The following is a 57,671-nucleotide window of genomic DNA, read 5'->3' on the forward strand; positions in this document are numbered from 1 at the left end:
ACGCTCAGGTCCACCCCCGCCCGCGCCATCTTCCCCACCAACCCCGCCGCCTCGTTGCGCACCGCGAACCCTCCACCTCGGACCCCAATCGGGTCCAACGGCGGGATGTGCATCGCCACCACGTGCACCGCGTCGCGCGCCTCCTCCAGCCAGCCGTCCAGCGCCTCCTCCACCATCGGATCCACCGTGCTGCTGCCGGAATCCACCAGGCTGAAGTGCACGCCATGGAAGGTGAAGTGCTGGCTGCCCCGGCCCACCAGCCGCTGGTACTCGCGCGCGTCGTCCGTGAAGGTCTCGTGGTTGCCCAGCGTCGCGAACAGGGGAATCCGCGAGCCCGCCTCCAGCCGCTGCTGGAACTCCTCCAACTGCTCGCGCGTCCCGTACTCCGTCAGGTCCCCCGCGAAGAAGATGAAGCGCAACGTGGGGTCCTCATTCAGCTTCGCGTAGACGTCCCCCACCTTCGACAGCGCCTCCTGCACGTCCGCCAGCGCCGCGAACCGGAACGGCTCGCGCGCGTCCCAGTCCGGCGGCGCCACCGTCAGCCGCATCGCCGTCCCCGGCCGCAGGGCCACACGCCACGCCTTCACCGTCGGGTGCGCGTCCGGCAGCGCCACCACCGTCAGCGGCGTGCCCGCTTCGTCCACGGCGTCCAGCACCGCGTCCGGCATCGCGTTGTGCACCATGAACAGCCAGTCCGTCCGCGCATCCGCGCCCGCGGTGACTTTCGTGGTGAACACCGGCGCCTGCCCCCACAGCTCCAGCGTCCCCGACGCCAGCGTCCGCACCGACGCGAGCCCGCCCTCCACCTCCACCGTCAGCGCGTCCGCCTCCGCCTGGCCCACGCGCGTGTCCCGCACCGCGCGGTCCTCGCTGGGGCGCACGCAGCCCGCCGTCAACAGCGCCGCTGTCAGGCCCACCGCGCCCAGTGCACGAAGTCCTCCGCTCACGTGTCACCTCCCACCGCGTACACCAGCGACACCCGCCCCATCAGCGCACCACCCGCCTGCGCCTCCGCCGCCACGCCCCAGCGCTCCGTCAACAGCACGCGCCCCTTCAGACCGAACGAACCAATCATCCCGCCGCCCCGGCCTCGCAGCCCTCCCACCAGTCCGTCCTTGCGGTGGTCGTAATAGAGCACTGCCTCGCCCCTGAGCGGCCCGCCCCGCCCCAGCCACACGCCGTAGCCGAACGTGTAGAGCAGCTGGCCGTACAGGTTGTCGTCCTCCACGCGCCCCGGATAGCTGTAGCCCTGGAATGACAGCCCCAGGCCGCCCTCCACGAACGAGCCCGCGAAGCGCGGCCCGAAGCGCTCCATCGCGTAGCGGCCCTTGAGCCCCACCTCCCCGCCTCCCAGCGTGAAGCCCTCCGTCGGGTAGCGGTGGTACGTCGCGATGCCCTCCACGTCCAACGACGTTCCGTCCCCCAACCCCGGCGTCCGCTCCGGCGCGCCCCACAGCCGGTAGGCCGCGCCCGCGCGGATCAACGTGTTGCCCTCGTCCGGCGCCAGCCGCGCGGACGCCTGGAGCCGCACCCTCGACAGGCGCGCCACCGCGCCCAGCGCGAAGAAGTTCCGGTAGTCCGCCGTCGCGTCGTGCACGTACTGGTAGCCCAGGTCCAGCTCCAGCGGAGGCAGCGTGTCCGGCACCTGCCCCGGGTCGAACGCCGGCGACGTCACCGCGTACAGGTTCGCCAGCATCGACAGCGAGAACACCCCCGCCCCCGTCAGCGTCACCGCGTACAGCGGCCCGATGGTCTTGCGCGACGCGCCCGTCAACGCGATGGGCACCAACCCCGCGGCGATCAACCCCAGCCCCGTCGCCTCCGCCGCGAACAGGCCTCGCGCCGTCGCGGAATCCCCCGCCATCCACGCCCCCAACCCGTGCAGCAGCAGCCCTGGCACCACCGCGACCGCCACCGGCAGCGCCTTGAATGGCGGCCTCGGCGCGTCCTCCGTCAGGCGCACGCGCGGCTTCGACACCCGGCCGCCTTCCGGGGCTCCCTGCTCCGGCGCCACCACCGGGCCGGACTCCGCCGCGGACGCAGTGGGCACCGGCCGGGGCCCCTCCTCCGTCAGCACCCGGGCCATCACCTCCGGCGGCACCACCGACGCGTCCGAACCCCGGCGCTTCGGCACGTCCCGGGGGATGTCACTCCCACCCAGCTCGGGACCGCCCGCCAGCAGCTCGAAGGCGGACAGCCAGCCGCCGCCGTCCTGCGCCCGCGCGGGCCCCGAGGCCAGCCAAAGCCCCAGCACCACCGCGAAGGTGGCTCGCGCACTCCACACCGGGCGCCCATGCCCCATGACCGTCGTCTCGCTTCCCTGGGAGCGGCCTTCCACCCCTCCCACCCCGGACCGAAGCCCGGAATGGCGCAGGTGATAACCCCGCCCCCGGAATGCGCTGAACGAAGCAGCGTGAAGAAGTGTGAACCGGCGCAACAGTCCGCCTCACGCCCCCCATCCACCCACCCTGGGACATCGCGTCACTCCCGAGGGCCGTTCCGACCCACCAGGACGCCCGCTCCTGCCCGGACAGCACCCCGAGCGAAATCTTCGCATGCCATGCGAGCGTGGTCGGGACTTTCGGTGGAAGGCGAGTATGCTGGGGCTTCCCCAAACCCGGCCTCGCCTCCCCGCCCGTGGCAGAACCCAGTCCCCAGCAATTCGGCAAGTACGTCCTGGTCTCCAAGCTTGCCGCGGGAGGCATGGCGGTCACCTACCGCGCGCGTATGACGGGCGCGATGGGCGTCACCAAGCCCTGCGTCATCAAGCAGATCCTCCCGCACTTCGTGGACGACCACGACTTCGTGGAGATGTTCATCAGCGAGGCGCGCCTGGTGGCGGGCCTGACGCACGGGAACATCGCGCAGATCTTCGACTTCGGTGAGGTGGACGGGCAGTACTTCATCGCCATGGAGCTGGTGCACGGCCAGCCCCTGTCGAAGGTGCTGCGGCGCGCGGCGCGCGCGGGCGTCGGCTTCTTTCCGCAGCCGCTGGCCCTGCACATCGCCAGCAAGCTGTGCGAGGGCCTGGACTACGCGCACCGCCACGTGGGCGAGGACGGCCAGCTGCTGGGCCTGGTCCACCGCGACGTGTCCCCGGACAACGTCCTCATCTCCTACGAGGGCGAGGTCAAGGTCATCGACTTCGGCATCGCCAAGGTGACGAGCGCCGTGGAGGCCAAGACGTCTCCGGGCACGCTCAAGGGCAAGTACCCGTACTTCTCCCCGGAGCAGGCGCAGGGCCGGCAGGACCTGGACGCGCGCACGGACGTGTACGCGGCGGGCATCGTCCTCTACGAGATGCTCTGCGGCCGGCGCCCCTTCGAGGGCGAGTTCGTCACCGTGCTGCCCCGCATCATCACCGGCGACTGCCTGCCCCCGTCCGCCGTCAACCCGACCATCGGCGAGGACCTGGAGACCATCGTCGCGCACGCCATGGCGGTGGACCGCGAGGCCCGCTACCAGACGGCGAAGGACCTGAGCGAGTCCACGGTGGAGCTGCTCTACCGGGACACGCCGCGCTTCACGCCCACGATGCTGAGCCAGCTCATGACGTACCTCTTCGCGGAGGAGCTGGCCGCCGAGGGACGCAAGGTGGAGCTGCCGCCCGGCTTCAAGGAGCAGCTGGCCGCGTGGCAGTCGCCGTCGTCGGAGCCGTCCCAGGGCCGCGCGCGGATGCCGTCCAGCAACGGCAGGTCCTCCAACCCCGGCAGCCCCGGCGTGTCCCGCCCGTCCAGCCCCGGCGTGGCGCGGCCCTCCAGCCCCGGCGTGCGCGCCTCCGGCAGCTCGCCTGGCCTACGACCCTCGACGGATGGCGCCCCGCGCCGCTCGTCCACCCAGTCCACCGCCGTGCGCAGGAGCACCACCGGCGTGCGCCGCGTGACGACGCCAGGGGGCACCCGCGAGAACACCGGCACCGGCCGCCGCCCCCTGCCGCCCGAGCTTGCTGCCGAGCCGGACACCGACGGGGGCACGGAGCCCACGGCGATGCCCCGGGCGCTGCCCACGCTGGCCGCGCCGCATGACACGCCGGTGGAGACGGCCATCGCGCCGGAATCGCCGCGGCCGCCCCAGCCGCCCGAACCCGAGGAGAAGGAGGCCCCGCGCGCCCGCACCAGCGCGGACGACGCGCGCGAGAAGCTGGCCGCCGAGGCCACCGAGCGCGAGGGCAAGCGCACGAAGCAGGTGCGCCAGCTGAGCATGCTCGTGTTCGGCATCACCGGCGTGCTGCTCGTCATCGGCCTGTTGATCCACTTCCTGTCCCCGGCCGACGAGGGCGAGCTCTCTAGCGAGCCCGTCGTCCTGTGGATCACCTCCAAGCCGGAAGGCGCCTCCGTCGTCGTCAATGGCCGGCCGGTGGGGAACACGCCCAGCCGCATCATCGGCGCGGATCAACGGACGTCCCACACCATCGTCGTCACCAGGCCTGGCTACCGCGCCTGGACGCGGCGCTTCACGCCGAACCAGGCGGAGGTCCACCTCAAGGCGGAGCTGGAGGTGGCGCCCGGCACCACCCAGATGGCGTCGGAGATTCCCACCTCCACCAAGCTCGACGCGGGCGCTGAGGCCCCGGACGCGGGCGCGGGCGCCGTCGTCGCCGCGGTCAATTCTGGCGAGGACGCGGGCACCTCCCTGGATCTGGACGGAGGCCTGGCCGCCACGGACGCGGGGACCGGGTCCACCGAGTCCGCCGCCGACCCGCTGGCGAACGACAAGGACCGCGAGATGCGGCGCGTGGACTACCCCACGCGCCTGCTGGTGCTGCGCCCCATGTACAACGGGCTGCCGCTGCCGGAGTACCCCACGGCCACCATCGACGTGTCGCCCGGCGCCGCCTACTCCGTGTGGACCGAGGGCAGCGCGGCGTTCGCGGAAGGCGACGGCACCGCGTCCGGCACGCTCGTCTACTACGCGGAAGGCGACCTGCCGGCGGACAACACCGTGGGCTTCATCAGCAGCGCGCCGCGCACCCTCAAGGGCGCGAAGAAGCTCCACTTCTTCGCCCTGGACGACACCGGCCTCGAGGACAACCGCGGCTCCATCCGCGTGCACCTGCGGCAGTCCGCGTACATCCCGCCCCGCTCCGTGCTGTTCGAGCCGGAGAAGAACGCGCTGAATGTGAAGCCCCAGCACCAGATGCACCTGCGCGGCCTCAACCCCAAGTCCACCTACGCCTTCACCGTGCGCGACGACTTCGCGGAGGTGCGCTCCGGCACCAATGGCCGCGTGCACACGGTGCTGTGCATGGAGAAGGGCCCCAAGGCCGAGTCCGTGCGCAGCTCGCACCGCCTCTTCGAGACGGGCAAGCGCTACCAGGTGTCCGGCGTGGAGGACATGCGCTGCGTCTTCCCCGACCTGCAGCTGGGGGACAACCAGGGCGCGCTCGACTTCGACATCGTCGACGTGACGAACATGTCCCGCAAGGAACGCGCGGAGGCGCTGCGCGGCGCCAAGCGCTCCGAGCGGTAGCGGGCAGGCACCCGGGCACCCGCCCGGGAGCACGTCCAGCAGGCGGGCGTCTCATCGACTCGCCAGTGCCCCCCTGACGCGCGAGGTCCCGCGCGAAAGGGCAGTGCGTACCTTCACGGACATCCACTGCTACTCACGGGAGTCCGTTCATGATGCGGGTACCCAGGTTCCTTCCGTAAGGGCTCACGGGGGCCGCCGTGCGTCACTTCCGCGGCCCGGCTCGAAAAGGATGGGAAGGGCACGTGGGCGCGGAGCCGGAAAACGGCACCGGGCCCACGGGTCTTTCCCCCGGGGCCCGGCTTGGTGCTTCAAGCACTGCGTGCGCCGAACCTCAGATGTCCAGGTTCTGCACGTCCAGCGCGTTGCGCTCGATGAACTCGCGGCGCGGCTCCACCGCTTCGCCCATGAGCAGGGAGAAGATTTCGTCGCTCTCCACCATGTCCTCCACGCGCACCTGGAGCAGCGTGCGGCGGGTGGGGTCCATGGTCGTCTCCCAGAGCTGCTCCGGGTTCATCTCGCCCAGCCCCTTGTAGCGCTGCAGGCCCAGGCCCTTCTGCGCGTCCTTGCGGACCGCGGCCAGCACCTCTTGCACGGAGAACGCCGACACCTCGCCCGCGTCCACCTGGACGAGGTAGGGCGCCTTGCCCAGCGAGTTGAACGCTTCGCGCAGGGCGACGAGCTCCAGGTACTCCGGCGAGGACAGGTAGGCCTGGTCGAAGACGGACTCGCGCATGGAGCCGTTCACGTCCGTCGTCACCACCAGCCGTTTTGCCTCCTGGTGCTCCGCGTCCTGCTCCAGCCGCGTGGACAGCCGGCCCATCACGTCCGGCATGCGCCGCTGGCAGTACTCGCGCATGGTGACGAGTTCCGCCTCCACCGCCGCCCCGTCCGCGAGCGTCTCCGAACGCAGGCGGGTGGCCTGCACCAGCGCGTCCACGATGCGCGCGTCGCGGCGCTTGGCCTGCTTCTCCAGCCGCTCCTCGTAGGTGATGACCTTCTCCAGCAGCGCCTTGAAGTCGCTGCCGCCCAGCTCACCGGCCGGCGTCTTCACCCGGCAGTGCTCCGCGGCGATCTTCAGCAGGTACTCGTTGAGGGCGCGCTCGTCCTTGACGTAGCTGTCCTTCTTGTTGCGCGTGACTTTGTAGAGCGGCGGCTGCGCGATGTAGACGTAGCCCCGGTCGATGAGCTCGCGCATCTGCCGGTAGAAGAACGTGAGCAGCAGCGTGCGGATGTGGCTGCCGTCCACGTCTGCGTCCGTCATCAGGATGATGCGGTGGTAGCGAGCCTTCTCCGGGTCGTAGTCCTCCGCCCCGATGCCCGTGCCCAGCGCGGTGATGAGCGTGACGATTTCGGCGCTGGTCAGCATCTTCTCGAAGCGCGCCTTCTCCACGTTCAGGATCTTGCCGCGCAGCGGGAGGATGGCCTGGTTGCGCCGGTCCCGGCCCTGCTTCGCGGAGCCACCTGCGGAGTCACCCTCCACGATGTACAGCTCGCTCTCGTGCGGGTCGCGGCTCTGACAGTCCGCGAGCTTTCCGGGAAGGCCTCCACCGTCCAGCACGCCCTTGCGGCGCACCGTCTCACGGGCCTTGCGCGCGGCGAGGCGGGCGCGGCACGCGTCGCCAATCTTCGCCACGACCTTCTTGGCCAGCGGCGGGTTCTCCTCCAGGAAGCTGGCGAGCTGGTCATTCACCATCTGCTCGACCAGGCCCTTCACCTCGCTGTTGCCCAGCTTCGTCTTCGTCTGGCCCTCGAACTGGGGGTTGGAGAGCTTCACGGAGATGACCGCGGACAGGCCTTCACGCGCGTCTTCACCCGTGGGCGTCTCCTTCAGGTCCTTCCAGAAACTGCCCTTCTCCGCGTAGCTGTTGAGCGTGCGCGTGAGCGCGGCCTTGAAGCCGGACAGGTGGCTGCCACCCTCGTGGGTGTTGATGTTGTTGGCGAAGGTGAAGATGCGCTCGTCGTAGCCATCGTTCCACTGCATGGCGATTTCCAGCGACACGCCCTCGCGCTCCGACTTGATGTAGACGGGCTTCTCGTGCAGCGCTTCCTTCGCCTTGTTGAGGTACTCCACGAAGGAGGAGATGCCGCCCTCGAACTTGAAGTCGTGCTCCTTCTGGGTGCGCTCGTCGCGGATGGTGATGTGCAGGCCCGCGTTGAGGAACGCGAGCTCGCGCAGGCGCTGGCTGAGCGTCTCGAAGTTGAAGTCCACCGTCTCCATGACCTGCGTGTCCGGCTTGAAGTGGATGGTCGTGCCGAGCTTGTCCGTGGTGCCCACTTCCTGGGGCGAACCGTTGGCCACGCCGCGCGCGTAGGACTGTTCGTAGACCTTGCCGGCGCGCTGGACGCGGACCTTGAACCACTCCGACAGGAAGTTCACGCAGGTGACGCCCACGCCGTGCAGGCCGCCGGACACCTTGTACGCGCCGTTGCCGAACTTGCTGCCGGCGTGCAGCTCCGTGAGCACCACTTCCAGCGTGTCCTTGCCCTTGAACTTGGGGTCGGGGTGCGGGCCCACGGGGATGCCGCGGCCGTTGTCCTGGACGCTGAGCGAACCGTCCACGTGGATGATCACGTCGATGTCCGTGCAGTGGCCGGCCAGGGCCTCGTCCACGGAGTTGTCGACGACCTCGTACACGAGCTTGTGGAGCCCGTAGGTCATCGTGTCGCCGATGTACATGCCGGGGCGCTTGCGGACGGCCTCCAACCCTTCGAGCTTGGTGATGGCGTCCGTCCCATAATCGGCGGGCGGCGCGGCCGGCGAGACACCGGTAGCGGGGGTCTTTTCCATGTGAAGCGTGTCCTTGGGAAAGGCTGCCGTTGCGACAGGGCTCAAGCCCGTTGTGCCTACCACCACCGGGCATCCCGGACAAGCTCTGGGAGCCCACGCAAGGCTGCGGAAAGATTCATGAATCAGGCGTCAAAACGCGAGGGCGGGAGGCGGTCCTCCAGCGCCGCGATCAACTCTTCATAAACAGCCTTGCGGGCGAAAAGATGTCGCGTGACGAGCACCCTTCCCTCTTCCTTGAGGAACAGGCCCAGCACGCTCCCCTTGCGGCCGACCCGGCGCACGGAATCAATCTGTCCCCAGTGCAACTCCAGCGGCTGGCCGCTGAAGGGCCGGGCCACCCGCACACCCGCGGCGTCCAGGGTGATGCCCCACTGCGCGCGGGGGCGCAGGCGGTGGACGGAGACGAGGAAGGTCAGCATCAGGCCCGCGCTGATGCCGGCCCGCGCCATGGCGATCAGCCCCCCGCCGCCCCGGTAGTCCGCCAGGGCCCAGGCGGTGAGGACCGCCAGGAAGCACGCGCCCAGGACGAGGGCGATTCGGGTGGGACGCGGATCGAACGAGAAGAAGCGCGGGGTCATGGTGGCGGGCCCAAAAGGGATGGAAACCTAACCCCCTGGCGCACGGTGTGCGCGTCCTTTCCTCCGGGGCTGTTCTTTGGCCGTCGTCCCCGCGCATAGGCTGGCCGGCACGCATGACGGATGCCGAACTCACCCTGCGCCTGCACACCAACCTCATCGCCTTCAAACGCCTCCAGGCCGAGCGCGGCCCGCTGCGCCACCTGCACCTCCCCGGCGTGGACGCGTTCGCGCTGCCTGGCTACCAGGACGCGCACTTCCAGCAGGTCCTCTTCACGGACGCGGACGCACTGGCGGCCGCGCTGCCGGCCGTCACGGACTTCTACCGGGGGCATGGGCTGTCCCGCTGGCGGGTCACCCTGACGCCGGGGCAGCGGGACGCGACGCGGGCGCTGGGCGCCGCGGGCTACCGGCTGGACTTCACCGTGGTGGCCATGGGGGCCTGGCTGAAGGAGCTGCCGGACGCGGCGCCCGGAGTGCCGGTGGAGCCCGTGGAGGACCTCAACGACCTGGTGGAGATCAACGTCCAGACCTACGGCGCGGAGTGGCGGGACATCCTCTCCGTGTGGCAGCGGCCGCCCCGCCTGCCGGTGCACACCGTGGTGGCGCGCGAGCACGGCCGGGCGCTGTCCTGCGGGCTGGCGGTGGACGTGGCGGACACGGCGGGCGTGTACCTGGTGGCCACCCACCCGGAGGCCCGGGGGCTGGGGCTCGCGTCGGCGGTGATGCGCGGAATCATCTCCGAGGCCCGCAAGCGCGGGTGCACCGCGACGGTGCTCCAGTCCACCCCGGCGGGCATCCGCGTGTACCGCCACCTGGGCTACCGCGACCTGGGCCCCTGGGAGCACTGGGTGCCCCAAGGGCTCTGAAGGCGCCCGGATTCAGCGCAGCGTTTCCAGTTCCTCCAGCGTCTCCAGCACCCGCTGGGGCTCCTCCAGGCCGTGGAGCCGGTCCGCCAGGCCGCGCCCCGCGAGCCGGGCCACGTGCGCCAGCCGCATCAGCCTCGCGCGGCCCACGTGGCCGTCCACCAGCGCCACCACCAGCCGCAGGGGCTGGCCGTCCGGCGCGTCCACCTTCAGGGGCCGGGCCAGCGTCACCAGCGCCGCCACCGGGGCCGCGCCGGGCACGAACGCGTGCGGCACCGCCACGCCGTTGCCCACCTGGGACGGGGCCGTGCCCTCGCGCTGGCGCAGGCCCTCCGCGAGCGCCGCCCCGTCCACGCCGGGCAGGGCCGCCGCCAGCCGTCCGGCCGCCACGTCCAGCGCGTCCTCGTAGTCCCCGCAGGAGAGCTGCAACACCACCCGCTCCGCGCTCAGGAGCGGCCCCAGCGGGGGCACGGGTTCGTTGCCGCGCACCTCGCGCAGGGGGAACTCCGCGTCCAGGAAGGCCCGCACGCGCGCCAGCTGCGCGCCGGTGAGCTTGCGCCGCGCGATGTCCAACATCAGCGTCCCCGCGGCGGGCACGTCTTCCAGGTAGCCCGCCACGTACGGGCTCACCCGGTTGGCCACGTCCATGAGCAGCCCCGGGGGCACGTCCAGCTCCCGGGCTATGGCCGTCAGCCGCTCCTGCGTGGGCGGCGCGTCCACGCCGTTCTCCACGCGGCTCAGGTACGCGCTGGACACGCCGATGCGCCGCGCCAGGTCGCGCAGGGACAGGCCCGCGTCCACCCGCAACAGGCGGAGTGTGGCTCCCAGGTGCATGGCGCTCAGCTCCGCGCTCCGAGCGGCTGCGTCGTCTCCGGCGGCGTCCCCTGCGTCCGGACCTGCTCCGGAGGCTGGGCCAGCACCGTCGCCCCCTCCGGGTGACGCACGAGCAGCAGCGAGGCGGGCGCGTCGCGCACGATTCGCTCGCGCTGAACGCCGAACAACCGGTCTTCCAGGCCCCATTCGGTCCCCAGGCCCACCACCACGAGGTCGTAACCCGCCTTCGCTTCTTCCAGCGCTGCCTCTTCCGGCGACGCGTGGCGCACCACCTTCAGCTTCACGGAGGCGCCCTCGTCCGCGGGGAACAGCTCCTCCACCTGCGCGCGGCCCGCGCCCGAGCCTTCGGGCGACGTCACGTGCAGCACCGTCACCTCCGCGCCGGCCTGCTTCACCAGCCGCCGCGCCAGGCCCAGCGCCGCCCGGTCATGCCGGCTGCCCACGAAGGGCACCAGCACCCGGCGCACCTGCGACAGGCCGCGGTCCACCAGCACCGCCACCGTGCCGCCCGCCTCCTGCATCACCTCGTGCACCGTGCCGCCCAGCACCGTCTGGCTGAAGAGCGGCTTGTGCCAGCCCAGCAGCACCAGGTCCGCGCGCTTCGCCTGCGCCGTGCGGCAGATGTCCCGCGCGGGCTCCGACGACACGAACGACAGCGTGCGCACGGACAGCCCCAGCTTCTCCGCGCGTCCCACCAGGGGCGCCAGCGCGCCGCCGGACGCGGCGGTGGGGTCCAGCGCCTCCTCCCCGCGGGCCTTGAGCGAGCGCTCCGGGGACAAGAGGTGCAGCGCGTAGAGGTTCGCCTCGTTGCGCTCGCCGGACAGCGCGCGCGACAGCACCGCCATGCCCGGGCCAGCCTGGCCGTGCGACACGCACAAGAGCACCGTGTACGCGGACGGGGGAAGCGCCGGCTCCGGCGCGTGCAGCAGCTGGTCGCGCGCCTGCTCCGCCGGCGAATACAGCAGGCGCAGGAACGGCGTGGTCATGAAGGTCGTGACCAGCGCCATGATGACCATCATCGTGAAGAGCGTGGGCGAGATGACGCCCAGGTCCAGGCCCAGGTTGAGCACGATGAGCTCCATCAGGCCGCGCGTGTTCATCAGGATGCCGATGGCGCCCGCCTCCCGCCACCGCAGGCCCGTGAGGCGCGCCGCCACCGCGCTGCCGCCGAACTTTCCCAGGCACGCCAGGACGATGATGACGCCGCACGTGAGCCACGCCTCCGGGGTGTCCAACAGGCCCAGCTGCGTGCGCAGGCCGCTGAAGGCGAAGAACACGGGCAGCAGCAGCACGACGGCCACGTCCTCCAGCTTCTCCGCCAGCGCCACCGCCAGCCCGCCCTCCTTGGGAATCACCGCGCCGAACATGAAGGCGCCGAAGAGCGAGTGGATGCCGATGGACTCGGTGGTCCACGCGGAGCCGAGCAGCAACACCAGGGTGATGGCCACCACGTTCTGGGTGAGCCCCTCGCGGTTGGCCACGCGCGCGCCCAGCCGGGCGAGGAACGGCTTCACCAGCAGCAGCATGAAGGCGATGTAGAGCAGCGCGAACAGCGTGGTGAGCCCCGCGTGCGCCAGGTCCGACGCGCGCACCAGCGACACCACGAACGCCAGGATGCACCACGCCGTCACGTCGTCCACCGCCGCGCACGCGATGGCGATGGCGCCCAGCTTCGACTGCATCAGCCCGCGCTCCGTGAGGATGCGCGCCAGCACCGGGAAGGCCGTGATGCTCATGGACACGCCCATGAACAGCACGAACGAGGAGAACGGCACGTCCGGGCTGGACAGCGACTTGTACAGCCACAGCGCGCCCGCACCCGCACCCAGGGCGAACGGGACGACGATGCTGGAGTGGCTGATGGCCACCGACGCGTGCCCCCGCCCCTTCAACAGCTTGGGGTCCAGCTCCAGGCCGATGAGGAACATGAAGAGCACCAGTCCGACCTCGGCCAGCATCTTCAGGAACGGCATGGACTCCGGCGGGAACAGCCAGTGCATGGCGCCCGGAGCCAGCCAGCCCAGGAGTGACGGGCCCAGCGCGATGCCCGCCACCACCTCCGCGATGACCAGGGGCTGCCCCAGCCAACGAGCGCCCCGGCCAATGAGCCGAGACACCGCGATGATGACGATGAGCTGGACCAGGAGCTGGGCGAGCATGTGGGGATTCATCGGACAGGCCTCGCTGGGAAAGTGTTAAGGATGCACTTACCAAGGCGTCTCGCGCAGCGTCAACACGCGCGAGCAGGGCCACCCGCGCGAGAAGACACACCTGGAGTGTCAGGAGGCTTCGGAGGCCTTGTTGGCCGCCACGGCCTTGAGGAGCGTCTCCACGTCCACCGGCTTGCGCAGGTAGCCGCAGGCGCCCATCTCCTCCGCGACCTGGCGCGCGTTGGCGGAGGCGGAGAAGACGAGCACGGGGATGCCGCTCCACGCCTCCACCTGGCGCATCTGCCGGCCGAAGGTCGCGCCGTCCATCACCGGCATCATCATGTCCAGCAGGACCAGCGACGGCGTCACCGGCTCCCGGCGGAGCACCTCCAGCGCCTGCAGCCCATTGCCCGCTCCGAAGACAGTGTAACCCGCGTCGCGAAGCACTTCCTCCAGCGCCTCCCGCAGGTCCGTGTCGTCATCCACCACCAACACCGGCCGACTCACTCGCGCGTCTCCTTCTCCAGCGGCAGCTCCAGCGTGAAGCGCGCGCCCTCTTCCGCGGAGGGCTCCGCCCAGGCCCGTCCGCCGTGCGCCTCCGCGGCGCGGCGGGCGAGGTAGAGCCCCAGGCCCAGGCCTCCATACGAATGCGAGCTGACCGCGCGGCCGAAGCGCTCGAAGATGCGCTCCACCTGGTCCACGGGCACGCCGATGCCCCGGTCGCGCACCTGGATGCGCGCGAAGCTCCCTTCCCGCGCCACGTCCACCTCCACCGGCCGTCCCGGACCGAACTTGAGCGCGTTGGATATCAACGCCGCCACGGCCTGGTCCACGCGGAGCCGGTCCCACGTCCCCCAGAGTCCGCGGCGAGGCGACTGGCGCAGCTCGCACCCGGCCGCGCGGGCCTCCGCCTGGTAGCGGTCCAGCACTTCGGAGACCAGCTCCTCCAGGTCGAAGCGCTCGGGCATGAGCGACAGCTCGCCGCTGGACAGCTGCGACACGTCCAGGAGGCCCTCCACCAGCGTGCCCAGCCGGCGCACCTGACGCACGCTGCGCTCCAGGCGCGTCACCACGTCCGGCTCCAGCTTGTGCGCCTCCGTGCGCTGCAACAGCGTGCCCAGTTGCAGCCGCAGCGTGGTGAGCGGCGTGCGCAGTTCGTGCGCGGCCACGGTGAGGAACTCGTCGCGCAGGCGCACCGCCTCACGGGCCTCCTGGAAGAGCCGCGCGTTCTCCAGCACCAGCCCCGTCCTGCGCGCCAGCTCCTGCGCCAGCGACAGGTCCACCGGCGCGAGCGTGCGCTCGCCCAGCGTGCCCATGGACAGCACGCCCAGCCGGCCATCGTTGCCGGGCAGGGCCACGTTCACCACCGAGCGCAGCCCCAGCCCCTCGATGGCGCGCTGGTGCGCCACGTCCCGGGTGATGGGCTCCGGGCGCTTGCGCACGTCCGGCATGAACTCCGGCTGGCCCGTGCGCAGCACGTACGCGGGGCCCGCGGCGGCCTGGGGGTCCAGCGGGAAGCGCTGGTCCAGCTTCCAGGCATGGGCGCGCCGCTCCGCGTCCGGGTGCGCCAGCGCCACCAGCCGCAGGCCGCCCTGGTCCGGGTCCTGGAGGAAGAAGGCGCACCAGTCCGCCACCTGGGGCACCATCAGCTGCACCAGCTGATCCAACCGCGCCGCCTGCTCCAGGGACGCGGTGAGCAGCTCGCTGGCCTTGGCCAGGATGTCGCGGTCCACCTCCTCCCGCGCGCGCTCGCGCCGCACGCGCGTCTCCTCCAGCTCGCGAGCCACCGCCGGGCCCAGCCGGGCCATCCGGTCCTTGGAGAAGCAGTCGCGCGCGCCCGCCTTCATCAGCGTGACGGCCTGGTCCTCGCTCAGCTGGCTGGACAGGACGATGAGGGGCACGTCCCGCCCCTGCGAGTGCAGGAGCGCCAGCACGTCCAGCGCGTTGAAGCGCGGCAGCCGGTAGTCACACAGCACCAGGTCCCACGGTCCGGTGGCCAGCGCTTCGCGCAGCGCCTCCAGTGTCTCCACGCGCCGGGCCATGGGCAGGTAGCCCGCCTGCTCCAGCTCCGCCGTCACCAGCGCCGCGTCGTTGACGCTGTCCTCCACGAGCAACAGCCGGAAGGGCGTCATGCCCGGGCCCCACCCATCAGCCCAGGGGACTGACATCGCCCCTTCGGCCGGGAGCCTCGTGCTGCATCCATTCGCGTTGCTCCTCCCGTGGGGTGTGGGCCGCTTTCACCACATGCTAGTGGCCCTCCCTGTCACGCCATCGGGAGAAATGGCGGACGTTCAGCACCGAGCGCTGGCTGGTGAACGTCCCGCGCCAGCGCCCCACCCCACGGGGGTGCAACATCCCCGGATTACCAGGAAACGTCGTACTCGGTATCGAGCAGGGACAGCTGCCGCCCATGCACCTGGACGTCCTGGGCCCCCACGGCCTCCAGGGCGGCCTGGAGCACGCCCTCGTGGTACGGCGCGGGCATGAAGTCCCGGCGCATCACGAAGCGGGCGCTGTGGTCGCCCGTCCAGAGGACGCTGCGCTCGCCGTAGCTCACCGCGACGCGGTAGCCCTCGGCCATGTGCTGGAGCATCCGCCAGGGGTTGCCGGCGGCGGCCTGCATCAGGTCCCGGCCGAACATGGAGGCCAGGAAGTCCACCGTGGCCTGCGTCCCGATGTACCGCAGCGCCTGCTCCCAGTCGCCCAGTTGGGGGCGCAGGATTCGCGTCGCCTCGGCGGACATCTCCAGGAAGCGCGCCACCGGGTACAGCTCCTCGGCGTTCAGCGCCTTCAGCCCGGACGCCGCCAGGCACCGTGCTCCGGCTTCCTCGCCCTGGAGGAAGTTCACCACCCCCACCACGCCCTGGAAGAACATCCCGCGCGCCCCGTCTTCCGGGGTCGCTGCCAGGCACCGCTCCACCAGGTGCCACGCCGCGGGCTCCTGCACCCAGCCCGCCGCCTTCGTCGAACCTTCCACCGGTCCGCGATCCATACCGACCTCCACTTCCACTTCAGGCGCTGGAATTGGCCCCCCGTTTCGTGGGTCCATCCGCCAGCGCAGCCCTTCCCCCTCACAGGTGCCGGGGCCCACGCCCCGCTCACACCGTGCAGCCCAATCACATAATTCCATCAGAACGGCAAGGAATCCCAGTAAGACAGGAAGTACCTGCCATTATCTCCCGGATTACTCAATTCTAATGGGAGTGCGGACGGGCTTTCTTATACCCTGAGAAAGAGCTGAGGACCAGACCCCGCACTCCGGGTCTTACCCGGAGAGCGCGGATTGTGCGGCCGCGACGGCGGTTCCGGGGGCGAACGCGCGGTGACCGGCGGCGTGGAGGGCGCGCTCGATGGCGCCCACGGTGACGAGCACGTCCCCGGCGCTGACGCGGTTCATGTGGCCTACGCGGAAGTAGCGCGTCTTGATTTCGGGGTGGAGGCCGCCGGCGATGGCCACGCCCTGCGCCTTCACGCGGCCCACGAGCGTCGCGTCCACGCCGTCCGGGTAGTACACGGCGCTCAGGGTGTTGGCGGCCACGGCCTCCGAGGTGGGGACGAGCCGCAGGCCCAGCGCGCTCCAGGCGGCGCGGAAGGCGCGGGCCATGCGGCGGTGGCGCTCGAAGCGGGCCTCCATGCCCTCCGCGAGAATCTGTCCCAGGCTGACGTCCAGCGCGCACACCAGGGACGTGGGCGGGGTGGCGAAGTAGGCGGGCTTGCCGGCTTCGTAGGCCTCCATCACCGGGAGCCACTCCGCCCAGTCCGCGTACACGCTGGCGACGGGCGCCTTGCGCGCCTTCCACGCGGCGAGCGCGCGAGGGCTCACCGTGAGGAGCGCCAGGCCCGGCGGCACGCCCACCGCCTTCTGGCTGGCGGTGAGGTACACGTCCGCGCCCCACGCGTCCTGCTGGAAGGACTCGCCGGCGGTGGCGCACACGCCATCCACCACGGCCAGGACGCCGTACTGGCGCGCGGCCTTCACCAGCGGCTCCACGGGCGCGAGCACCGCGGTGGAGGTGTCCACGTGCGTGACGGTCATCAGCTTGAAGCCGCCGCCGCGCAGCTCCGCCTCCACCTGGGCCACCTCCGGGGCGCTGCCCACGCTGGCCGCGCGCACGTGCGTCACCTTCGCGCCGTGGCGCTCCAGGATGTGGGCCATGCGGTCGCTGAAGTAGCCGGTGTTCACCACCAGCGCGCGGTCGCCGGGCTCGATGAGGTTGGCCACGGCGAGCTCCATGGCCAGGGTGCCGCTGCCGGAGACGACGAAGGGCTGCGCGCCGGGGGCGAGCGACACCTCGCGCAGGCGCTTCAGGGCCCGGCCGAAGGTGGCGATGAAGCCCGCGTCCAGGTGTCCCGGCACCGGCCCGGACATCGCCTGCAACACGTCCGCGTCCACGTCCACCGGCCCGGGAATCATCAACAGGTCTCTCACGGCGCCACTCCTCCTGAAGGCCCCCTCCGGACAGCCGGAGGGCGGTCCCCCACTGTGGCCAGCGCGGGCCCGGCTTGTCCACGCTGGAAACACAGACGCCGGAGCCCCCGCGGTGGGGACTCCGGCGTCATGGACTTCAGGAAGCGAAGGGATGGACTAGCGGTACGTCGCGGTCAGGCTGTCCGCGCGGGTCACCTGGCCAGCGGTGAACTGGTTCATGCAGTTGTCGTCCGTGTAGTCCATGAAGTTGTAGATGGGGTCCACGCCGCCGCCCGCGCAGGTGTCGCGGTTGACGGGGCAGCCAAACGCGGCCGAGGCCTCCGGAGGCGTGTCGCTGACGGAGTCACCCGGGTTGGCGCAGCCGCCCTGGAACGTGTGGTACAGGCCCAGCCAGTGGCCGACCTCGTGCGTGGCCGTGTCGCCCTCGTTGTACGGGGCCGCCGTGCCGCCGGGGACGCTGCTGTAGAGCATGACCACGCCGTCCATCTTCGGCTGGCTGCTGTAGCTGGAGGGGAAGGTCGCCCAGCCCAGCAGGCCGCCCTTGAGGTTGGCGGTGTAGATGTTCAGCGACTCCGGGCCGCCCTTGCGCAGCGCGGTCTTCATCTTCTTCTCCGCCGCGGAGCCCGAACCCAGCGCGAACCACTGGGTGTTCGTGGTGCGGTCCGTGCCGGCCAGCGTGAACTTGAACGGGGTGTTGGCGTACGCCGCGTTCAACACGTTCATCTGCGAGGTGATCTGCGAGTCCGGAACGTCGCCGTTGGCGAGGCCCGTGCCCTTGTTGATGACGTGGAAGTACACAGGCACGTTGACGGAGCCCACGGCACGCTTGGCGTGCACGCCGCGGTTCGCCAGCGCCGCTTCAATCTCCAGCTTCTCGTCGGCGGACGGCTCGATGGTCGCACAGCCACGGTGCGGGACCGCCTGCTGGGTGGCGGCCTCCTCCGCCGGAGCCTGCTCCTCGGGAGCCGGGGCGTTGCTGCTGCAACCCGCCAGGGACATCAGGGTGCCAAGGACCACCGCGACACGACCACCGCGCTGCGCGACGTAACGAAGCATGTGTCTCCAACTCCTCGCGAACGAATGAAACACCGGCGCACGGATGAACCAGACATCGCGTCCGGGCCGGGACGCGGCGAGTCTGTGTTTCATCCTGAAATGGAAAACGCCGGAGCCCCCTGAACGGAGACCCCGGCGTCGTCACATCGGCCACAGCCGCGCTGTTTTTTCTAGCGGTACGTCGCGGTCACGCTGTCGGCGCGCGTGATCTGGCCGGTGGTGAACGAGTTCATGCAGCTGTCGTCCGTGTAGTCCATGAAGTTGTAGATGGGGTCCACGCCGCCACCGGAGCAGGTGTCACGGCCGGCGGGGCAGCCGTACGCGGGCGAGGCCTCCGGAGGCGTGTCGCTGACGGAGTCACCCGAGCCGGAGCAGCCGCCCTGGAACGTGTGGTACAGGCCCAGCCAGTGGCCGACCTCGTGCGTGCCCGTGTCGCCCAGGTTGTACGGGGTCGCCGTGCCGCCGGGGACGCTGGTGTAGAGGATGACCACGCCGTCCAGCTTCGGCTGGCTGGTGTAGCTGGAGGGGAAGGTCGCCCAGCCCAGCAGGCCACCGCCGATGTTGGCGGTGTAGAGGTTCAGCGACTCCTTGCCGCCCTTGCGCAAGGCGTTCTTCATGTTCTTCTCGTTGGTGCTGCTCGGCGTCACCGTGTACCAGGACGTGTTGGTCGTGCGGTCCGTGCCGGCCAGCGTGAACTTGAACGGGGTGTTGGCGTACGCCGCGTTCAGCACGTTCATCTGCGCGGTGATCTGCGAGTCCGGGATGTCGCCGTTGGCGAGGCCCGTGCCCTTGTTGATGACGTGGAAGTAGACGGGCACGTTCACCGAGCCCACCGCGCGCTTGGCCGACACGCGGCCCGCGATCGCCGCTTCAATCTCCAGCTTCTCGTCGGCCGACGGCTCGACGGTCGCGCAGCCACGGTGCGGGATGGCCTGGGCGTTGGTGGTCTCCTCCGCGGGAGCAGGAGTCTGCTCCTCGGTGGTCGGGGCATTGTTGTTACAGCCCACCAGGGACATCAGGGTGCCAACGACAACCGCGAGACGGCCACTGCGCTGCGCGACGTGACGAAGCATGGTTTCCCAACTCCTCGAAAAGTAGGGGGGAGCTGGAATACGATCTTAGTGACTCCAGAGTCAATCCACGGACAGTCCTGGAAACATCGTAAAACAGTATGGGCTCAAATGATGACTCGCCACGCAAAACAGCCGGCACCCGCTGACGCGGCCCGTTGGCTCAGGGCGTTGACGCGGGGGCGGGGGCGGCAGGCTCGGATGGAGCGGCGGTGTCGCCCGCGTCGGCGGCGGCGGGCGTGAGCGGGGTGGGCGCCGTCTGGGGGGCTCCCACCTGGTCCAGGGACTCGCGGTTGCTCACGGAGAAGCGCACCAGGGCGCGGAGGATGCGGTTGCGCTTCACGTTGCCCAGCACCTCGCGCAGGTCGTCGTAGACGGTGGGGTCGTTGACGAGCGCGCCCAGGGTGCCGTCGCCCCTGGCCACGGTGGCGGTGATGGTCTTGATGTCCGCGGCGGCGCTGCCCAGGTCCGCGAACATGCCCTTGGCGTCGCCGTAGACGAGCTGGTGCACGGCGCCGTTGGGGCTCTTCTTCGCGTCCTCCAGCAGGCCCGCGAGCTGGCCGGCGGCCGCGCCCAGCTCGCGCATGGCCACCGCGCCGTCCTGGCCGTAGATGAGCGCGTGCGCGGTGCCGTCGCCGCGGCGCACCTCCGACAGGATGGCCTCCACGTGGCCCAGGGCGCCGTCCATGCGCTTCGCGGCGCCGGACGCGTTGGCGAGCAGCGTGTTCACCTCCTGGCCCGTGCGCGGGTCGTAGATGAGCGCGTGCAGGGCGCCGTTGCCCTTCTCCACCTCCTCTATGATTTTGCGCAGCGAGGCGATGCTCCGGGCCAGGTCCCGCGACAGGTCCGGGTTCGAGTAGGCCTTCACGGCGTCCTTGAGGGACTCGCTGATTTCGACGGAGTTCTCCATCACGCGGCTGGCGCTGGACATGAGACTGGACAGGTCCCCGCCGCTGCTGGACTGGATGACGCCGCCGGGCTCCACGGCGGGCTTGTCCGCGCTGCCCAGGGAGATGTCCACCGCCTTGTCGCCCAGGACGCCCATGCTGGTGAGGCGGGCCACGGAGTCCGCGCGGATGCGGCTGGCGTAGGTGCTGGCCACCTGGAGCTCCACCTGCAGGCGGCTGTCCTTCAGGTCCTGGGAGAAGGACACGCTGTTCACGCGGCCCACCTTCAGGCCGCCAATCCACACAGGGGACTGGTCGCTCAGGCCGTCCACGCTCGGGAAGTAGGTGTGGAAGATGACCTGGCGTTGGAAGAGGTTGGACTCGCGGCCGATGAAGAAGACGACGACGCCAGCCACGGCGAGGCCAACGGCGACGAAGAGGCCTGCTCGCACGGCCAGGCGTTTCTCCTTCGAGGTCGACGTGAAGAGACTCATGGTGTTCCCCGGGGGTTCAGCTCCAGGCGGCGCGCGTCGATGAAGGCGCGCACCTCCGGCACCTGGGAGCGGCGCATCTCCTCCGGGGTGCCTACCTGGACGATCTTCCGGTTGGCCAGCATGGCCATCCGGTCCGCCAGCACGAAGGCGCTCACCATGTCGTGCGTGACGACAATGGAAGTGGCGCCCAGGCGCTGCTTCATCGAATCAATCAACTCGTTGATGGTCTGCGTGGTGACGGGGTCCAGGCCCGTCGTGGGCTCGTCCCAGAGGATGACCTCCGGCTCCGTGGCGATGGCGCGCGCCAGGCCCACGCGCTTGCGCATGCCGCCGGACAAATCCGACGGCATCAGCTTCTCCGTGTTGGGCAGGTCCACCAGCTCCAGCTTCTCCGCCACGCGCTTCTGGATCTCCGCGCGGGACATGGTGGGGAAGTGTTCGCGCAGCGGGTACGCCACGTTGTCCGCCACGCTGAGCGAGTCGAACAGCGCCGCGCCCTGGAACACCATGGCCACGTGCTTGCGGACCTCCAGGAACTGCGCCTCGGAGAACTTCGCCAGGTCATAGCCTTCGAACAGGATGCTGCCGCCGTCCGGGTGCAGCAGGCCGATGAGGCACTTGAGCAGCACGCTCTTGCCCACGCCGGAGCCGCCCAGCACCACCAGCGTCTCGCCGGCGCGCACGTCCAGGTCCACGCCGTCGTAGATGCGCTTGGCGCCGAACTGTTTGATGAGCCCGTCGAAGCGGATGAGCTCCTCGCCCGGCGTGGGCTTGCGGAAGCTGAACGGGACGGCGGGGTCACGGTGGTGGTGGGCCTTGCGCATGGTGCGGTTGGCTTCAGAAGTAGAGCGTGATTTTCGTGATGAAGAAGTCCGCCAGGCACACGGTGACGGAGGTGATGGCCACCGTCTGCGTGGTGGCGCGGCCCACGCCCTCCGTGCCGCCCTCCACCGCCAGCCCCTTGAAGCAGCCGACCAGGCCGATGATGAGCCCGAACACGGCGCCCTTGACGACGCCGGAGACGAAGTCGCCCATCAGCACCGCGTCCAGCGCGCCCTGGGAGAACTGGTCCAGGGAGATGCCGTACTGGGACCGCACCACCAGCGCGCCGCCCACCAGGCCCACCACGTCCGAGAACACGGTGAGCACCGGCATCACGATGAGGCACGCGAACACGCGCGGCACCACCAGCTTGCGCAACGGATCCGCGCCCAGCGCGCGGATGGCGTCCACCTGCTCCGTCACGGTCATGGAGCCCAGTTCCGCGGCGATGCCGGACCCGATGCGCGCGCCCACGGTGAGGGCGGTGAGCACGGGGGCCAGCTCCCGGAACAGCGTGAGGATGACGACGCGGCCCACGGTGTACTGCACGCCGAAGCGCGCGAGGAAGTAGCCGAACTGGAGCGAGATGACGAGCCCGGCGAACGTCGCGGTGAGCAGCGCGATGGGCAGCGAGCGCACGCCCAGGGATTCCGTGTGGAAGACGAGGCCGGCCCAGTCGTAGGGAGGGCGCACGGCGCGGCTGAACACCTGGCCCGTCATGACGGACAGGGCGCCCAGGGACTCCATGCGCTCGCGCAGGCGCTCCTTGAGGCTGGAGCCGCCGGCGAAGAGCTTCCCCTCGGGCATCATCGCTGGCGCTCCGCGCGGAAGCCCTGGAAGAGGCTCTCGAAGTCCGCCATGCGCGCGTCGGCGGCGCCCACGGGGGCGACGTAGCTGAAGTCGAAGACGCAGTTGTCCTTCTTCACCACCACGAGCTCCAGGGAGACGGGCACGCCGTCGAGCTTCGCGACGTAGCGGCTTCGCAGGGCCTCGCGGTCGTCCAGGGTGAAGGTGCGCTGGCCCAGGTCCTGGCGCTCGGTGAAGCCCATGAGCAGGTGCTTCGTGAGGACCTGGAGGGACGGGTCGTCATGGTCCCGGCACGTGGAGTTGGTGGCGATGACACGGCCGGTGTCGCCGCGCTCCACGAAGGCCAGGTCGTTGTCGGCGAAGCCGCGGCGCTCCCAGACGTCGTTGGACAGCGGGCCGACGCGGTACTTCACGTCGGACTTCCGGAGCACCGAATCCTCGAACGTCGCGCGGTGGCACCCCGCGAGGAGGGCGGACAGCACGAGCGTCAGCAGCAAACGCGACATGGCACCATTTCGTTCGTCCCGGGTCCGCCCGGTGGGACGGCGGGCATGGTCATGGTGCACGCCCGGCAGGTCCGCAAGAACTTCGTCGGAGCGAACGTCGACTCACGGACGCGCGCCTGCCGAGGGCCCGGCACCCCGAATGGACTCCGGGCGACAGGTGCGCACGCGTTCGTGGGGACACGAAGGAGACCGGGGCCAGACGCAGTCTATTCCGGAGGGGAGGCCGGGGTTGCTCTCCCGCCGTGTCCCCGGTCGGACTGGGGGAGGCGGGGTGCCTGCGGACATGAGGAGGTCCCATGTTCAGCCGGGAGCCGGGGATTCTCCCGAGGAGGATTCGATGGACGGCGGACTGGCGATATTTGGATTCGGGTTGTTCATGCTGTCGATTGCCAACCTGTACGCGCGCACGTCGTACTGGCTGGCGTGGCCGCTCCTGGCGATCTCCATGCTGGCGATGGGGATGGCGTTCAGCGAGTCGAAGCGCCTGCGGGACGTGTCGCTGGGGGTGGCGGCGGCGCTGGGGGTGTTGTTCATCGTCGCGTTGGCGACGGGCACCGTGTGGTGGCTGACGATGGCGGTGTTCCTGTTCGCGGTGGCGTTCGGGCTGCTCTGGGCGGAGTTCCGCTTCGAGTACTTCGGGCACGTGACGCGGCAGGAATTGCCCCACCATCCGCGCCGGTCGGTGCACTGGCCCTGGCACCGGCGGCGGGTGCACTAGGGTTGTGACGGAGGCTCGGTGGCCACCTGTCCCGCGTGGACGGTGAGCCAGAGGGAGTCACTGGCGGCGGCGGCTCGGACGAGCCCCGCGTCGGTGGTGGTGAGGAAGACCTGCGCGCCGCTCCGGGCGAGGTAGCCCATGAGATAGGCATTGCGCTCGGGGTCCAGCTCGCTGGAGACGTCATCCAGCAGCAGCAGGGGGAGGAAGCCCATGGCGGCCTCCAGGTTTTCAATCTCGGCAATCTTCCAACCCAGCACCAAAGCGCGCTGCTGGCCCTGGCTCGCATAGGCGCGAGCGCTGCGGCCGCCCAGCGTCACGGACACGTCGTCCACATGCGGGCCCACGGAGGTGAAGCCGCGGTCCAGGTCACGGCGCAGGCGCGCGGAGAGGGCTTCGCGCAGGGCGGAGGCGAGCGCGGCCTCGTCGGCGTGGGCGAAGTCGGCGCCGAGGTGCGCGGGGTGGTAGCCGTAGACGGCGGGGTCGACGGTGCGGCCGATGGACGCGAAGGTGGCCTGGGCGCGGGGCGCGAGCTCGGCCATCAGCGAGCGGCGGCGGGCGTAGAGGCGTGCGCCCGCGCGGGCGAGGGTCTCGTCGTAAGCGTCGAGGTACGCGGCGTCGACGGTGGCGCCGTCACGGAGCAGGCGGTTGCGGTTCTTGAGGGCGCGGGCGTACTCGCGGCTTTCCCGGAGGAAGGCGGGGAAGCGGTTGAAGACGGCGCGGTCGAGGAACGCGCGGCGTGCGTCGGGTCCGCCCTTGATGACCTCCAGGTCATCAGGGGTGAAGGCGACGACGGAGACGCCGCCGAAGTAGTCCTCGAGGCTGGCGGCCTTCTTGCCGTCCACGAGGGCCTGGCGGGTGCCGCCGCCGACCTCGACGGAGATTTCGCGCTCGGCGCCCTTGAGGAGGAAGCGGCCGGTGACGCGAGCGGCCTGGGAGCCCCAGCGGACGAGCTCCGAGAGGCGGCCGGCGCGGAGGGGCTTGAGGGTGGCGAGGAAGTAGAGCGCCTCCAGGAGGTTGGTCTTCCCCTGCCCGTTCTGGCCCACGGCGATGGTCGAGTGGGGGCTGGGTGCGAGCTGCACCGCCGGGAGGTTGCGGAAGTCCTGGACCTGGAGCGAGAGGAGGCGCACAGCGTCACCGTGAAGGGGCCGACCTTCGTACTACAGATGCGGCGGCCGGCGGGGCGCGGGATTCAGCGGGTGACGCTCGGTTGGTGGGCGCGGGTGGAAGCGCGCGGCTTCAGGCTGAGCCCTGCATCCGCTCCAGCGTGGAGATTTCCTGGAGTGTCTGTTGGTAGGCCTCCCGGGGCAGCACCTTCTGAATCCGCTCGAAGAAGTGCCTGGCCTCCTTCAGGACCTCGGCAACAAGGACGGCGAGTTCTACTGATGCCTCGCGAACGTCTCCCCCGATGACGACACGCATCGTGGCATGCCCACCGACCCCATCGGGTGTGATGCTCAGTTCGATGGGCTGATCGGGGAAGAAGGTCTGGAACGTTTCCCCCCTTTGAAGATCGGCCACTCCTCCAACGAGATAGGCCCACAGCTGATCGATGTAGTCCCACTCCTGGCGGGTCAACATCGAGCGCCCACCCATGGAGAATTCCAGCGCGCCCTCGATGTAGTCCTCGTCGGGGATGGGGCCGACGAAGGCATCGATTGGGACGAAGACCTCTCCTTGCCTGAAGTAGGTGGCGATCTGGACCATGCGTCTTGCTTCACCTATCGAGGGTAGAACTGGCCGACTCGGCCCTGGTTGAGTCCCAGGACGTACTCTACTCCATCGACAGTCCCCCTCAGTTGGTACATCCCGCGTGTTCCTCGCCCGACCATCCGCGCCCGGTTCTGCTGAAGGACCGCCTCGATGGCACGAATCACGTCCTCGAAGCTCATCTTCGCGCCAAAGAAACTCTGCGCCTCTTTCGTCGTCCCATCCCAATACCGGGGGTGATGCCGTTCGAGGATGTGCTGGAGCCCTTTCTTGTCGAGAAGGAACGTCTCAGCGCCCGCCTGGAAACGCTTCCCTGAGAAGTCCTTGAGGTCGTTCACCACACGCTCGGGTGGCGCGACCTTCAAACCACTTCCGCCCCCTGGCTCCGCCGAGGCAAGGACATAGAGTCCTCCGACGCCGGTCCCCAACGCGTGGGCCATCCTTCCCACGGGAATCGCGACACGCTCGATCACCAGTGCCCCCTCGCCGGTGAGGGACAGCACGGGGAGCATGGCGTCCGCGCCGCCCATCGCCGTGGTCAGAGCGCCGGTGGAGCCTTTCGCGACACCTCCTCCGGCATAGAGCGTCGTCAAAAGCTTCGCGACAGCCCTCACCTGCTCTCCTCGCGTCATGAAGGTGAAGCGCTCCAGGTACTCGGGAGAGGAAGCGACGAGGGCGGCGATGCCCTCTGGCAGGTGTTGAAGTGCCAGGAGGCTGTCCGTTGGAGCGGTGAAGAACTTCCCGATGGACATGGCCAGCTCGAAGAACGCGTCCCCGGCGCCGTCCAGTGAGCGGCCGAGGATGTCCGCGTCGTCGTACACCTCCACGACGAACCCATTGAACACGGGCTGGAGCTGCTCATCCGTCGGCCGGAACACGCCACCGGTGTTGACGTAGAAGCGCCCCAGCTCGAAGCCCAGCGCGACGAAGGCTCCGTCCTTCCACTCCACCGGCCCCACGCGTTGCTGCGTACGCCCGTTGATGACCCACGCGAGATATCCGTCGGGCCTCAACACCGCGAGCCGTTCGAGGCGTGTCATCCGGCGCAGGAGTTCTTCCCGCGACACGCGGTCGCCCTCCAGAACCTGGCGCAGCAGCAGGCTCGCGCCCATGCGAGGCGGGAAGTTGCCCAGGGTCACAGGCTTCTTCAGCAACACCGACAACAATCGCGCGGCCTGCGTTGGCGTCAGCGCGGACGCACGCAGGGGCAGTTCGTCCCCGGGGTCCAGCCCCGCGAGCATCAACAAGCGCTCGAAGGCATCAGCCTCCTCGGTGCCGTGAAGGACGGCCCGCGCGGCGACCTGGCCCCGTGTGCTCCGTGCGGCTTCCGTGTCCAGGGAGCGCTCGGCGTGATGACGACGCAAGGGCGCGCCCCCCGAGCCCTGATTGAGGACGCTGGGGTGCCTGGACGACGGCCTTGTGGAAACACAGCCCGTGACGAGCAGGACCGCGCTCAGCAACAGCACCTCAGCGCGCATTGTCGACTCCCACCCCCAGCGAGGCATAGGCACCCGGACGCAGCGCCCCGTCCGCCTCCGGGAACAACAGCGTCCCTCCCTGTCCCAGCGCGTACAGCCTGCCTGCGAAGCGCCAGCGCAGCTCTCCGGACACGAGGACGCGGGCCCCCGGCTGGCCCAGGCCCATTCCCAGCACGCTCGCGGCGAGTTCCAGGTTCCGATCGAAGAGCTGGAGCGCGAGGCGTCCGTCCGTGTCCACGCGCCCCCAGGTGAAGACCTCCACCGCCCAGGAGAAGGTCAGGTGCCGCTGCACCCTTCCCACCAACTGCTCTGCGTCCCAACTCACGTCTGCCTCGGCGTAGACAGAACCCCCGTCCGGGAATGACGCCTTCGCCAGGGGCTGTCTGGAAGCGCCCACCGCGCGAAAGCGCGCCAGCTCGTAGTCCGGGCCAAAGGCATCTTGGCGGAAGCCTCCGTGCTGCCGCCGCGCCTCCAAGCGCAGCCGCGCATTCAACGCGGGGCTCTCCACGTCCGCACCGATTCCGGCCACCGCGCCCCATGCGCCACCCGTTCCAGGCTGGCCGCCCCAGCCGGCCAGCAGGTGCAGTTCGAAGCCCGGACGCGTCCACACCATCGCTGTCCCATCCAGGTGGGCCAGCGTGACCTTGGGCGAGGTCCCCTCTCCCTTGCCACTCTCGTGTACCGCGGACACGGCCAGCGTGTACCGTCCGGCCTGGACGGGCCGCCCGAAGAGGACGTGCTCCAGGTCCACCTCGGCTTCCGCCCCGAAGAGCCGAGCACCCAGGACGTCCGAGGCAAACGCCTCCACGTAGAGGGGGCCGAGCGTCCCGGTGAGGAAGCCACCCGCCGGGTGGTAGTCGGGGTTGATGCGGTTGGAGTAGCACCGCACAAGATGCCCGGACAGCAGGCTGTAGCGCTCCAGCGCCCCCATCCACAGCGACAGGGGCGCTTCATTCGACCCCAGCTTGAGGGCCCGAATCAGTTGCCCCCAGTCGGACAGACTGTCCCAGTCTTCCTGGCGGAAGGCACCCGCGTTCCGTACGCCGCCCCACAGGCGCAGCCGCACCGGCGCCCCCAGGTTGACGCCGAACCCCGCGCCACCATCCAGCATCAGGGTAGGACCAAACTGGATGAAACCTTCGCGTGTCCCGCTGTCGCCGCCAGGCAGCAGGGCCAGGGTCGACACGTCGAGCCGGGTCAGGAAGTGCCAGTCCTCCACTGCCGCGAGCTGAGAGGCGCTGCGGGAAGAGGATGAAGGTTCGACGTCGGTCTCAACCGGCAGCCGTTCCCGTGCGACAACCTGGCCGGGCCATGCCCAGAACAGAAGACACAGCACCACGGCCCATCTTCCGCCCATGAATCGCCCCCTCGCCTTGCGTGAAGCCCCCTCACAGCCATGCGAGACAACGACTACCAGGGTGGTCTGACTTGACGGCCCTCGACGAAGGCGGACAGCAACGAGGGGCTTCGCGAGTGGCGCCGACTGGACGGCGGATAGAGCTTCACCCGGTTTCCAGCACCAAGAAAGGGACATAACCACCCTTGGCAGTCCGCTCGTAGGCCACCACCAAACCCATCGCATTGAGGCGCTGGCCCAGAAAGAGGCAGCAGCCTGCTGGGGCGTAGGGGATGAGATGCGTGGTGGCGGTGCGAAACCGGACGCGGGACTGGCGGATGAGTTCGCGTGCCCGCACCGCGAAGGCGACTGCGTCTCCGTCCGATTTCACCGCACCATCGTGCGGCCCTCCATCCGACTCCAGCACCAGGACAGCGCGGAAGCGCCCTGGATGCTCGGCTTCGAACCGCTCCACGTCCGGGCCCGCGTCACCCGTGAGTTGGAACACCACCAGCAGGTCCTTCGCGTCCGGTGTTCCCTCTCGCTCGGTGCTCCGCAGCTCCCGCCGCGTTGGCGTCGCGTCCGAGCGCCACAGCACCGTTTCGCCGCGTGTTGCCTGTTCCACCCGGATGCGGTCCCCAGCCACCTCCGGAAACGCGGCCCCCACGGCCAGCGAAACCGACAGCGGCACCTTCCCCCGGAAGTCGATCAATGTCTCAGGTGCTCGGGATGCCAGCCGCCGCTGTGCCTCGCGAAGCGCTGGGAGCAGCCGCTCGCGCCAGACCGACTCCGTCGGCACCGCACGGGTGTCCCTGTTGAAGTACTGCGTCCAGTCCAATTCCACCATCGGTGGTTCGCGCCACTGGCGCCGGGCCCACCCGTGGATCCATAGCCCCACGCCCGGCGTGCTGAGCCTCGGCGCCAGGAGCCCCCGGTCCCGGATGAACATCTGGAGCTTCGCCCTGTCCAACCGCTTGGCTTCGCCACCGACCTCGATCCACTCCCGAATCACATCCAACGCGATGGCTCGGGGCTCCGGGCCCTGCCTCAGCCCGTGCCTGCGCATGCGCTCATCCACGCGCTCTTCCAGTTCCACCATGCTCGCCAGGCCCAGGCGGAACCGCAGGTCCGCGCAGAAGACGCGCAGAACGTCCCACTCCACCCCCAGGTGCTCCAGCCAGCGCGCTCGTGCGGCCTTCAGCGCGCCCGCTGGAGACTCTACGAAAAACTCCTGGGTGAGGCTCCAGTCCCTGCCCTGGAGATACCCTCCCAGCTCCGGATCCGCAGGCCAGTTGCTCACCAGCCACACCTCCACGGGACCCTGTTCGCGCAGTGTCTTCCAGGACGCGAAGAGCTTCTGGAGGAGCGACCGTCCCCGGCCGACCGTTTCCGTCAGCCCTTGCAACGTGTAGAGCGCCCGGTGGTCCACATGCCATTTCACCTGCATGTACCGGCTGGCCGCTTTCATACCAGGGCGAGGGTGCAGGGTGACGTCGTCCGCCGCGCCCGCCTCGGGATGTTCGACGAAGGCGGACGCGAAAGGACTGTCTTCGTCCAGCAGCGACAGCAATACGTACCAGCTGAAGAGGTGCTGGTAGCGGTCGCCCTGCATTCGAGATGCGCTTTGTTCGCCCATGGGGTCACGTCACATGAAGAACGGATGACAGCTCAGGAATGACACGCCCCAAGACGCACTCACACCCGCGGCAGCGGGACCGCCTCGGCATCTCGGGGAACGACATGGACACTGACGGACCATTCTCCCGTCGGGTCCCCACCGACAATCAGCAACAGCGGCTCCGGACACCGATAGCGGGGATCGCGGGCAATCGACATGAGCTGCCTCAAGTCCGTTGCACTGGGGATCGGCGCCGCGAACGGGTGGAAATGCCACTCCCCGAGGTAGTGGTCGCGGCGGGAACTCCAGCTGCGGTCGAGTAGCGCCTGCAGTCCTTTCGTTCCACGCTCGAACCATGCCAGTCCTCGCTTCGAATCCGGCGGTGGGCTGGACACCCTGCGAACCCGGGCGCAGTCGAGCGCCTCGGAGTAGTGCCCCACCAGGATACCGCCTGTCTCGTGCTGCTCAGAAGCCCGGCAGAGCTTGAGCAGCTTTCGCAGCAGGGGTTGGGGCAGGTGCACCTGGAAGCACGCATCCTCTGAATGAAACTCAAGGTCCGGCATGCGCACCTGTGCCGTCCCCTCGGCGTACCCCCTGGAAGTCATCGTCTGTCCCTTCGCGGGAATACGTCTCCACCCGGGTCATGGGGCGCAGCTTCGCGGACCGCACCAATGCCTTCACGGTGAGGGCCGCAGCCAGCATCACGTCATCCGCCCGAGCAGGAAAGACCGGATGCCAGCACCCGACGCCCTCTCGTGGCAGGTCCGTGCGAAGCAACTCCTTGTAGTCCTCGCGGATCCATTCCCCGCACTGCGCCCAGAAAGACTTCACGGGAAAAGATGTGCCAGTGGCGCTGAAGCACAGGACCCGCCGCGCCCCTACGCCAAAGGACGCGGAGAAGAAGAGCCGGGGCTCATCCCAGGTGATTCGCGCCAGCGCTTCGAGGACATCATTGGAAGCAGTGCAGTCGATGACCGTTTCGCACCGGGACACGAGCCAGTGGGGCTGCTGGGGCGCCAGTTCCAACGACTGCGCAAGGGCATGCACCTGGAGGTCCGGGCTGATGGAACGCAACCGCTCCGCGAGTGCGCGGGCCTTGGAGGCTCCCACCTCCGTCAGGTCCAGCGTGTGCCGCACCAGGTTGCCACCCTCGACGATGTCAGGGTCCATGACGACCAGTCGGCACACGCCTCCTCGCACCAGCATCTCCGCGACCGCGGACCCCAGCGATCCCGCACCGAGCAGCAGGATCCATGAACGCCGCAGTTCCTCCGGCAGCGCCCCACGGCTGCGAAGCTCCTCGGGAGCCCAGTCATCGGTCTGGAGCCAATCCACAGGCAGCGGTCTGGCGAACAGGTTCGTCAGGTCATACGCCTGACGGTTCCGCACGGTGCGAGAGTACCCGCGCAGCGCCACGTCTCCGTGGGAGAAGACCGGCAGCCGCGCCGCCCACCAGTGCGTCCGCACGGCGGGCTCTCCTACCCTCGCGGACACAGGGAAGCCCATGAGGCAGAGGTGCCTCGTTCCATCCCGGAGTCGCTCAGCGAACGCCATCAAGTCGTCCCTCAAGTCCCAATGCTGGGCCTTGGCTGCGCGCTCCAGGTCCTGCCAGGTGGTGGGCGCGGCGTGGACAGGGAGCAGGGGGAGTTCCTTGCAGCGCATCCATGGAATCCGCACACGTCGCTTGCGCGGGACCCTGTTGAGAAGATCTCCCCATTCCAGTGAGAACAGCCAGTGCCCCTCGAACGAATAGAAGGCGCGCACCGCGAACACCCGTGGGTTGCCGGGCAAGGGCACCAGTTCCGCCCACCCGCGTGAATCCGTGAGCGCGTTCCAGCGGGAGAACGTCTCGGGACCTTCACTGAAGACCACCCGGGCACGGTCCCGAATCGGCAGGTCCGGAAGCTCGAAGGGCTGTCCCGGGGCAAGGAGCTGACCGCGCGCCGCGGCCATGAGCCACTCCTGAAGCGCGTGGACATACCACTCGATCCGGCTCGAGGAATCGCGAGCCTCCTCTTCCTCCACCCTGAAGCCGAGAGACGCCCTTCCCGTCTGGAGGCACAGCAGCCCATCGCGCCAGGGCCGGGTGGCCGGCCCCGGCGTGTTCAACCGCTGGTGCGGATAGGTTTTTTCGAGGCTCCCGGTCTTCGACGGATGAACGTCGACGCGCCCCAGGGGATAGCTCGCGTCGATGAAGAAGTACCACTCCGTCCACTCAGGAATGGTGCTTCCCCGAGTATCAGCCCGCACGCGCAGCGGAAGCACCCAGACCGACGTCTCCGAGTCCCACCACAGGTCACCGAGCAGCACGACGTCGGATCGACCATCCAGAACCCGCCGCCCCATGCGCAGGTCCTCCGTCAGCTCCGGCACCTGCTTCACGCGAACCTGCCGGAATCCACGCTCCCGCTTCCTCCCTCATGGGGAGTGAACGACTTCTTCGGTCCTCCTTCGGGCGCGGAAGGGAACTTGTCTCCGAAGAGCTCCCGCCATAGCGGCGCCGCGGTCTGGGCGTCGGGGGACTCGAAGGCCTTGCGCGCCAGCTTCGCGGCGACGCCCACCTGGGCATGGAACTTCGAGAAGTCATCGCTGGAAATGCGTGCCATGACGTTCTGGTCCACGCCCCGGTCCTGCGCGTACGGAACCTGCGCGGCAGCCACATGCCCTCCATAGCGACGATGGAAGTCCTCCAGGGTCCGCACCACGCCCTCGGCCACAGACGTGATGCCCTCGGGACAGCAATCTCCCAGCAGGTGCTCCAAGGGATAGCTCTTGGGGCGTTCGGGAAGCTCCTTCAGGTGGACCAACCGCCACCATTTGAGCGCCTTGACGACGTTGACGAAGTGGCCGGAAGTCCGAGCGTTCTTCTGATTCGTCCAGCGCAACTGCGCGAGCGGATGGGTGTCCTGCCAGGCTCCCGCCGCCCTGTCGGGGATGCGCAGCCAATGCGCCTTCCAGATCTCCTCCTCCTGATCAGATTTGATCAAGAGTTCTTCCGAGTATTCCTCGTCAAGACGGACCTGCGCTTCACGCTTCGCGAGGTCGCTATAGATGCCGGCCTCCGCCTCCGTTGGCGCCGCGGTGATGACGAGGTCCATCTCGACGCTGTACATCTCGATCCCGAAGGAGCGGCCCTGCCGCTGGTACTTTCCCGGATAGTGCCGCTTCAGGAAGGGCTCGAAGCAGTCCATCGCCTGGTCGGGTGTGAACTCGGACTCCTTCATCTTGGTGACCACGACGAGGTCGACATCCGCGCGGTTCTCATCCTTGGGACGTACCGCCGTGCGCCGCTTGTAGCTGCCCTGCAGGAACATACCGACGAACCCGGGAACCAGTGCCGTGTCCTCCTGCAGGCGTTTCCGGAGCAGCGAGTGGCCCTGGATCATGTCGGCACGCTGCGCGGGGGTGGGACGGATCTTCTGGAGGAAGTCGATGAAGTAGCTGGGGAGTGGATTGCTCATGGCATGAAGATCACGATGGGCGCGGCCGTTATTACCCGCACCCATCACCAGACTTCAGCCTGGCGTCACGAGCCGCACCGCCGGGTCGCCCAAGAGGACGTAGCGGGTGACGTCGTGCCGCTCCATCCACAGGCGTGCTCGCTCGATGCGCACGTCCAGCGGCAAGGGGTCCTTGGACGGCTTCACGGCGTCCTGCTGGTAGTGCCGGCTCAGCTGTGCGTCCAACTGGCCCGCGTGACGAAGGAGCATCTGGAGAGAAACGCCCGCGCGATAGCCCTGCAGCAACTTCGTCATCACCGACTCGAGCCGGTAGGCATGGGACTGACCCGTCAGCACGTCGTGGAAGGCGTGGATCCAGGCCATGTCCAGGTGGGCGATGACCGCGAGCGGACCTTCGGGATTCGCCAGCGCGGCCTGGGGCAGGGCCGCGCTGAACGAGCGGCCGTCCTGCGGGCGTGACCGGCGGATGCTCTCCAGGATGCGTGGAGACGCCTTCCCGGACTCCACGAACTGCTTCATCCAGGGCTCATACACACTCTGGAGCGGAGTGCCCGCCCCGAAGCAGGCGAAGTAGAACCAGACACCGCCCGGCAGGAACGGCCGGCGCCGGAGTTCCTCTGGCGTCAACACCACGCCTCCCCCCATGTACATGTTGCCCTGCCCCTGTCGCTGGGCCAGCGCGCTGCTCCAGCCTCCTTCGGGTGCACCCAGTCCGTGGCTCATCGTGAAGAGCAGGCTCGGAACAGCCGCTCCGGCCACTTCAAGGAGCCGCTCCAGCCCCCCTTCCGGAAGCGTCTCCTCCAGGAGCTCGCTCGCGGGGAAGTGGTTCTGACCGTGCTCCTCCCGGCACCGTTCGACGGTCGGCGCGACAAGATTTCGCTGCCCCATCCGCGTGGCGAGCGACATGTCGTTGACGGCGAGGAACACCGCACGGGCCCGCTGGTGCGGCTCGGAGACACAGGTGTGAGCCAGGACCTTCTCGACGTAGGACGAGTAGTCCGCCTCTTCATCGAACGCCAGGCGGCCCACGAAGCAACCACCGTCCTCCACGAGGGAGGTGTGTAGCTCCAGCGAGAGTTCATCCAACCCTCCCGCCAGCAACACATACCTCGCATGGTCCCGCTCGGGACGCGACCAGGCGTGCAACGTCCGAACACGGAAGTCGTCAGCCTGGACCGCATCCATTCCTGGCGGCACCCGGTAGGTCTCCACTGGAGCACCCTGCTCCTGGGACCGCAGTTCGCACAGGCGCGCGAGACGGACTTCCACGGCCCGCCCCCGCGGCGTGTCCGGGACCAGCAGCGCCCAGCGCTGTTCACGCAGTTGGTCAGGCGGTCCCGCGAAGTTGTGGAGATGGGAGGGAATGGGCACCGGCGCCGGCGCCAGCGCGTCCGCGAAAGCTTCCCAGGGGAGGCCCTCTTCCAGGACGGGTCTTCCGCTCCCGGAATGGGCCAGCAGCAGCTGGAAGGTCACGGCTTCTCCTTCTTCGCGTCGGGAAGCCGCTCGGCGGGCGCCGGAACCTTCGCGGTGCCCTCCGCGCCCTGGCGGAGCGCCGACGCCTTCTCGGCCTCGGGGAGCGTCAGGCCGGGACGGTCCGTGCCGGAGCCCGCCTTGGTGCCCCCCGCATTGGTGTCGGTCGGCGGAGGACCCAGGAAGACCGCGGCGCTCTCCGACCGCACCTGGGCCTCGAAGCGGGGACGCTCCAAATGAGTGCCATGCACTTCAAAGAGGATGCGGTCCACTCCGTCCATTACCCCAGACCCGACGAACCCCTTCGTGGACGTTTCGATGTAGACCTGACGTCCCTCCTCGGGTTGTCCCTCGAAGAACGGGCGGCCATCCCACTTCGAATACACCTGTGGCTTCAATGCCTTCCCATGCATTGTCTCTTCTCCTGAAAGATGTTGACTGCGTTCGGGCGGCTTCTGCCTATTCGAAGACCAGGACCCCGTTGACCCAGTTGTTGGATGCACTTCGCTGCAACCACTGCTGCCGTTCGTCGCGGACCGCCGTGCCAAGCGGGCTTCCCGCGCGAAGGCGGTCCCGAACGTTCCCGAAGAACACGGACGAGTCTTCGTCGGGGATGGGCAAGGTCGCAGCCACCACGCCGCGAGCCCCCGCGGCCAGGAAGGCATTGGGGAGGCTGCCGAGTTCGTGGAGGGCCGTCGTGCCCCGTGCCGCATCACAGGCCGCGAGGATGACCAGGGGGGCCTTGAGCAGCTTCATCTTGCGGATGAGCTCCTCGGTCAGCATGTCCGAGCCGTTCGTCTCGGGCGCCAGCAACAAGTAGGTGCTCTTCGGCCCCGGCGCGACCTTCCCATGGGTCGCCAGGTCGATCTCCGAGGCCTTGGGCATTTCCGCCAGCACGCGGCTGGGCGTGGCCGCCAGGTCTGTCAGGGTCACCAGGTCCTCGTCGGGCGTGATACGCGCGGTCCACCGCAATGGCGATTCGTTGCGCTGCTCGGCGTAACGGACCTCGTTGACGACCAGGTGGGTGCCCCGCCCCACCGGAGGCTGTCGCGCCGCGGCCAGTGCCCGGTAGCGCCAGGCCATGTCCGCGGGCAACAGGCCCGAACGGCCCTGGAGGGGTGGCCGAGCCAGCACATCCACCGAGCCGCAGGGACGTAGGGCCTTCACCATGTCCGGGGGGACCACGTCGGCCATGTCCACCGGCATCCGCTCTGTCCGCGTCGGGATGTACTGCTTCAGGAGCTGTCCATCCGCGCCGCGACCCACCAACAACTGTCGCTCCGTGTCCTCGGTGAGGCCCAGGACACAACTTCCCGGCGTGTCGAAGCCCAGCTCGTTCCCAAAGCGCGCCAGGGCCGCTGAGAAGTCCTCTCTCCGGGCATCGTCGAAGATGAGCGAAGTGAAACCGTAGGCGCGGGCATGCTGAGCCGTGATGTCCGTCCAGCCCGCCCCGCTGGCCGCGGCCTCGGCACGTGCCGCCTGTTCGATGGCGTCCATGAGCAGCGCATGCCCTTGCGCCGGATCCACATCGAGGAGGAACCGCCCCTGCAGGGATTTGACGAAGGCGCGCTGGCCTTCAGTCACCGGGAGATCCGAATCCAGGCCCTGCCGCACGGCCTCCACATCTCCGGACACACGATGGGTCCGGGCGATGTCCGCCAGTGCGGCCACCCCATGCCGGGTCAACGGCAGGCCAGTGGCCAGTGCCTGGTTGATTTCGTCCCGCGCCACATCCAATTCCAGCGCCGTGATGGCCAGATGCGCCAGATTCTCATGGATGTCGCGCGCGAGCCCCTTCCCGCCCCCCATCAGCAAGGCCTCCCCGAAATAGGCCCGGCCCAAAGTCACATCAGCGGACATGCGAGCCACGCTGCCAAGCGCCTGGAGCAGCATGCGCTCCTGCTCCCACTGCCCCAGCCGCGCTTGGGTGAGCCCTTCACGGGCGAATCGCTCTGCATCCTGGAGCTGGAATCGCCAACCGGACACATACGCCAGGTCGTTGCGAACCTCCGTGCACCGATAGACGAGGTGCTCCTGCGTGCAGAGTTCCAAGGCCTGCTTCAGGTCCGAGAGCGCAAGGTCATATCGGTCCTTCTGGCGAGAGCGATCCGCGCGCTCCTGAAGCGCCAGGACCTTGAACCAGGGGTCCTGGCTGCTGTTGCCCAGCGTGATCAGCTTCTCCCCGTACTCCGAATCGGGACCTCGGGGTGAGAACATCACCAACGCGCCCAGCGTGATGTCGTCCTCGTTCGAGTCCAGGAATGCGCGCAGCAGGGATTCCTTTCCAGAGGGCTCCACCGCCCCCATCACCCACCGGCCGTAGGCCTCCGCCAGGGAGGCCCGGCGCGAAAAGTCCCGGCTCGCGACCGAGCGGAGATAGTCGGCCAGCACGGTCTGCTGTCCCGCTTTCGCGTCCAGTGCCTCCGCCAACGGAAGGAGCGCGAGCACGTCCTCGCGCGAGGTGCGGCTTCGCACCGCATGGTAGAAGTCACGCCGCATCATCGGCACATCGGAGTACCGCATGGCCTCATCGAGCGCCTGGGCACCTCGCGCCACGAGCTCGGCGCCCGCGCTGTTCGCGGCCTCCCATCGCTGCCGGCGCGTCGTCACGTCCGCGAGCTTCAGGCGCTTCTCGCGGGCCTCGGCACGCCAGCCGGGATGGGTCTCCTGCCCCTCGACCGCCTCCAGGTCCTGGATGGCCAGCAACGGCAGGCCCAGGTCCCGGTACACGAGCGCGCGGTTCCAGTGTGCCTGGAGATGGGTGGGCTTGAGCAGGAGGGCCTGATGGAGCAGCCGCAAGGCTTCTCTCAGTTCGAGCAGCGCCGAGGCGGAACCCTGGGTCTTCTTCGCGGAGGCGTAGAAGGCCGCGCCCAGGTCGCTGAGCAGGTCGGCTGGCTCCCCCTGCCGCTCGGCTTGCATCCGCTTCAGGAGATCCTTCGCGTTATCGGGCTCTGGGGGCCTCGCGGTCAGGTACGCGGCCACGAGTTGGGACAGGTCTCCCCTTCGGTCCAGCTCACTCATCACCGTCAGTGGTCGGTCGGCGGTGGTGGTGGAGGGCGTGCCTCCGCCCATCAACGTCTGGGCAGGCCGGCGGTACTTGTCCGCTTCCGGGTAGGTGACACGTGCCTCCAGCGCCCGCGTCGTCCCAGCCCACAGCGAGGGCTCCGGGGAGGACACTCGCCGGCCCACTCCGCCCACGCCCAGGAGCACCCCGAGCGCTACCGCGACCAGGGCCGCCCCCGCGGCGAGCCATCGGTTGCGGGGCATGGCGTGCCACGGAATGGTGATAGGCCCATGCCGTTCCAGGTAGCGCCGTCCCATCTGGTCAAGCTGGAGGTGCCGCGTCAGCTCCGTCTGGCAGTGCGCGCAGTCCGCCAGGTGTCTGCCAAACGCCTGAGACTCCGCGAGCGGCAGGCCTCCATCCGCGAAGAGCGGCAGTTGATCACAGGGCTTGGACATCAGTGGGTTCCTTCATCGACATAAGGCAGGAGGAGTTCGTTCAACCGCTGGCGCGCATCGAACAGGCGCTTGGCCACGGCATTCGGCTTGATGGCCAGGCGCGTGGCGATCTCCTGGTTGCCCAGGCCCTGAACATGGAGCAGGAAGGTCACGCGCTGCAGCGGGGGGAGTTGGTCCACGGCCCGGTCGAAGCGCTCTGCCGTGATGCGCTCGTAGGTGGACGTGCTTTCCCCCTGGCTCAGGGTCCAGCGGGTGATGGTCGGATCGTCTTCGGCACGTTTCCGACCCATGGCGCTCCGCTGCAGGTCCACGAAATGACGGTTCATCACGGCGATGAGCCAGCCATCCATGGGCTCATCTCCCCGGTCGTCCAGGGAGCCCGCGAAGTGCTTGATGAAGCGAAAGAGGGTCTCCTGCACGAGGTCCTTGGGGTCCAGCCCCTGAGCCCCCCTGCAGAGCCGCTGCGCGATGGGCAGCAACAGCTGGTAGTACTTGTCCTGCCAGTGTTCGTAATTAAGGGCCACGCGCTCCCCGGCGTTCGTCATGACCGCATCTCTGGTCCTTCCCCACCAGGGAAACGGAGGACAGGGCGGATGTTACGTCGGCCTTCGCGCGCACCACGGTGGGTCATCGCCGCCGCTTCTTCGGCGCCTCGTACGGACTCCAGGGCAGCTCCACGTAGCCCTCTGGCCCTTTCCGGAAGTTGAAGAGCCTGAGGCGGGGCTGTGACTTCGGATTGTAGGCACGCCCCAATGCCGCCGCGAGGCTGGCGGGACAGGCCATGGCCAGCCAGATCTCCTGTACCTGGGGCAACTTCTCCCGGATGTGATTCAGGCAGCTCAGGAACTCATCCAGCGCCCGAGCAGCGTCGTCCGGTCCTCCCAACGCGGTCTGGGAGGGCTCCCTGGCGGCAACGAGGCGAAGGAGAACGGGAGGTCTCTCATGCCCCAGCCAGCGAGCCATATCCTCGTCGGTAACGGACAAAGTCACCTCTACGGAGAGGGCCAGACGTCCCCCAGCTTCGCGACAGGCCTCAGGGGTCGGCCAGGATTCCTGCTTGAAGAATGGCTCCGTGGGTAGAGGGACGGCGCTCCCCGAGTCATAGAAGCAGTCCCATTCATCGCTTCCCATCCTTCGAGGCTGGTAGGCCTTGAGCCCCATCCGGTTCAAGCGCCACCCCAGATGGAACATCAGTGGCAGAGGGGCACGCCCAAAGAGATGGACGCGGGCGGCCTTGGTTCCCAGGGACTCTGCGAGCGCATCCGCGCGACGCAGGGCCTGGCGCCAGTCCGATGACGATGCGGGCAAGGCATCCCCCAGCTTGTCGAGGGGTTGAAGGACCAGGACATCCCTGGAGCTCCCTGCCAAGGCCCGTCGCACCGCGGCGGGAGCCACGTTGTAGTTCAACTCGTACGCCAACGAGATGTCGCCAGAGAAAGCCTCAGGCAGGGCCTCCTTCTCCGAGAACATCACCCGGCGAGGCTCCACCGGGACTTCAGGCTGGCGCGGTGAGGACACCAGGAACTGAAGCGAAGCCCAGTCGAGCGAATCGGCCGGGAGCGCCGCCAGGGCGGCTTGATAGGCCTCATGCAGCGGACGCTTGAGCTGACAACGCGTTCGATAGAACGCGCGGGTCAGGGCCACCGACCCGGACACCGAGAGTGGCAGCAGGGAGGCAATGACTGTGGGAATCCCCAACTTGTGGAGATGCAGGGCCACCCCTCCGAACATGCTCCCAACATCGCCGGGGTGCCCTCCATGGCAGGCACTCAAGACCACTGCGTGGAGTTGAGAAGCGTGCTCCTGGCCCAGAAGGTTCGACAGCCCGTTCATTCCAATGGGCAGAGGTCGACTGGGACGGGATGGATCCGACCCGATCAGTCCGTAGGTTTCGTCCGCCAGCTGCGTCCCGTGGCAGAGGATGTGGAGAACCCGAAACGGGTTGCCTTCCTCCGTCGCTCGGTTCAAGCACTTCCGAAGGGCCTCAAGGCTCAGCTCAGGGCAGACCACCACACGTGAATCGAAGTCGGGGCAGGCCTCTCTCAGAGCCTCTATGTGCTGTGGCCCACCCACGGCACCACCTGCGTCGGACCAAGCGAACAGCACACGCCCCGGTTCGCATCCGGGCGAGGGAAAGCGGGGCTCGCCTACCCACTCCTGCGTAATCACACAGTGCTTGAGGGCTCCCAACCGGCGCTGACCCGAGAGCTGCGCCAACGGCCAGGGAAGCGTGAACAACTCCACCGAGTTGAACCGGAGCCGCAGGAGTAGTGGCGCTTGCGCGCCCTCGGCCTGGAACAGTTCCTTTTCATAGAGCCCCCACCCCCCTTGCTCCTTCAGTGCGTCCAGCAGGAACTCCCGCAGCAGACCTCCGATGCGGGATTGATCCGCCTCCGACATGCGCGGTTGCTTCAGCGCAACCTTCAAGGCCTCCATGCGGTCCCAGGGAAACAAGCCGTGTCCCGACTGGCCGTACATGTCGATCGAAGTGTAGGCCTGGGGCATGCCATCGAAAGCGTGCGCCTTGCCGGGGTTCTCCGAACGCATCAACTGGAGCGTCAGTTCGCGCGGCGGGGTCATGGCATCTACCTCACCGGAAAGTCGGGTCCCAACAGCTCGCGCCAGACCTCGTTCGCCGAAGCCATCTGCCCCCTGCGTTCCTGCTCAAGCGCCCAGGCCGCCTGGCGCAACGCCCCTGAAAGCCGTTGTTGGGCCTGCTGGAGCTTTCCCTGGCTGATTCCAGCGTTGACGGGAGGCCCAATCCCCGCCGGCTCCAGGCACGTCTCTTCGACGCGCCCGCTCATGAACTTGAACAGGTGCGCCATGCCCTCTGCATAGCTGGCTCCCTGTGGCAGGGTGGCGATGCCTTCGTAGGCCATGACCTCCAGCTGAAAGGAACGCGCCGGCCGGCCCTGTTGCTGATTCCAGCGCTTGACGGCCTTGATGAGCGGCTTCAGCTTCTTCTTCGCGCGCTCGTTCGCGGCGTCACAGATCGCCTGATGACGACGGGGGTCACTCAGGATCCACGTGTCCCTGTCCAGATCAGGGATGTGGTAGAGGTTTCGCTGCCTCGGGTCTTCGATTGCAGGGACCACATCGAAACCGATGCCCGTCCCCGTGAAGTCAATATTGACCGAGCGGTTCTGCAAGCGCGCCTCCTTGCCGCGAAACTCCGCCTCGAGCGCATGCTTCACGCGTAGCAGGAACGCCTCGGGCGAGAGCGGCTCTCCCCTTCCATTTCCCCCTGGGAAGATAAGGAAGAGGTCGATGTCGTGGAGAGGCCGGATGGCCGTGTTCCGGCCATAGGACCCAGAGAGGATGGATTCCTTGGGCCCGAGATGGCGGCGCACGGCGTCGAAGACCTGACGCTCCTGCCGTTTCGCCTCGCGTTCCTCACCCTCGCGCAATTCGAGGGACTGCATGAACCTTTCAAATGCCTGCGCCACGGTCAGCATCGTTGAATCTCCCTCTCTCACCAGGGAAACGATGGAGACCGTGGGAATTACATTGGCAGGAGTCTTCTCACAGTGCCGCCGTCGCTCCCGTCCAGTGCTGCGCGGCCCAGCCCAGCGCGCCCAGGCCCACCACCAGCACGCAGTACTCCACCAGCGTGCGGCGGTCTCCCGTCTCCGACGCGGGCGTGAGCAGGGCCCGGAACGCCGCCACTCCGGCGATGAGCAACAGCAGGTTCTCTCCCGTGGCGAACCACGTCGCGCCCAGCACGGCCACCGCGATCCACCGCTGCTGACGCGCCAGGGCCCGGAACCCTCTTGAACCATCCAGCTGCCACACCGGCACCAGGTTGAACAGGTTCAGCCAGGCCGCCGCGTGCGCGATGGCGCCCAACGCCTTCCAGCCCGTCAGCAGCGCCGCCACCATCACCACCACCGCCGCCGCGCTGCCCCAGATGGGCCCCGCGAGCCCCACTCGCGCGTCCTCGCGCTCATCCACCGGCACCTGCTTCAGGCGCACGAACGCCCCCAGGCCCGGGATGAACATGGGCGCGTCCGCCTTCATGCCCAGCCGGCGCAGCGACGCCACGTGCCCCATCTCGTGCACGTAGATGCAGGCCACCAGCCCCAGTGCGAAGCTCCAGCCCCACATCGTCCAGTACACGCTCACCGCGAACATCATGGAGAACAGCGTGCTCGCCTTCGTGAGCCCGAGCAGCAGCAGCTTCCCCTTGCCCAACAGCAGCGCCAGCACGAACTTGAACTTCCACAGCATCAGGCCCACCGCGCCCATGCTGGCCAACACCTTCGGCATCCCCGAACGCTTGCGCTCCGCCTCCGCCAGCGGCGCCGCCAACCCCAGCGCATCCGCCTGCTGACTCAGCGCCGTCACCCGCGCCGTCACCTGCGCGTGCTGCGCCGTGTCCGGCGGCAACAGGTCCAGGGCCTCGCGCCACAGCGACAGCGCATCCATGGGCGCGCCCCGCTCCGTCGCCGCCTGCGCATCCGCCGCCAGCTGCGTCAGCCGCTTCCCGTGCACCAACTTCCGGCACGACGGACACGTGAGCAGCCGGGGCGCCAGCTCCGAACCACACCCCTCACACCGCTGCGTGAGGAGCGATACCGCGAGCGCCTCAGCCAACGGACCGCTCCTGCTCCGCCGGCGCGGCCTCACCCTCGGCCGGCGCCTCCACCAGCTTGAACGGCCCCGCGATGCTCAGCTCCGTCCGCCTGGTGCGGCGGAACGCCTCGAACAGAGCGAAGCCGTAGATGAGCCCGGAGAGGGGGCTGTTGATTCCGACCAGCACCGGCGCAGCCACGGAAATCACTCCCGCGAGGACCACGTTGACCGCGGGGGAGACCGCCTCCGTTTCCTCCGCCGGCGCGTCGGTGGCCACCTCGGCCGGAGGCTGCGTCGTGAGCTCCTTGTAGACATCCGGCGCGAGCGAGGCCGCCACCGCGAAGTACGTCAGCCCCACCGCCAGCACCTGGTAGACCCAGCCGCCGCGCGACTCCGAGCCCTTGAACACCGCGGTCCCCACCATCCACCCCACCGCGATGGCGATGAGGCCGATGTTGTAGCCCGTCAGCCCCACCCCCCAGTAGAGGAGCGCCCCCGCGATGGCCGCTCCAAAGCCAAACACCGACGCCGTCAGGAAGCGCTTCGCCTTCGAGCCGCCCGTCATCGCCGCCTCCACGTCCTCGCGGCACGCGGGACACAGCAGGCGCGTGTTCAGGTCGTAATACACGCTCTTGATGGCGCGCTGACAGACGGAGCACTTCGGTGCCGAGGGCGCTTCGGTGAACTCGGCGCGGTCGAACTGGAGCGACGCCGCGTCTTCGGACGGCGGAGGAACAGGCTGGGTCATGGGCGGGGATTGCGACAGAGAAAGGGAAACGGGCCCACCCAACCTAACAGAAGCCTTCCGCCCCCCTCAAACCGGTGTCTGTCTTCAGCCGCCCTGCCGCAGCGCCGCATGACGCGCCGCCTGCGCCAGCGCCACCAAATCCCCGTTTCGGGCCACGTCTCCACCCGCGGGCTTCGCGTGCTCCGGCGAGAACAGCCGCGCGGGCGTGCGCGCCTGGCCCCGCAGCATCACGAAGAGGCGCAGCGCGTCCCGCAGGGCCTCCGCCTCCGACCCCTCCTCCGCGCGCGCCCTCACCGCGGCCTGCTCCAGCCGCGACCACGCCACCTCTTCACTCCACGCGCCCCGGGGCCGCTCGCGAGACAGGGCCGCCAGCGCCGCCGCCGTCTCCACCAACCCCGCGCGCCCTTCCGTGAAGACGCTCCGCGCGGACAGTCGCAGCGCCGGGTCCTCCGACAGCGCGGCCCGCCAGGACAACAGCGCGGGCAGCTCCGCTTCGCGCGGCACCACCGGCGCCAGCTCCGCCTCCAGCACCGCGCGCACCCGCACCCGCGCCACGTCGTGCCAGAAGGCCGCGTGCAACAGCAGCTCCGGCCCGCTGCGTGCCACCCGCGTCGGGGCTCGGCGCATGCGCCGCTGGAGGAAGTCCTTCACCCGCCCCCGGCTGTCGTAGCGCTCCAGCCGCTCCCACAGCGCCACCAGCGCGGCGGCGCCCAGCGGCAGCGCTCGGGCCAGCTCCCGCGCCTCGTCGTCGGAGAAGGTCGGCGCCCCTTCCGTCACCGGGCGCATGAACACTCGCTCGAACACCTCGCCCGCGGCGCACGCGGCGCGCAGCTCCGGCAGGTTGCGCGGCAACAACTCCACCGCCTGGGCCCACACACGGCCGCCCAGGAACGGCGCCGCGTCCAGCACCTCCGTCTCCAGGCGCAACAGCCGCTCTCCCAACGTCGCGGGACCGTCCTCCTCCGCGTCGTCATCGTCGTCGGAAGCCAGGGAGGCACTGGCGGACAGCCGCCGCTCCGCCGCGCGCTCCACCGCCTCTCTCAGGCGCTCCACCTCGTGCATCAACCGGACGGGGGCGGCGTTGGGTGGCCAGCCTTCCGCCTCCACGCGGCGCCTCATCGCGGCCAGCGTCGCGTCCACCTCCGGCTGGTCGGCGGCCACCTCACGCAGCAGCTCGAAGTGGTTGCGGATCCGGTCCTTCCAGAAGAAGGACTCCAGCACGCCCTTGAGTGCGCGGTAGCGCAGGCGCGTGGCCTCCAGGAGGTCCGCTCGGTCCTCCAGCCGCGCTCTCAGGTCGTCTGGACGGGTGGCCACGCCCCCATCATAAGGGCCCCCCGCGCCGGGCGCAGGCCTCCCCATGGCGCGGAGCGTCGGACTTGGAACGGTGACGTCCCGCCGACGTGGGAAGTTGGACGACTGTGTCGGCTCAGACGCGCATGGGCATGACCACGGCGGTGAAGCTGCGGTCGCCGGGGCCGTGCAGCACGCCCGGGCTGTGCTCGTCGCCCAGCTCGAAGCTGACCTCGTCCGTCTCCGTCACGCCCAGCACGTCCATCAGGTAGCGGGCGTTGAAGCCGATGGTGATGTCGTTGCCCTGGTAGTCCACGTCCAGCGCGTCACGCGCCTCACCCAGGTCCGGGTTGCTGGCGGTGATGAGCAGCTTGCCCTTCTCCAGGCCGATGCGGATGGCGTTGCTCTTGTCCGCGGACAACAGCGCGATGCGCTTCAGGCCCTCCAGCAGGCGCACCTTGGGCACGAGGACGACCTTCTCGCCCTCCTTGGGGATGACGCGCTGGTACTCCGGGAACTGCCCGTCGATGAGGCGCATCACCATGGTGAGGCCCGGCTTCTTGAACAGCGCCGAGTTCTCCGCGAACCCCAGGTGGCACTCCGCGTCCGGGGCCTCGTCCAGCAGGCGCTTGAGCTCCATCAGGCCCTTGCGCGGGATGATGACGCCGCTCTTGAGCTTGAAGTCGCCGGACATCTCTCGCTCGATGAGCGACAGGCGGTGGCCGTCCGTGGCCACCATGCGGACCTTGCCGCTGGCCTGCGGCTCGAAGAAGACGCCGTTGAGGATGTAGCGCGTCTCGTCGCTGGAGATGGCGAACTGGGTCTTCTTGATCATCTCCAGCAGCACGTTGCCGGAGATCTGCACCAGCGGAGCGTTCTCCTCCTTGGGCAGCTTCGGGTACTCCTCGGCGGCCATGCCGACGATCTTGAAGTGCGCGGAGCCGGAGGAGATGTCGACGTAGTTGTTCGCCAGCTTCTTGAGCGTGACCTCCGCGTCCGGGAGGTTCTGCACGATGTCGAAGACGTACTTCGCGCTCAGCGTGACGGCGCCCGGCTTGGACACGTCCGCCGGGTGCTCGGACACGATGCCGATGTCCAGGTCGAAGGCCGTGACCGTGATGCTGCCCTTGTTCGCCGTGAGCAGCACGTTGGCGAGGATGGGCATCGTCGTCTTGCGCTCCACGATGCCCTGGGCGCGGTAGAGGGCCTTCTTCAGCTCGTCGGCGGCGATGCGGAATTCCATCGTGGGCGTCCTTACAGGTCACGGCCCCGGAGGCCGATCTCTTGGGGCGCGGGTGTACAACGAACGGGGGGGCCCTTCCACCGTCTTGGCACCCCTTAATGGGCATGCTCCGCCCGGTTCCGGACTGTCCGGGTGTCCAGGTGGGACAAGCAGGAAAAAGGCCCCTGTTGCCCTGGTGGGCGGGCGCGCGGCCGGGCAGAGTGGACCCGGCCGTGCCCCTTCCGCGTTGTAGGAGGGCACCCCCGTTCTCCTTCCCGGAGTCGCCATGAACGCCCGCTCCCTGCTCCTGTCCGCCGTGCTCGTGCTCGGCCCGGTGGCGTGCAGCACGCCCTCGTCCCCCACCGCGCAGCCTTCCAGCGACGTGTCCGGCGCGGAGGCCCCCGCCGACCTGAAGCGGACCGACGTGGACGCGCCCGCGGGCGCCGCCAACGAGCCCGGCACGGCCGCCCCCACCCCTTCACCCGGAGACGCCACCATGACCACCAGCACCGTCTACATCGTCAAGGACAACGGGAAGCGCTGCTTCGCGCCGCCCTGTGACCACTACGACCTGTTCAGCGCGGACGCGCCGGACAAGAAGCTCCAGTCCCTCCACGAGATCGACCTGACAGCCGTCACGGGCGGGGACGACGCGAAGCTGGGTGAGCTCCTGCAGCGCGCCTCCAAGGGCGGCCCCGGCCTCAAGGTGGAGGGCTCGCTGGACAAGCGGCTCAAGGCCGGCCCCGCGGGCGACGCCATCGTCCTGCGCGCCACCCGCATCGTCGGCTGAGGCGGTTTCACCCGGGACCGCTCGTTGGAAGCGGTCCCGGCAGGGCTCTCAGAGCCGCACGCCCACCTGGAAGCCAGGCCAGCGCTGCATGAGCGTGTCCGCGTCGATGACGTGCGAGCGCACCGGCAGCGTGGTCAGCTTCGCGAACTCCGGCTCTCCCCAGGTGAATGCCACGTTGTAGGTGGGGCCGGCGAACACGGCCAGCCGGGGCATCACCTGGAAGCCCAGCATGGCGCGCGCCTGCGTCAGCATGTTGTTGGACGCGCTGGAGAACGGGGCTCGCGTGGACAGCACCTGGCTGGCCGCGACGTCCACGTCCACCCAGAAGCGCGAGCCCAGCGGGATGTGCCCGCCCAGGCCCAGGCCCAGGCTGAAGCGCTGGAAGCGGTCGTCCGGGCCAATGCCCGCGAGCAGCGTCGTGTAGAAGTGCTTGCCTCCGAACTTCAGCGCCAGGTTGGTGAGCTGCACGTCGCTGCCGAACACCTCCAGGTGCAGCTGGCCCTTCTTCTCGTAGGACACCAGGCCCACCGGCACGCCGTTCACCTCGTCGGAGACGTTGACCAGGCCCAACTGCATGCCGTGCACCGTGTCCGCGACGTTGATCAACCCCAACTGCATGCCGGACACGTCACCGCCCACGTTGATCAACCCCAGCTGCATGCCGGTGAGGGACGGCGCGTGGTTGAGCAGCACCGACCCCTGGATGCCCCGCGCGGCCGTCGCCACGGAGTTGACGCCCAGCGTGAACTGCACGCCCTTCATCGTGCCGTTCGCGTGATTGACACCCAGTGACAGCTGCATCCCGGTGGCGTCCGCGGTGGTGACGTTGGCGCCCAGCGCCGCCTGCACACCGCCCAGCGCGCCGCGCGCGACGTTCGCGCCCAGGGCCAGCTGCCCGATGCCGTCCACGTCCCCATTGGCCACGTTGAGCCCCAGCGACGCCTGGGCACCGCGCACCGCGCCGCCCGCCACGTTGGTGACCAGGGACAGCTGCGCGCCGTCCACGTCCGCGCCGGACGTGTTGAAGCCCAGCGCCATGGCCAGGCCGGACACCTCCGCGTCGTACACGTTGCCTGCGAGCCCCAGCGCCAGGCCGCCGCCCAGCGCAGCGCCGCCGTTGACGACTCCCAGCGCGAAGCGGTTCTCCACCTGCGCGCGGCCTGCCCGCAGCGTGTTGGTGCTCATGCTCGGCACCAGGCTCAGGTTCACCGGGAGCATCGTGCGGCCCTGGGGGGACGTGCCGCCGCCACCGCCGCGCATCACGGTGGCCTCGTGGCCCACGCCCAGGAAGTCACCGGGCGCGAGCGGCGTGCGCGCGCCCTCCCTCAGCGTGAAGGCCGCTTCGGACACACCGCCGTCCCACTCGCGACGGGCGCGGTAGGCGCCGGGTGCCAGGCCCAGCTCGGTGGCGCGGCCGGACTGCTTCTGCACCTCCACCACCAGCGTGCCCACCGCGTCGCGCACGTACAGGCGGCCCTCCAGCGGCTCGGTGAGGACCAGGCCCGCGGTGGTGGCGCGCAGGTCGGTCATCACCAGGTCGCCGGTGCCCGCCAGCTCGATGTCGTAGTTGGGGTGCTGCGCGCCGCCCTGCGTGCGCTCGGTGCGCGCGAGCGTTTCGTGAAAGGCGAACTGGTAGACCTCCGTGAGCGTGACGCGGCCGTCGTGGGTGACGTCGGCGGCGCCTCGCAGGCCGGACAGCAGGTGGTGCGTGAAGAACGAACCGCCCAGCCGGTCTGACTCCTGCGACGCCTCGTCCGCGCTGGACGAGGTGAGGATGGCGTGGCCCTTCACTTGGATGGCGGAGTCCACCAGGAACGCGGGCCGCGAGACGCCACCCTTCTTGCGCGCGAACGCGCCGGACGCGCACGAGTCCAGCACCGCGATGCGCACGTCCGCGGGCAGCCCCTCCAACGAGCGGCGCAATTCGCCGTAGTCCAGACGCTGGCCCTTGAGCAGCAGCCCTTCGTCGTCGGAGTGGCCGGAGTAGTACAGCAGCACCTCCACGCGGCGGGCCCCGGCGGTGCGGACACCTTCCGCCAGGCGGCGCACGCGGTCGAAGCCGGCGAGCACGCCCGCGCGGTCCACGTCCGTGAGGAGCACTCGGTCCTGGGGCAGCACGCCGCCCAGCTCCGACAGCACCGTGGAGAAGGCCTTCGCGTCGGTCTCCGCGTAGCGCAGCCGCACGCGCTCCGGGCCGCCGTCGTTGACGCCCACGAGCAGGGCCAGCCGGCGCACGGCCGCGGCTTCGGCGGCGTGGGCGGAGGTGGCCGCGCCCAGCGCGAACAGGAGGATGACGAGCGCTCTCATGGGGAGGGCTTCTCCAGCAGGAAGGAGGTCTGCCCCAGGCCCGTGGGCAGGGTCAGCGGCGCGGTGCGCGCCTCGGGGGATGCGGCGAGCACGCGCGCGGCGGCCATCACACCCTCCAGTTCGAAGGGGTTGTCCGAGGTGACGAGGAAGAACCGCTCGAAGCCGGGGGCGTCGTCCAGCTCGTAGGCGCGGGGCAGCAGGTGCGTGCCGCTGCGTTCCAAGGGCGCGGACGTGTCGCCCAGCGCGGGCTGGTGCGCGGTGACGGTGCCCCGGCCGTCCACGGAGAGGATGACGCCTTGGGCGTGGCCGGCGGCGGTGTACGACAGCTGCACCACGTCACCGGCCTGGGCGGGGGCGCCGTCGGTGAGGTGCTCGGTGCGGGTGCCGGCCTGGCGGTGCACGTCGATGCGGGGCTGGAGTCCCTTGCTGCGCGTGGGCTCCAGGACGCCGGGGGTGCCGCCGGTGCCCGTCCACGGATTGCGCGCCTCCTGCTCCTGGGACGAAGCCCCCGGCCGGACGAGGACGACGAGGGTCACGGCGGCGAGCACCGGCACCAGGGCGGGCAGGAAGCGCCAGGAAGGGCGCGATGGCGAGGCCTCGGCGCGGGGCGCGGCGGGCGAGTCGGCGCGAGCGAAGCGGGCCTTCACTTCGCGGGCGACGCGGTCGGGGGGCAGGGCCTCCAGGGTGGCGCGCGAGTCGGCCTCCAGGGCAGCGAGGCGTGCGGGGCCATCGGGTTCGCGGCACAGGCGGTCGCGGGCGGCGGCGAGCTCATCCGGGGGCAGCTCCCCCAGGACGATTCGCTCCAGCAGCCAGTCTGGGGTGCGGTGGGGGGACGTCATGCGGCCTCCAGCTCCTGCAGGACAGCGGACAGGGCCCGGAGGCGCTTGCGCACTCCGGACACGGACAGGCCCACTTCGCGGGCGGTCTCCTCCAGCGTCATGCCGTCCACCAGGTGGAGCACGGCGATGTCGCGGCTGGACGCGGGGACGCGGCCGAAGAGGCGGTCCAGCAGGCCCCGGGCGGCGGTGCGCGCCTCGGTGTCGCCGGACGCGGCGATCTTCAGCACCAGCTCATCGTCGCGGTCCTCGGGGCGCCGCTTGGCGCCGCGCAGGCGGTTGAGGCACACGCGGGTGGCGATCTGATGCAGCAGGCTGGAGGGCCCGGCGTCCTTCAGCGCGGCCTGGTAGCGCAGCAGTTGAACGAACACGTCATGCATCGCGTCCACGGCCTGTTCCTCGTCGCGCAGCAGGAAGCGGCAGCGCCGGAGCACCTGGGGGCCATAGCGTCGGTAATAGGCCTCCACATCGACGGACACCGCACGCGCCTCCCGGTTGGACCAGGGGAACACCGGTGCCCCGAAAACCTGTCACCGGCATTTTGACGAAAGCGGCGTGCCTACCCCGTTTCCCCCCACCCGGGCCACCCCGGGCCGGGAAAGGAAGCCAGCACGTCCGCCCACCAGCTCCGACCTGGGCGAGCGGAGCACACCCGCCCACCCATGGCCCTCACTCCCCTGCGTCCCCCGGAAGCAATCCCTGGCTCGGGGGCACGAGGACGGTCTGCACGCCGCCATCTGGAAGCATCACGCCCCGCAGGTCGTCATCCGCGTCCACGCCGTCGACGACGCGCCGGAGGATGCGCCCGTCCGGGCGAAGGGCGTACTTCGCGCCGGAGTCGAGCGACGGAAACCTCCGTCCACATGCTGCGGGGTTCTCGTCCACGAAGACGAAGAGCAGGCCGTCCTGCCGGAGCACCCGGTACGTGTAGGACTCCGGCCGACTGTCACAGGACGTCGCCGCGCTCCCCATCGGGAACAGGTCCCGCGAGACGATCGACAATGCGCGCAGGGTCTCGCCATCCAGCACGACCGGCACACCGGCCGGGATGACACCCGCGTCGGCATCGGAGGAGACCGGGAAGCGAACGGTCCGGTCTTCAAGCACTGGCGCCGAAAGAGGCTCGGGCCTCCGGGTACACCCCAGCAACCCCAACACCAACGCGACCGTCCTCAGCGACATGATCCGCCCTCGCATGCGGCCTTCCTACAGCGCATCCAGCCGATAGGTGCGCTCATCAAGCCAGGTGATGATGCCATGGGACTCCTGCTTCCATCGGCTGCCCGCGCGAGTCCACTGCATCATCTCCCGGGTGGCGGGAACGTACTGATAGAAGCCGTCGCACGTGGGCGCGCTCGCATCCCTCGACCGAGAGAAGAACGCGATGATGGACAGGCGGATGCGGCCCTCGCGCGTCAGGACCTCCCAGTCGTGGACGGTGGCCATCGACTCGATGAAGCGCAGGTCCCGCGCGGAGAGGCGCGTTCCGAAAGGGTGATTGTGCAGCGCGAAGATCTGCTTGAGCGTGCCGGGCGCGTAGCGGGAGTCGTCCACGAATGGAGGCAACGAACAGCTTCGCAGCCCACGTACCGCGTCTCCGGGACGGGATGAGTCCGACAGCATGCTCATCTCGTACCGTCCTTCGGGCGTGACGTAGAGCCAGGCGCAGTACTCCGTCGCCATGCGGAGGGCCACCTCGGGCTGCGTCTCCTGGAGCGCGACCACGGATGCGTTCGGCTTGGAGAGGATGAGCGGACAGGCCGCGGAGAGCGCATCCGCGGCGAGGTCGAAGGGCCCGAAGTTCTTCAGGGGCCCTGGGATGCGCTCCGGCGACGCACCAGGACCGGGGCGCCAGACCCCTTCCACTTCCCGCGGAGCCGAGCATCCCGCCATCAGGCCCAGAGCGGCCACGAGGCTCCAACCCAACCAGCAAGATCGGCCAAACATGAATTCCAGAAAAACATGCCTAGACCGCACGCTCCAGCCCAAAGCCCGCCTGACCTGCAAGCAGAAAAGCGAACGTTCGATCCGCAGGACAGGGGACTGTTCACTTACGGAAGAGGGAGAACGCTCCAGGGTTTAACGGAAGCTGGAACACCCCTACCCTGCCCCGTTCGCTACCGGCTCCCGTGATCCAAACGACCCCTGCCATCGATTCGCTGCGGGCGCGGTATCTGGCCGCGCAGCTCTCCGGAAACCGACAGGAGGCCCTGCGCCTGCTCGTGGATGAGGGCCTGCTGTGCGGCGTGCCCCTCCAGGAGCTCCACCTGGAGGTCATCCAGGCGGCCCAGTACGAAATCGGGCGGCTCTGGCAGGAGAACGTCATCTCCGTGGCCCAGGAACACCTGGCCACCGCCATCTCCCAGTACGTCCTGGCCCACCTGTACCGCCGCCTGCCTCGCGACCCGTCCAACGACAAGGTCGTGTTGATGGCGTGCGTGGAGGGCGAACTGCACGAAGTGGGCGCGCGCATGGCCAGCGACTTCCTGGAGATGGCCGGCTTCGACGTGCGCTTCCTCGGCGCCAACGTGCCCGCGGATCACCTGGCCCGCATGGTGCGCGAGTCCCCGCCAGACCTCCTGGCCCTCTCCGTCTCCATGCCCTTCCACATGCCCCAGGTCCGCGAGGCCGTGCGCAAGGTGCGTGAAGTCTCCCCGTCTCTTCCCATCGCGGTGGGAGGGCTCGCCTTCGACTGGGGCCCCGTCCTCGAGGACGAACTGGGCGTGTCCTTCTTCGGCAAGAGCGTCCGCGAGCTGGTCGCCTCCGCCTGCCGCACCCTCGGGGTCTGACGCCATGCCGCACGTGAGCCTCCAGGTGGAAGCGCGGACCGCGTTCCTCGCGTCCAACTCTGTTCAAGCTCTGTACGAAGACCCGTTCTGGGCCGCGCGCTACGGCATCCAGCGCGCCCGCCGCTTCGGTGACGAGGACGCCGTCTTCCACGTGCGCTACCTCGTGCAAGCGCTGGACGCGGCGCGCCCCGCCATCCTCGAGGACTACGCGCGCTGGCTGCGCACCCTGCTCGTCACGCGCGGCATGTGCTCGCTGCATCTGGATCAGCACTTCGATGGGCTCGCCCGCGCGCTCCAGGCGGAGGGCTTCGGCCCGGACTCCCTGCCCCACACGTACGTCCAGTCCGCCCGCCAGGCCCTGCGGTACAAAGACGGCCCGGCCCACGCCGTGGAGTCGGACATCGCCGGCATCATCAGCGCGGCCGTCCGTCGGTTGGAGGGTGCGCTGCCGCCCGGAAACCGCCTCCGCCTGGAACAAGAGCTCCGCCTCCAGTTGTCCTATCTCTCGGATGCGCTCGCCCTGGGTCGCGAGGACCTGTGGAACGCCCATCTCCAGTGGTACGCGGGCTTCTGGCCCCAACGGGGACTGTCCCCCCTGACCCTTCCCCACCTCCTGGACGCCTTGAAGGCGGCCCTGGCGGACGGCCCCCCCGAAGCTCGGACGTTGCTCGCACGGATGCCCGATTCGTGGGAGGAGACCCACTCATGATGAAGGAAGATGACCGCGCCTCCGGGATCTTCGAATCCCTCAGCCGCGAGCTGGCTTTGGCCTGCGATGCGCAAGGCACGGTCGTCTGGCGCGACGAGCGCGCCGCGCGCCTCCTGGACGTCAAGCCAGGCCAGACGCTGAAGAGCCTGGCGAGCCACGGCAGCGAGAGCAAAGTCGAGAAGCTGCTCGTGCAGGCGCGCGACGAGGCCGTGGACAGCTGGGAGCTCATCCTCCAGAGCCATCACAAGCCCGCGACGTTCGCCTTCCGCGCCCGGCCGCACGAGGGCGGCATCGCGCTGGTGGGCAGCCTGGTGCCGGAGGACTACGGCGCCGCGCTCACCCAGGTGAGCACCACGCTGGGCGAACTGTCCGCGCTCCACCGCGAGACGGAGCGCCAGCAGCACGAGCTCAAGCGCCGCGCGGAGGAGCTGTCCCGCCTCAACCGCGATCTGGAGGAATCCAACAAGGGCGTGCGCACCCTGCACGCGGCCCTGGATGAGAAGGCGGAGAGCCTCCAGCGCGCGTCCGAAATCAAGAGCCGCGTGGTGGCCAACGTGAGCCACGAATTCCGCACGCCGCTGCACTCCATCCTCGGCCTGTCCAAGGTGCTGCTCAACCCGCTCAACGGCAGCCTCGAGCCGGAGCAGGAGAAGCAGGTCCAGTTCATCCGCGGCTCCGCGGAGGCGCTCTTCGAGCTGGTCAACGACCTGTTGGACCTGTCCAAGGTGGAGTCCGGCAAGACGACGCTGCGCCACACCCGCTTCGTCGCGTCCGACCTCATCAGCGCGATGCGCGGCATGACGCGTCCCCTGCTGGCGACGGACTCGACGGTGGCGCTCGACTTCGAGGAGTCGGCGGAGCCCCTGGAGCTGGAGACGGACGAGGCCAAGCTCAGCCAGGTGCTTCGCAACCTCATCTCCAACGCGCTCAAGTTCACCGAGTCCGGCTCCGTCACGGTGTCCGCGGCCCGGGGCCCGCGCGACACGGTGGTGTTCTCCGTGAAGGACACGGGCATCGGCATCGCGCCGGAGAACCACGAGCGCGTCTTCGAGGAGTTCATCCAGGTGGACAGCCCCCTGCAGCGGCGCGTGAAGGGCACCGGCCTGGGCCTGCCCCTGGCGCGCAAGCTGACGGAGCTGTTGGGCGGCACGCTCACCGTGAAGAGCCAGTTGGGGGAAGGCGCCACCTTCCTCATCACCCTGCCGCGCGTCCACCCGGAGGTGTCGGAGATGACGGGGCTCACCCAGCGCAGCGAGTCGCTGGACCCCGCGCGCGCGCCGGTGCTGGTGCTGGAGGACGACCGCCAGACGCTCTTCCTCTACGAGAAGTACCTGGCGCGCTCCGGCTTCCAGGTGCTGCCCGTGCGCAGCGTGGAGGAAGCGCGCAAGGTGATGCAGCGCGTGCGCCCCGCGGCCATGGTGCTGGACGTGATGCTGGAGGGCGAGACGAGCTGGAACTTCCTCGCGGAGATGAAGAACGGGGAGCAGACGCGCGACATCCCCGTCCTCGTCGTCACCGTGACGGACCGCGAGCAGAAGGCGCGCGCCCTGGGCGCGGACGAGTTCTGGCTCAAGCCCGTGGACGAGGTCCGCCTGCAGAAGAAGCTGACGGCGATGGCGCGCACCGGGCCGGTGGAGCGGGTGCTCATCATCGACGACGACGACGTGCACCGCTACCTGCTCAAGCAGCTGCTCAAGGACACGCAGTTCCAACTGCTGGAGGCGGCCAATGGCCGCGAAGGCGTCCGCATCGCCCGCGAGCACGCCCCCCACCTCATCTTCCTGGACTTCGTGTTGCCGGACATCACCGCCTTCGACGTGCTGGACGAACTGAAGGCGGATCCGCGCACGCGCGAAATCCCCATCATCCTGCACACCTCCCACCAGTTGCAGGAGTCGGAGCGCCTGCGGCTGGCGCGCGAGACGTCCGCCATCCTGGCCAAGCACACGCTCAGCCGGGAGGTGGCCATCACCCGCATCCGCGACGCGCTGTCCAAGGCGGGGCTGGGGAACCGGGAGCTGCGCGAAGGGAATCCCCGTGGCTGAGGAACAGCGCCTGGCAACGGTCCTCAACGTCAACGACGACGAGGCCAACCGCTACCTGGTCAACCGCATCCTGGAGATGTCCGGCTACCACGTGCTGGAGGCCGCCACCGGCATGGCGGCGCTCCTCATGGCGGAGGAGCACCGCCCGGACGTCATCGTGCTGGACGTGAAGCTGCCGGACATCAGCGGCTATGAGGTCTGCGCGCGACTGAGGGCCAACTCGGCCACGGCCTCCATCGCGGTGATGCACACGTCCGCGACGTTCGTCACGCCGGACAAGAAGGTGCAGGGCCTGGAGGGCGGCGCGGACGCGTACCTCACCCAGCCCTACGAACCCTCGGAGCTCATCGCCACGGTGCGCTCGCTGTTGCGCCTGCGCCACGCGGAGCAGCAGGCCCGGCTGCGCACGGATCAGCTCATTGAAATGGACCGGCGCAAGGACGAGTTCCTGGCCATGCTGGCCCACGAGCTGCGCAACCCGCTGGCCGCCATCATGACGTCCATTGGCATCCTGGAGCGCAAGGGGCCCTCGGACACCAAGGAAGCGCGGATGCACGGCATCATCCAGCGCCAGACGCACCACCTGGCGCGGCTGGTGGATGACCTGCTGGACGTCAGCCGCATCACCCGGGGCAAGGTGGAGCTGCGGACGGAGCCGGTGAGCCTCACGGCGACCTTCCAGCAGGTGCTCGCCATCCTGCGCCCCCGCGTGGAGGCCCGAGGCCTGAAGCTGGAGGTCCACCTGCCGCGCGCGCCGCTGTGGCTGGAGGGCGACGCCACGCGCCTGGAGCAGGTCTTCACCAACCTGGTGGACAACGCGGCCAAGTACACGGACGAAGGCAGCGTCAGCGTGGAGCTGTTCCAGGAGGGCGTGGACGGCGGCGCGCAGGCGGTGCTGCGGGTGAAGGACACGGGCATCGGCATCCCGCCGGAGAAGCTGCCCGCCATGTTCGAGCTGTTCGCCCAGGCGGACACGTCCCTGGAGCGCTCGCGCGGGGGCCTGGGCATTGGCCTCACCCTGGTGCGCACGCTGGTGCGGATGCACGGCGGCACCGTGGAGGCCACCAGCGGCGGCCCGGGCCGGGGCAGCGAGTTCGTGGTGCGGCTGCCCCTGCTCCCCGAAGACCGCGTCCCCCGGGCGGCCGGGACGAACCTCCTGGACGCACGGCGCGCGCGGCGCATCCTCCTGGTGGAGGACAACTCAGACGCGCGCCAGTCCATGCGCGACCTGCTGGAGCTGTGGGGTCACCAGGTGGCCGTGGCCCAGGACGGCTTGCAGGGCGTGGCCTTGGCCCTGGAGCACGCGCCGGACCTGGCGCTGGTGGACATTGGCCTGCCGGGGCTGGATGGCTACCAGGTGGCCCGAGCGCTGCGCTCGCGCGTGGGGCAGGGGCTGCGGCTGGTGGCGCTCAGCGGCTACGGCGACCCGGAGGCCTACCAGCAAGCCCTGAAGGCCGGGTTCGACGTGCACCTCACCAAGCCGGTGCGGCCCGCGGACCTGGATCGCGTCCTGTCGAACCTCTGAAAGCGGGAGTGAGGGGTGGCTACCGCCGCGTCAGCGCGTTGGCCACCAGTCCCAGCAGCTTCACCTGACCGGGGTCCAGCTGACGCACGCTGCGCAGCAGCCGGCGCACTTCCGGGCGCTCCGGCGTGGGCGGCGGGGCCTCGCTCGCACGCGACGGCGGAGCGCCCTGCGCCGCGAGTCCCAGCAGCTCGTCCGCGGAGACATGCAGCTCGTGGCACAGCTTCAGCAGGGTCTGGACGCTGGGGAGCATGCCGCCGCGCTCCAGGCGGCCGTATACTTCCGTGGCCACGTCGATCCGCTCGGCCACGTCGGCCTGCGTCAGCTCCATGCGGCCCCGGGCGACCCGTGCGGATGCGCCGATGGTGGTTGCGAGTTTCTTGTCCATGCCTTCGCTTGCCGACCCGAAACGTTTGGCCGACGGCATAGGACGTATAGAGGCAGACAGACAGAACTTGCCGGGTCAGCCTCCCATTGTTCACCCATAGGGTCGCTGCGCGGGAGGTGGACTTTCGGAGTCCGGGCAACCCCGACACCCATGGCTCTTTTGAGACGGAGCGCCCTCTGGAAACGGCCTCCGCGAAGTGCATCTCCGCGCGCTTCCGGGCTTGTCCGGAGGTGACCCAGGACGTTGGAGCCGCCGCTTCCTACGGTCTTCGAACGTCCTGCCGCCACTGCCACCCTTCAGGGTTGGCTCATGTTTTCAGTGCCGTCCAGATACACCGCTGCGACTACCGCGAGGCCAGGGTGGTCAGCTCCACCGTGCCCAGGGCGCGCGCCAGCTCCGCGCGGGAGGTGGCCAGGTCGTACGTCGCCTGCACCTGCTGGGCGGCGGCGTTGG

Annotated in this window: 49 protein-coding genes (1 of these 49 running past the window's edge); 8 read left to right on the forward strand and 41 right to left on the reverse strand. The window is 69.2% G+C overall.

Going from position 1 to position 57,671, the window contains the following annotated elements; genetic code table 11:
* Positions 1-947, reverse strand: a 947-nt coding sequence (locus tag D7X99_RS18500) for a metallophosphoesterase (RefSeq protein ID WP_121778980.1), incomplete at its 3' end; no start/stop codon positions are given.
* Complete coding sequence (locus D7X99_RS18505; RefSeq protein WP_121778925.1) at positions 944-2,302, reverse strand: hypothetical protein; 1,359 nt, start codon at positions 2,300-2,302, stop codon at positions 944-946. The genes D7X99_RS18500 and D7X99_RS18505, both read right to left, overlap by 4 nt.
* A 335-nt stretch (positions 2,303-2,637) precedes the next feature.
* Here D7X99_RS18505 and D7X99_RS18510 point away from each other — a divergent pair, with 335 nt between their 5' ends.
* Positions 2,638-5,469 carry a serine/threonine-protein kinase gene (locus D7X99_RS18510; RefSeq protein WP_121778926.1) on the forward strand — a complete coding sequence of 944 codons (2,832 nt, stop codon included), beginning with the start codon at positions 2,638-2,640 and terminating at the stop codon, positions 5,467-5,469.
* 331 nt (positions 5,470-5,800) lie between these two features.
* Here D7X99_RS18510 and gyrB read toward each other — a convergent pair whose 3' ends face one another.
* Both gyrB and D7X99_RS18520 read right to left on the reverse strand, forming a co-directional pair.
* Entirely contained in the window at positions 5,801-8,257 is a 2,457-nt protein-coding gene (gene gyrB, locus D7X99_RS18515) for a DNA topoisomerase (ATP-hydrolyzing) subunit B (RefSeq protein ID WP_121778927.1), read from the reverse strand.
* Between the two features lie 122 nt (positions 8,258-8,379).
* A complete protein-coding gene (locus tag D7X99_RS18520; RefSeq protein WP_121778928.1) occupies positions 8,380-8,835 on the reverse strand; it encodes a hypothetical protein in 456 nt (151 codons plus the stop codon).
* A gap of 113 nt (positions 8,836-8,948) precedes the next feature.
* Here D7X99_RS18520 and D7X99_RS18525 point away from each other — a divergent pair, with 113 nt between their 5' ends.
* Entirely contained in the window at positions 8,949-9,701 is a 753-nt protein-coding gene (locus tag D7X99_RS18525) for a GNAT family N-acetyltransferase (protein ID WP_121778929.1), read from the forward strand.
* 12 nt (positions 9,702-9,713) lie between these two features.
* On the opposite strand, the gene D7X99_RS18530 is transcribed toward D7X99_RS18525, so the two are convergent.
* From D7X99_RS18530 to D7X99_RS18585, 12 genes are all read right to left on the reverse strand, one after another.
* Positions 9,714-10,532, reverse strand: a complete 819-nt coding sequence (locus tag D7X99_RS18530) for a helix-turn-helix domain-containing protein (RefSeq protein ID WP_120598194.1) — start codon at positions 10,530-10,532, stop codon at positions 9,714-9,716.
* A 5-nt stretch (positions 10,533-10,537) separates the two neighbouring features.
* Entirely contained in the window at positions 10,538-12,703 is a 2,166-nt protein-coding gene (locus D7X99_RS18535) for a cation:proton antiporter (RefSeq protein WP_121778930.1), read from the reverse strand.
* 108 nt (positions 12,704-12,811) lie between these two features.
* Positions 12,812-13,189, reverse strand: coding sequence for a response regulator (locus D7X99_RS18540; RefSeq protein WP_121778931.1), 378 nt, complete (start codon positions 13,187-13,189; stop codon positions 12,812-12,814).
* On the reverse strand, positions 13,186-14,814 hold the full coding sequence (locus D7X99_RS44500) for an ATP-binding protein (protein WP_283244720.1): 1,629 nt from the start codon (positions 14,812-14,814) through the stop codon (positions 13,186-13,188). The genes D7X99_RS18540 and D7X99_RS44500 overlap by 4 nt, the downstream gene beginning before the upstream one ends.
* Positions 14,815-15,044: 230 nt before the next feature.
* Complete coding sequence (locus D7X99_RS18550) at positions 15,045-15,674, reverse strand: DUF2378 family protein (RefSeq protein ID WP_121778933.1); 630 nt, start codon at positions 15,672-15,674, stop codon at positions 15,045-15,047.
* Between the two features lie 273 nt (positions 15,675-15,947).
* Positions 15,948-17,111, reverse strand: a complete 1,164-nt coding sequence (locus D7X99_RS18555) for an alanine--glyoxylate aminotransferase family protein (RefSeq protein ID WP_121778934.1) — start codon at positions 17,109-17,111, stop codon at positions 15,948-15,950.
* Positions 17,112-17,267: 156 nt separating this feature from the next.
* The gene (locus D7X99_RS18560) at positions 17,268-18,167 is read right to left on the reverse strand and encodes a zinc metalloprotease (RefSeq protein ID WP_121778935.1); all 900 of its coding nucleotides are present in this window, start codon (positions 18,165-18,167) and stop codon (positions 17,268-17,270) included.
* Positions 18,168-18,337: 170 nt separating this feature from the next.
* Complete coding sequence (locus D7X99_RS18565) at positions 18,338-19,240, reverse strand: zinc metalloprotease (protein ID WP_121778936.1); 903 nt, start codon at positions 19,238-19,240, stop codon at positions 18,338-18,340.
* A 160-nt stretch (positions 19,241-19,400) separates the two neighbouring features.
* Entirely contained in the window at positions 19,401-20,618 is a 1,218-nt protein-coding gene (locus D7X99_RS18570) for an MlaD family protein (protein ID WP_121778937.1), read from the reverse strand.
* Positions 20,615-21,442, reverse strand: coding sequence for an ABC transporter ATP-binding protein (locus D7X99_RS18575; protein ID WP_121778938.1), 828 nt, complete (start codon positions 21,440-21,442; stop codon positions 20,615-20,617). The genes D7X99_RS18570 and D7X99_RS18575 overlap by 4 nt, the downstream gene beginning before the upstream one ends.
* Before the next feature lie 13 nt (positions 21,443-21,455).
* Complete coding sequence (locus D7X99_RS18580) at positions 21,456-22,250, reverse strand: ABC transporter permease (protein ID WP_121778939.1); 795 nt, start codon at positions 22,248-22,250, stop codon at positions 21,456-21,458.
* Positions 22,247-22,753, reverse strand: a complete 507-nt coding sequence (locus D7X99_RS18585; protein ID WP_121778940.1) for a hypothetical protein — start codon at positions 22,751-22,753, stop codon at positions 22,247-22,249. Before D7X99_RS18585 ends, D7X99_RS18580 begins: the two co-directional genes overlap by 4 nt.
* A gap of 337 nt (positions 22,754-23,090) precedes the next feature.
* Between D7X99_RS18585 and D7X99_RS18590 the strand changes: the two genes are divergently transcribed.
* Complete coding sequence (locus tag D7X99_RS18590) at positions 23,091-23,471, forward strand: hypothetical protein (RefSeq protein ID WP_121778941.1); 381 nt, start codon at positions 23,091-23,093, stop codon at positions 23,469-23,471.
* Here D7X99_RS18590 and D7X99_RS18595 read toward each other — a convergent pair.
* The 18 genes from D7X99_RS18595 to dnaN form a co-directional block, all read right to left on the reverse strand.
* Positions 23,468-24,598 carry a DNA replication/repair protein RecF gene (locus D7X99_RS18595; protein ID WP_121778942.1) on the reverse strand — a complete coding sequence of 377 codons (1,131 nt, stop codon included), beginning with the start codon at positions 24,596-24,598 and terminating at the stop codon, positions 23,468-23,470. The genes D7X99_RS18590 and D7X99_RS18595 overlap by 4 nt on opposite strands.
* A 109-nt stretch (positions 24,599-24,707) precedes the next feature.
* Complete coding sequence (locus D7X99_RS18600) at positions 24,708-25,175, reverse strand: hypothetical protein (protein ID WP_121761081.1); 468 nt, start codon at positions 25,173-25,175, stop codon at positions 24,708-24,710.
* Positions 25,176-25,189: 14 nt separating this feature from the next.
* Positions 25,190-26,542 (reverse strand): hypothetical protein, encoded by a 1,353-nt coding sequence (locus D7X99_RS18605; protein ID WP_147476179.1) that lies wholly within the window; start codon positions 26,540-26,542, stop codon positions 25,190-25,192.
* Between the two features lie 103 nt (positions 26,543-26,645).
* Entirely contained in the window at positions 26,646-28,013 is a 1,368-nt protein-coding gene (locus tag D7X99_RS18610; RefSeq protein WP_121778944.1) for a hypothetical protein, read from the reverse strand.
* A 145-nt stretch (positions 28,014-28,158) separates the two neighbouring features.
* On the reverse strand, positions 28,159-29,628 hold the full coding sequence (locus D7X99_RS18615; protein ID WP_121778945.1) for an SAVED domain-containing protein: 1,470 nt from the start codon (positions 29,626-29,628) through the stop codon (positions 28,159-28,161).
* A 59-nt stretch (positions 29,629-29,687) separates the two neighbouring features.
* The gene (locus D7X99_RS18620; RefSeq protein ID WP_158627029.1) at positions 29,688-30,173 is read right to left on the reverse strand and encodes a Mov34/MPN/PAD-1 family protein; all 486 of its coding nucleotides are present in this window, start codon (positions 30,171-30,173) and stop codon (positions 29,688-29,690) included.
* Positions 30,160-31,992 carry a ThiF family adenylyltransferase gene (locus D7X99_RS18625; protein WP_121778947.1) on the reverse strand — a complete coding sequence of 611 codons (1,833 nt, stop codon included), beginning with the start codon at positions 31,990-31,992 and terminating at the stop codon, positions 30,160-30,162. The genes D7X99_RS18620 and D7X99_RS18625 overlap by 14 nt, the downstream gene beginning before the upstream one ends.
* Positions 31,989-33,116: a nucleotidyltransferase gene (locus D7X99_RS18630; protein WP_233613510.1), complete on the reverse strand. Its 1,128-nt coding sequence runs from the start codon at positions 33,114-33,116 to the stop codon at positions 31,989-31,991. The genes D7X99_RS18625 and D7X99_RS18630 overlap by 4 nt, the downstream gene beginning before the upstream one ends.
* Before the next feature lie 9 nt (positions 33,117-33,125).
* A complete protein-coding gene (locus D7X99_RS18635; RefSeq protein ID WP_121778949.1) occupies positions 33,126-34,544 on the reverse strand; it encodes a hypothetical protein in 1,419 nt (472 codons plus the stop codon).
* Entirely contained in the window at positions 34,541-34,954 is a 414-nt protein-coding gene (locus D7X99_RS18640; RefSeq protein ID WP_121752555.1) for a hypothetical protein, read from the reverse strand. The genes D7X99_RS18635 and D7X99_RS18640 overlap by 4 nt, the downstream gene beginning before the upstream one ends.
* Before the next feature lie 46 nt (positions 34,955-35,000).
* Positions 35,001-38,000, reverse strand: coding sequence for a CHAT domain-containing protein (locus D7X99_RS18645; protein WP_233613512.1), 3,000 nt, complete (start codon positions 37,998-38,000; stop codon positions 35,001-35,003).
* Positions 38,000-38,545 carry an RNA polymerase sigma factor gene (locus D7X99_RS18650; protein ID WP_121778951.1) on the reverse strand — a complete coding sequence of 182 codons (546 nt, stop codon included), beginning with the start codon at positions 38,543-38,545 and terminating at the stop codon, positions 38,000-38,002. Before D7X99_RS18650 ends, D7X99_RS18645 begins: the two co-directional genes overlap by 1 nt.
* 82 nt (positions 38,546-38,627) lie before the next feature.
* The gene (locus D7X99_RS18655; protein WP_233613514.1) at positions 38,628-40,580 is read right to left on the reverse strand and encodes an SAVED domain-containing protein; all 1,953 of its coding nucleotides are present in this window, start codon (positions 40,578-40,580) and stop codon (positions 38,628-38,630) included.
* A 5-nt stretch (positions 40,581-40,585) separates the two neighbouring features.
* Positions 40,586-41,455 carry a nucleotidyltransferase gene (locus D7X99_RS18660; protein ID WP_120577941.1) on the reverse strand — a complete coding sequence of 290 codons (870 nt, stop codon included), beginning with the start codon at positions 41,453-41,455 and terminating at the stop codon, positions 40,586-40,588.
* A 67-nt stretch (positions 41,456-41,522) separates the two neighbouring features.
* Positions 41,523-42,593: a site-2 protease family protein gene (locus D7X99_RS18665; protein WP_121778952.1), complete on the reverse strand. Its 1,071-nt coding sequence runs from the start codon at positions 42,591-42,593 to the stop codon at positions 41,523-41,525.
* A complete protein-coding gene (locus D7X99_RS18670) occupies positions 42,586-43,320 on the reverse strand; it encodes a hypothetical protein (RefSeq protein WP_121778953.1) in 735 nt (244 codons plus the stop codon). The genes D7X99_RS18665 and D7X99_RS18670 overlap by 8 nt, the downstream gene beginning before the upstream one ends.
* A gap of 84 nt (positions 43,321-43,404) precedes the next feature.
* Positions 43,405-44,634, reverse strand: coding sequence for a hypothetical protein (locus D7X99_RS18675; RefSeq protein ID WP_233613516.1), 1,230 nt, complete (start codon positions 44,632-44,634; stop codon positions 43,405-43,407).
* Positions 44,635-44,746: 112 nt separating this feature from the next.
* Positions 44,747-45,853: a DNA polymerase III subunit beta gene (gene dnaN / locus D7X99_RS18680; RefSeq protein ID WP_120577937.1), complete on the reverse strand. Its 1,107-nt coding sequence runs from the start codon at positions 45,851-45,853 to the stop codon at positions 44,747-44,749.
* Between the two features lie 265 nt (positions 45,854-46,118).
* Here dnaN and D7X99_RS18685 point away from each other — a divergent pair, with 265 nt between their 5' ends.
* A complete protein-coding gene (locus D7X99_RS18685) occupies positions 46,119-46,622 on the forward strand; it encodes a DUF6748 domain-containing protein (RefSeq protein ID WP_121778955.1) in 504 nt (167 codons plus the stop codon).
* Positions 46,623-46,670: 48 nt separating this feature from the next.
* Here D7X99_RS18685 and D7X99_RS18690 read toward each other — a convergent pair whose 3' ends face one another.
* The 5 genes from D7X99_RS18690 to D7X99_RS18710 all read right to left on the reverse strand — a co-directional run bounded on the left by D7X99_RS18690 (position 46,671) and on the right by D7X99_RS18710 (position 51,712).
* Positions 46,671-48,929, reverse strand: coding sequence for a caspase family protein (locus D7X99_RS18690; RefSeq protein WP_121778956.1), 2,259 nt, complete (start codon positions 48,927-48,929; stop codon positions 46,671-46,673).
* Complete coding sequence (locus D7X99_RS18695; RefSeq protein ID WP_121778957.1) at positions 48,926-49,768, reverse strand: ActD-like protein; 843 nt, start codon at positions 49,766-49,768, stop codon at positions 48,926-48,928. Before D7X99_RS18695 ends, D7X99_RS18690 begins: the two co-directional genes overlap by 4 nt.
* Complete coding sequence (locus D7X99_RS18700; protein WP_014400585.1) at positions 49,765-50,244, reverse strand: RNA polymerase sigma factor; 480 nt, start codon at positions 50,242-50,244, stop codon at positions 49,765-49,767. Before D7X99_RS18700 ends, D7X99_RS18695 begins: the two co-directional genes overlap by 4 nt.
* A 190-nt stretch (positions 50,245-50,434) precedes the next feature.
* Entirely contained in the window at positions 50,435-50,962 is a 528-nt protein-coding gene (locus D7X99_RS18705; protein ID WP_121778958.1) for a hypothetical protein, read from the reverse strand.
* 9 nt (positions 50,963-50,971) lie between these two features.
* Positions 50,972-51,712: a hypothetical protein gene (locus tag D7X99_RS18710; protein ID WP_233613518.1), complete on the reverse strand. Its 741-nt coding sequence runs from the start codon at positions 51,710-51,712 to the stop codon at positions 50,972-50,974.
* Between the two features lie 182 nt (positions 51,713-51,894).
* On the opposite strand from D7X99_RS18710, the gene D7X99_RS18715 reads away from it, so the two are divergent.
* The 4 genes from D7X99_RS18715 to D7X99_RS18730 are packed head-to-tail and all read left to right on the forward strand — an operon-like array spanning position 51,895 to position 56,833.
* The gene (locus tag D7X99_RS18715) at positions 51,895-52,554 is read left to right on the forward strand and encodes a B12-binding domain-containing protein (protein ID WP_121778959.1); all 660 of its coding nucleotides are present in this window, start codon (positions 51,895-51,897) and stop codon (positions 52,552-52,554) included.
* Positions 52,555-52,558: 4 nt separating this feature from the next.
* The gene (locus tag D7X99_RS18720) at positions 52,559-53,263 is read left to right on the forward strand and encodes a hypothetical protein (RefSeq protein WP_121778960.1); all 705 of its coding nucleotides are present in this window, start codon (positions 52,559-52,561) and stop codon (positions 53,261-53,263) included.
* Positions 53,260-55,308 carry a response regulator gene (locus D7X99_RS18725; RefSeq protein WP_121778961.1) on the forward strand — a complete coding sequence of 683 codons (2,049 nt, stop codon included), beginning with the start codon at positions 53,260-53,262 and terminating at the stop codon, positions 55,306-55,308. The genes D7X99_RS18720 and D7X99_RS18725 overlap by 4 nt, the downstream gene beginning before the upstream one ends.
* Positions 55,301-56,833, forward strand: coding sequence for a response regulator (locus D7X99_RS18730; RefSeq protein ID WP_121778962.1), 1,533 nt, complete (start codon positions 55,301-55,303; stop codon positions 56,831-56,833). Before D7X99_RS18725 ends, D7X99_RS18730 begins: the two co-directional genes overlap by 8 nt.
* A 19-nt stretch (positions 56,834-56,852) precedes the next feature.
* Here D7X99_RS18730 and D7X99_RS18735 read toward each other — a convergent pair whose 3' ends face one another.
* Positions 56,853-57,218: a helix-turn-helix transcriptional regulator gene (locus D7X99_RS18735; protein ID WP_120580991.1), complete on the reverse strand. Its 366-nt coding sequence runs from the start codon at positions 57,216-57,218 to the stop codon at positions 56,853-56,855.
* A 343-nt stretch (positions 57,219-57,561) separates the two neighbouring features.
* Positions 57,562-57,671 carry the 3' portion of a TolC family protein gene (locus tag D7X99_RS18740; RefSeq protein ID WP_121778963.1) on the reverse strand. It continues 1,309 nt past the right edge of the window, so 110 of the gene's 1,419 nt are visible here — the last part of the coding sequence; the start codon falls outside the window, past its right edge; the stop codon is at positions 57,562-57,564.

Source organism: Corallococcus sp. AB032C (genome assembly GCF_003668935.1).
Taxonomy (GTDB): Bacteria; Myxococcota; Myxococcia; order Myxococcales; family Myxococcaceae; genus Corallococcus; species Corallococcus exiguus.

What these genes read in the sequence shown, in the direction of transcription:
- D7X99_RS18660 (WP_120577941.1), bottom strand. Translation starts at nt 41,455, where the DNA reads ATGCTGACCGTGGCGCAGGCATTTGAAAGGTTCATGCAGTCCCTCGAA.
- D7X99_RS18685 (WP_121778955.1), top strand. Translation starts at nt 46,119, where the DNA reads ATGAACGCCCGCTCCCTGCTCCTGTCCGCCGTGCTCGTGCTCGGCCCG.
- D7X99_RS18530 (WP_120598194.1), bottom strand. Translation starts at nt 10,532, where the DNA reads ATGCACCTGGGAGCCACACTCCGCCTGTTGCGGGTGGACGCGGGCCTG.
- D7X99_RS18620 (WP_158627029.1), bottom strand. Translation starts at nt 30,173, where the DNA reads ATGCCGGACCTTGAGTTTCATTCAGAGGATGCGTGCTTCCAGGTGCAC.
- dnaN (WP_120577937.1), bottom strand. Translation starts at nt 45,853, where the DNA reads ATGGAATTCCGCATCGCCGCCGACGAGCTGAAGAAGGCCCTCTACCGC.
- D7X99_RS18585 (WP_121778940.1), bottom strand. Translation starts at nt 22,753, where the DNA reads ATGTCGCGTTTGCTGCTGACGCTCGTGCTGTCCGCCCTCCTCGCGGGG.
- D7X99_RS18560 (WP_121778935.1), bottom strand. Translation starts at nt 18,167, where the DNA reads ATGCTTCGTTACGTCGCGCAGCGCGGTGGTCGTGTCGCGGTGGTCCTT.
- D7X99_RS18600 (WP_121761081.1), bottom strand. Translation starts at nt 25,175, where the DNA reads ATGGTCCAGATCGCCACCTACTTCAGGCAAGGAGAGGTCTTCGTCCCA.
- D7X99_RS18535 (WP_121778930.1), bottom strand. Translation starts at nt 12,703, where the DNA reads ATGAATCCCCACATGCTCGCCCAGCTCCTGGTCCAGCTCATCGTCATC.
- D7X99_RS18630 (WP_233613510.1), bottom strand. Translation starts at nt 33,116, where the DNA reads ATGGGTGCGGGTAATAACGGCCGCGCCCATCGTGATCTTCATGCCATG.
- D7X99_RS18520 (WP_121778928.1), bottom strand. Translation starts at nt 8,835, where the DNA reads ATGACCCCGCGCTTCTTCTCGTTCGATCCGCGTCCCACCCGAATCGCC.
- D7X99_RS18645 (WP_233613512.1), bottom strand. Translation starts at nt 38,000, where the DNA reads ATGTCCAAGCCCTGTGATCAACTGCCGCTCTTCGCGGATGGAGGCCTG.
- D7X99_RS18720 (WP_121778960.1), top strand. Translation starts at nt 52,559, where the DNA reads ATGCCGCACGTGAGCCTCCAGGTGGAAGCGCGGACCGCGTTCCTCGCG.
- D7X99_RS18550 (WP_121778933.1), bottom strand. Translation starts at nt 15,674, where the DNA reads ATGGATCGCGGACCGGTGGAAGGTTCGACGAAGGCGGCGGGCTGGGTG.
- D7X99_RS18565 (WP_121778936.1), bottom strand. Translation starts at nt 19,240, where the DNA reads ATGCTTCGTCACGTCGCGCAGCGCAGTGGCCGTCTCGCGGTTGTCGTT.
- D7X99_RS18570 (WP_121778937.1), bottom strand. Translation starts at nt 20,618, where the DNA reads ATGAGTCTCTTCACGTCGACCTCGAAGGAGAAACGCCTGGCCGTGCGA.
- D7X99_RS18655 (WP_233613514.1), bottom strand. Translation starts at nt 40,580, where the DNA reads ATGACCCCGCCGCGCGAACTGACGCTCCAGTTGATGCGTTCGGAGAAC.
- D7X99_RS18670 (WP_121778953.1), bottom strand. Translation starts at nt 43,320, where the DNA reads ATGACCCAGCCTGTTCCTCCGCCGTCCGAAGACGCGGCGTCGCTCCAG.
- D7X99_RS18590 (WP_121778941.1), top strand. Translation starts at nt 23,091, where the DNA reads ATGGACGGCGGACTGGCGATATTTGGATTCGGGTTGTTCATGCTGTCG.
- D7X99_RS18610 (WP_121778944.1), bottom strand. Translation starts at nt 28,013, where the DNA reads ATGGGCGGAAGATGGGCCGTGGTGCTGTGTCTTCTGTTCTGGGCATGG.
- D7X99_RS18575 (WP_121778938.1), bottom strand. Translation starts at nt 21,442, where the DNA reads ATGCGCAAGGCCCACCACCACCGTGACCCCGCCGTCCCGTTCAGCTTC.
- D7X99_RS18695 (WP_121778957.1), bottom strand. Translation starts at nt 49,768, where the DNA reads ATGACGTCCCCCCACCGCACCCCAGACTGGCTGCTGGAGCGAATCGTC.
- D7X99_RS18640 (WP_121752555.1), bottom strand. Translation starts at nt 34,954, where the DNA reads ATGCATGGGAAGGCATTGAAGCCACAGGTGTATTCGAAGTGGGATGGC.
- D7X99_RS18705 (WP_121778958.1), bottom strand. Translation starts at nt 50,962, where the DNA reads ATGCGAGGGCGGATCATGTCGCTGAGGACGGTCGCGTTGGTGTTGGGG.
- D7X99_RS18710 (WP_233613518.1), bottom strand. Translation starts at nt 51,712, where the DNA reads ATGTTTGGCCGATCTTGCTGGTTGGGTTGGAGCCTCGTGGCCGCTCTG.
- gyrB (WP_121778927.1), bottom strand. Translation starts at nt 8,257, where the DNA reads ATGGAAAAGACCCCCGCTACCGGTGTCTCGCCGGCCGCGCCGCCCGCC.
- D7X99_RS44500 (WP_283244720.1), bottom strand. Translation starts at nt 14,814, where the DNA reads ATGACGCCCTTCCGGCTGTTGCTCGTGGAGGACAGCGTCAACGACGCG.
- D7X99_RS18650 (WP_121778951.1), bottom strand. Translation starts at nt 38,545, where the DNA reads ATGACGAACGCCGGGGAGCGCGTGGCCCTTAATTACGAACACTGGCAG.
- D7X99_RS18580 (WP_121778939.1), bottom strand. Translation starts at nt 22,250, where the DNA reads ATGATGCCCGAGGGGAAGCTCTTCGCCGGCGGCTCCAGCCTCAAGGAG.
- D7X99_RS18505 (WP_121778925.1), bottom strand. Translation starts at nt 2,302, where the DNA reads ATGGGGCATGGGCGCCCGGTGTGGAGTGCGCGAGCCACCTTCGCGGTG.
- D7X99_RS18525 (WP_121778929.1), top strand. Translation starts at nt 8,949, where the DNA reads ATGACGGATGCCGAACTCACCCTGCGCCTGCACACCAACCTCATCGCC.
- D7X99_RS18725 (WP_121778961.1), top strand. Translation starts at nt 53,260, where the DNA reads ATGATGAAGGAAGATGACCGCGCCTCCGGGATCTTCGAATCCCTCAGC.
- D7X99_RS18690 (WP_121778956.1), bottom strand. Translation starts at nt 48,929, where the DNA reads ATGAGAGCGCTCGTCATCCTCCTGTTCGCGCTGGGCGCGGCCACCTCC.
- D7X99_RS18615 (WP_121778945.1), bottom strand. Translation starts at nt 29,628, where the DNA reads ATGGGCGAACAAAGCGCATCTCGAATGCAGGGCGACCGCTACCAGCAC.
- D7X99_RS18735 (WP_120580991.1), bottom strand. Translation starts at nt 57,218, where the DNA reads ATGGACAAGAAACTCGCAACCACCATCGGCGCATCCGCACGGGTCGCC.